Source organism: Pantoea sp. alder81, assembly GCF_020179835.1.
Lineage (GTDB): Bacteria > Pseudomonadota > Gammaproteobacteria > Enterobacterales > Enterobacteriaceae > Pantoea.
In genome coordinates this window covers 57672-115146 of the sequence record NZ_JAIUDA010000005.1, presented here as the reverse complement: position 1 = coordinate 115146, position 57475 = coordinate 57672, and the positions used below count along the sequence as shown (strand labels likewise).

57 protein-coding genes (2 of these 57 only partly in view) are annotated in these 57475 nt (G+C 52.5%); 22 read left to right on the top strand and 35 right to left on the bottom strand.

Annotated elements, in window-relative coordinates; genetic code table 11:
* Window positions 1-1016, bottom strand: partial view of an autotransporter outer membrane beta-barrel domain-containing protein gene (locus tag LBW88_RS15240; protein WP_224933249.1) — the 5' portion only. The gene continues 955 nt to the left of window position 1, outside the view; the window shows 1016 of its 1971 coding nt (coding positions 1-1016); its start codon is at window positions 1014-1016; its stop codon lies beyond the left edge, outside the window.
* Between the two features lie 451 nt (window positions 1017-1467).
* Between LBW88_RS15240 and LBW88_RS15235 the strand changes: the two genes are divergently transcribed.
* The gene (locus LBW88_RS15235; protein ID WP_224933250.1) at window positions 1468-2781 is read left to right on the top strand and encodes an MFS transporter; all 1314 of its coding nucleotides are present in this window, start codon (window positions 1468-1470) and stop codon (window positions 2779-2781) included.
* A 246-nt stretch (window positions 2782-3027) separates the two neighbouring features.
* Window positions 3028-4314 (top strand): methyl-accepting chemotaxis protein, encoded by a 1287-nt coding sequence (locus tag LBW88_RS26545; RefSeq protein WP_224933251.1) that lies wholly within the window; start codon window positions 3028-3030, stop codon window positions 4312-4314.
* A 104-nt stretch (window positions 4315-4418) separates the two neighbouring features.
* Here LBW88_RS26545 and LBW88_RS15225 read toward each other — a convergent pair whose 3' ends face one another.
* From LBW88_RS15225 to LBW88_RS15215, 3 genes are read right to left on the bottom strand one after another with little or no spacing between them, the layout of a single operon-like run.
* Window positions 4419-5747: an NAD(P)/FAD-dependent oxidoreductase gene (locus tag LBW88_RS15225; protein WP_224933252.1), complete on the bottom strand. Its 1329-nt coding sequence runs from the start codon at window positions 5745-5747 to the stop codon at window positions 4419-4421.
* Window positions 5748-5765: 18 nt separating this feature from the next.
* The gene (locus LBW88_RS15220; RefSeq protein ID WP_224933253.1) at window positions 5766-6371 is read right to left on the bottom strand and encodes a cupin domain-containing protein; all 606 of its coding nucleotides are present in this window, start codon (window positions 6369-6371) and stop codon (window positions 5766-5768) included.
* Between the two features lie 51 nt (window positions 6372-6422).
* The gene (locus LBW88_RS15215; protein ID WP_224933254.1) at window positions 6423-7172 is read right to left on the bottom strand and encodes an ABC transporter substrate-binding protein; all 750 of its coding nucleotides are present in this window, start codon (window positions 7170-7172) and stop codon (window positions 6423-6425) included.
* 290 nt (window positions 7173-7462) lie between these two features.
* On the opposite strand from LBW88_RS15215, the gene LBW88_RS15210 reads away from it, so the two are divergent.
* The 4 genes from LBW88_RS15210 (at window position 7463) to LBW88_RS15195 (ending at window position 11255) form a co-directional block, all read left to right on the top strand.
* On the top strand, window positions 7463-8113 hold the full coding sequence (locus LBW88_RS15210) for an amino acid ABC transporter permease (protein ID WP_224933255.1): 651 nt from the start codon (window positions 7463-7465) through the stop codon (window positions 8111-8113).
* A gap of 1 nt (window position 8114) precedes the next feature.
* Window positions 8115-8882 carry an amino acid ABC transporter ATP-binding protein gene (locus tag LBW88_RS15205; RefSeq protein WP_224933256.1) on the top strand — a complete coding sequence of 256 codons (768 nt, stop codon included), beginning with the start codon at window positions 8115-8117 and terminating at the stop codon, window positions 8880-8882.
* A 176-nt stretch (window positions 8883-9058) separates the two neighbouring features.
* On the top strand, window positions 9059-9415 hold the full coding sequence (locus tag LBW88_RS15200; protein WP_224933257.1) for a cupin domain-containing protein: 357 nt from the start codon (window positions 9059-9061) through the stop codon (window positions 9413-9415).
* A gap of 430 nt (window positions 9416-9845) precedes the next feature.
* On the top strand, window positions 9846-11255 hold the full coding sequence (locus LBW88_RS15195) for an FAD-binding oxidoreductase (RefSeq protein ID WP_320442538.1): 1410 nt from the start codon (window positions 9846-9848) through the stop codon (window positions 11253-11255).
* A gap of 178 nt (window positions 11256-11433) precedes the next feature.
* Here LBW88_RS15195 and LBW88_RS15190 read toward each other — a convergent pair whose 3' ends face one another.
* Window positions 11434-12561 (bottom strand): acyltransferase family protein, encoded by a 1128-nt coding sequence (locus LBW88_RS15190; RefSeq protein ID WP_224933259.1) that lies wholly within the window; start codon window positions 12559-12561, stop codon window positions 11434-11436.
* 614 nt (window positions 12562-13175) lie between these two features.
* On the opposite strand from LBW88_RS15190, the gene LBW88_RS15185 reads away from it, so the two are divergent.
* Entirely contained in the window at window positions 13176-13976 is an 801-nt protein-coding gene (locus LBW88_RS15185; protein WP_224933260.1) for an SGNH/GDSL hydrolase family protein, read from the top strand.
* A 106-nt stretch (window positions 13977-14082) separates the two neighbouring features.
* Here the strand turns inward: LBW88_RS15185 and LBW88_RS15180 are convergent, their stop codons facing one another.
* On the bottom strand, window positions 14083-14550 hold the full coding sequence (locus tag LBW88_RS15180; protein WP_224933261.1) for an Lrp/AsnC family transcriptional regulator: 468 nt from the start codon (window positions 14548-14550) through the stop codon (window positions 14083-14085).
* Between the two features lie 160 nt (window positions 14551-14710).
* Here LBW88_RS15180 and LBW88_RS15175 point away from each other — a divergent pair, with 160 nt between their 5' ends.
* A complete protein-coding gene (locus tag LBW88_RS15175; protein WP_224933262.1) occupies window positions 14711-15133 on the top strand; it encodes a DUF2000 domain-containing protein in 423 nt (140 codons plus the stop codon).
* On the opposite strand, the gene LBW88_RS15170 is transcribed toward LBW88_RS15175, so the two are convergent.
* Window positions 15130-16032: an AraC family transcriptional regulator gene (locus LBW88_RS15170; RefSeq protein ID WP_224933263.1), complete on the bottom strand. Its 903-nt coding sequence runs from the start codon at window positions 16030-16032 to the stop codon at window positions 15130-15132. The two genes, LBW88_RS15175 and LBW88_RS15170, sit on opposite strands and share 4 nt — an antisense overlap.
* Before the next feature lie 99 nt (window positions 16033-16131).
* On the opposite strand from LBW88_RS15170, the gene LBW88_RS15165 reads away from it, so the two are divergent.
* The 3 genes from LBW88_RS15165 to LBW88_RS15155 all read left to right on the top strand — a co-directional run bounded on the left by LBW88_RS15165 (window position 16132) and on the right by LBW88_RS15155 (window position 17811).
* Window positions 16132-16878, top strand: a complete 747-nt coding sequence (locus tag LBW88_RS15165; protein ID WP_224933264.1) for an SDR family oxidoreductase — start codon at window positions 16132-16134, stop codon at window positions 16876-16878.
* An 86-nt stretch (window positions 16879-16964) separates the two neighbouring features.
* Window positions 16965-17429, top strand: coding sequence for a GNAT family N-acetyltransferase (locus LBW88_RS15160; protein WP_224933265.1), 465 nt, complete (start codon window positions 16965-16967; stop codon window positions 17427-17429).
* 10 nt (window positions 17430-17439) lie between these two features.
* Window positions 17440-17811 carry a RidA family protein gene (locus LBW88_RS15155; RefSeq protein ID WP_224933266.1) on the top strand — a complete coding sequence of 124 codons (372 nt, stop codon included), beginning with the start codon at window positions 17440-17442 and terminating at the stop codon, window positions 17809-17811.
* Here the strand turns inward: LBW88_RS15155 and LBW88_RS15150 are convergent.
* From LBW88_RS15150 to LBW88_RS15140, 3 genes are all read right to left on the bottom strand, one after another.
* Entirely contained in the window at window positions 17798-18226 is a 429-nt protein-coding gene (locus tag LBW88_RS15150) for a nucleotide triphosphate diphosphatase NUDT15 (RefSeq protein ID WP_224933267.1), read from the bottom strand. The two genes, LBW88_RS15155 and LBW88_RS15150, sit on opposite strands and share 14 nt — an antisense overlap.
* 45 nt (window positions 18227-18271) lie before the next feature.
* Window positions 18272-18778 carry a DUF1543 domain-containing protein gene (locus LBW88_RS15145; protein WP_224933268.1) on the bottom strand — a complete coding sequence of 169 codons (507 nt, stop codon included), beginning with the start codon at window positions 18776-18778 and terminating at the stop codon, window positions 18272-18274.
* Window positions 18779-18865: 87 nt separating this feature from the next.
* Window positions 18866-20023: an MFS transporter gene (locus LBW88_RS15140; RefSeq protein WP_224933269.1), complete on the bottom strand. Its 1158-nt coding sequence runs from the start codon at window positions 20021-20023 to the stop codon at window positions 18866-18868.
* Window positions 20024-20121: 98 nt separating this feature from the next.
* On the opposite strand from LBW88_RS15140, the gene LBW88_RS15135 reads away from it, so the two are divergent.
* Together LBW88_RS15135 and cybB are read left to right on the top strand one after the other, a co-directional pair.
* Window positions 20122-20616 carry a MarR family winged helix-turn-helix transcriptional regulator gene (locus tag LBW88_RS15135; RefSeq protein WP_224933270.1) on the top strand — a complete coding sequence of 165 codons (495 nt, stop codon included), beginning with the start codon at window positions 20122-20124 and terminating at the stop codon, window positions 20614-20616.
* A gap of 91 nt (window positions 20617-20707) precedes the next feature.
* On the top strand, window positions 20708-21247 hold the full coding sequence (gene cybB, locus LBW88_RS15130) for a cytochrome b561 (RefSeq protein ID WP_034829799.1): 540 nt from the start codon (window positions 20708-20710) through the stop codon (window positions 21245-21247).
* Window positions 21248-21311: 64 nt separating this feature from the next.
* On the opposite strand, the gene LBW88_RS15125 is transcribed toward cybB, so the two are convergent.
* Window positions 21312-22202, bottom strand: a complete 891-nt coding sequence (locus LBW88_RS15125) for a DUF6216 family protein (protein WP_224933271.1) — start codon at window positions 22200-22202, stop codon at window positions 21312-21314.
* Between the two features lie 209 nt (window positions 22203-22411).
* On the bottom strand, window positions 22412-23254 hold the full coding sequence (locus LBW88_RS15120; RefSeq protein ID WP_224933272.1) for a helix-turn-helix domain-containing protein: 843 nt from the start codon (window positions 23252-23254) through the stop codon (window positions 22412-22414).
* A 109-nt stretch (window positions 23255-23363) separates the two neighbouring features.
* Between LBW88_RS15120 and LBW88_RS15115 the strand changes: the two genes are divergently transcribed.
* Complete coding sequence (locus LBW88_RS15115) at window positions 23364-24362, top strand: methyltransferase domain-containing protein (RefSeq protein ID WP_224933273.1); 999 nt, start codon at window positions 23364-23366, stop codon at window positions 24360-24362.
* On the opposite strand, the gene LBW88_RS15110 is transcribed toward LBW88_RS15115, so the two are convergent.
* From LBW88_RS15110 to LBW88_RS15075, 8 genes are all read right to left on the bottom strand, one after another.
* Window positions 24346-24699 carry an MmcQ/YjbR family DNA-binding protein gene (locus tag LBW88_RS15110; RefSeq protein WP_224933274.1) on the bottom strand — a complete coding sequence of 118 codons (354 nt, stop codon included), beginning with the start codon at window positions 24697-24699 and terminating at the stop codon, window positions 24346-24348. The genes LBW88_RS15115 and LBW88_RS15110 overlap by 17 nt on opposite strands.
* Before the next feature lie 109 nt (window positions 24700-24808).
* Window positions 24809-26749: a methyl-accepting chemotaxis protein gene (locus tag LBW88_RS15105; protein WP_224933275.1), complete on the bottom strand. Its 1941-nt coding sequence runs from the start codon at window positions 26747-26749 to the stop codon at window positions 24809-24811.
* 240 nt (window positions 26750-26989) lie between these two features.
* Entirely contained in the window at window positions 26990-27457 is a 468-nt protein-coding gene (locus LBW88_RS15100; RefSeq protein WP_224933276.1) for a GlcG/HbpS family heme-binding protein, read from the bottom strand.
* 64 nt (window positions 27458-27521) lie between these two features.
* Window positions 27522-28919, bottom strand: coding sequence for a cytochrome c (locus LBW88_RS15095; protein ID WP_224933277.1), 1398 nt, complete (start codon window positions 28917-28919; stop codon window positions 27522-27524).
* Window positions 28919-30511: a GMC family oxidoreductase gene (locus LBW88_RS15090; protein WP_224933278.1), complete on the bottom strand. Its 1593-nt coding sequence runs from the start codon at window positions 30509-30511 to the stop codon at window positions 28919-28921. Before LBW88_RS15090 ends, LBW88_RS15095 begins: the two co-directional genes overlap by 1 nt.
* 21 nt (window positions 30512-30532) lie before the next feature.
* Complete coding sequence (locus LBW88_RS15085; protein WP_224933279.1) at window positions 30533-31189, bottom strand: sorbitol dehydrogenase family protein; 657 nt, start codon at window positions 31187-31189, stop codon at window positions 30533-30535.
* A 2-nt stretch (window positions 31190-31191) separates the two neighbouring features.
* Window positions 31192-31668, bottom strand: a complete 477-nt coding sequence (locus LBW88_RS15080; protein ID WP_224933280.1) for a GlcG/HbpS family heme-binding protein — start codon at window positions 31666-31668, stop codon at window positions 31192-31194.
* Between the two features lie 39 nt (window positions 31669-31707).
* Window positions 31708-32106, bottom strand: coding sequence for a DoxX family protein (locus LBW88_RS15075; RefSeq protein WP_224933281.1), 399 nt, complete (start codon window positions 32104-32106; stop codon window positions 31708-31710).
* Window positions 32107-32585: 479 nt separating this feature from the next.
* Here LBW88_RS15075 and LBW88_RS15070 point away from each other — a divergent pair, with 479 nt between their 5' ends.
* The 3 genes from LBW88_RS15070 (at window position 32586) to LBW88_RS15060 (ending at window position 35807) form a co-directional block, all read left to right on the top strand.
* Entirely contained in the window at window positions 32586-33563 is a 978-nt protein-coding gene (locus LBW88_RS15070) for a hydroxyacid dehydrogenase (protein ID WP_224933282.1), read from the top strand.
* 3 nt (window positions 33564-33566) lie between these two features.
* The gene (locus LBW88_RS15065; protein ID WP_224933283.1) at window positions 33567-34259 is read left to right on the top strand and encodes an RraA family protein; all 693 of its coding nucleotides are present in this window, start codon (window positions 33567-33569) and stop codon (window positions 34257-34259) included.
* A gap of 87 nt (window positions 34260-34346) precedes the next feature.
* A complete protein-coding gene (locus LBW88_RS15060; protein WP_224933284.1) occupies window positions 34347-35807 on the top strand; it encodes an MFS transporter in 1461 nt (486 codons plus the stop codon).
* An 81-nt stretch (window positions 35808-35888) separates the two neighbouring features.
* Here LBW88_RS15060 and LBW88_RS15055 read toward each other — a convergent pair whose 3' ends face one another.
* Window positions 35889-38351, bottom strand: coding sequence for a membrane-bound PQQ-dependent dehydrogenase, glucose/quinate/shikimate family (locus tag LBW88_RS15055; protein ID WP_224933285.1), 2463 nt, complete (start codon window positions 38349-38351; stop codon window positions 35889-35891).
* Between the two features lie 731 nt (window positions 38352-39082).
* Between LBW88_RS15055 and LBW88_RS15050 the strand changes: the two genes are divergently transcribed.
* Window positions 39083-40189 (top strand): Fic family protein, encoded by a 1107-nt coding sequence (locus LBW88_RS15050; protein WP_224933286.1) that lies wholly within the window; start codon window positions 39083-39085, stop codon window positions 40187-40189.
* A 99-nt stretch (window positions 40190-40288) separates the two neighbouring features.
* On the opposite strand, the gene LBW88_RS15045 is transcribed toward LBW88_RS15050, so the two are convergent.
* The 3 genes from LBW88_RS15045 to LBW88_RS15035 form a co-directional block, all read right to left on the bottom strand.
* Window positions 40289-40681 carry a YebG family protein gene (locus LBW88_RS15045; RefSeq protein WP_224933287.1) on the bottom strand — a complete coding sequence of 131 codons (393 nt, stop codon included), beginning with the start codon at window positions 40679-40681 and terminating at the stop codon, window positions 40289-40291.
* Window positions 40682-40753: 72 nt separating this feature from the next.
* A complete protein-coding gene (locus LBW88_RS15040; protein ID WP_034829783.1) occupies window positions 40754-41548 on the bottom strand; it encodes an SIR2 family protein in 795 nt (264 codons plus the stop codon).
* Complete coding sequence (locus LBW88_RS15035; RefSeq protein ID WP_224933288.1) at window positions 41545-42105, bottom strand: non-canonical purine NTP pyrophosphatase; 561 nt, start codon at window positions 42103-42105, stop codon at window positions 41545-41547. Before LBW88_RS15035 ends, LBW88_RS15040 begins: the two co-directional genes overlap by 4 nt.
* 440 nt (window positions 42106-42545) lie before the next feature.
* On the opposite strand from LBW88_RS15035, the gene LBW88_RS15030 reads away from it, so the two are divergent.
* On the top strand, window positions 42546-43877 hold the full coding sequence (locus LBW88_RS15030) for a putative bifunctional diguanylate cyclase/phosphodiesterase (RefSeq protein ID WP_224933289.1): 1332 nt from the start codon (window positions 42546-42548) through the stop codon (window positions 43875-43877).
* 45 nt (window positions 43878-43922) lie between these two features.
* On the opposite strand, the gene LBW88_RS15025 is transcribed toward LBW88_RS15030, so the two are convergent.
* The 11 genes from LBW88_RS15025 to LBW88_RS14975 form a co-directional block, all read right to left on the bottom strand.
* Window positions 43923-44255 (bottom strand): hypothetical protein, encoded by a 333-nt coding sequence (locus LBW88_RS15025; RefSeq protein ID WP_224933290.1) that lies wholly within the window; start codon window positions 44253-44255, stop codon window positions 43923-43925.
* A gap of 440 nt (window positions 44256-44695) precedes the next feature.
* Window positions 44696-45601 (bottom strand): ABC transporter substrate-binding protein, encoded by a 906-nt coding sequence (locus tag LBW88_RS15020; RefSeq protein WP_224933291.1) that lies wholly within the window; start codon window positions 45599-45601, stop codon window positions 44696-44698.
* The gene (locus LBW88_RS15015) at window positions 45601-46395 is read right to left on the bottom strand and encodes an amino acid ABC transporter ATP-binding protein (RefSeq protein ID WP_224933292.1); all 795 of its coding nucleotides are present in this window, start codon (window positions 46393-46395) and stop codon (window positions 45601-45603) included. Before LBW88_RS15015 ends, LBW88_RS15020 begins: the two co-directional genes overlap by 1 nt.
* Window positions 46379-47299 (bottom strand): amino acid ABC transporter permease, encoded by a 921-nt coding sequence (locus LBW88_RS15010; RefSeq protein ID WP_224933293.1) that lies wholly within the window; start codon window positions 47297-47299, stop codon window positions 46379-46381. Before LBW88_RS15010 ends, LBW88_RS15015 begins: the two co-directional genes overlap by 17 nt.
* 9 nt (window positions 47300-47308) lie before the next feature.
* Entirely contained in the window at window positions 47309-47821 is a 513-nt protein-coding gene (locus LBW88_RS15005) for a GNAT family N-acetyltransferase (protein ID WP_224933294.1), read from the bottom strand.
* 9 nt (window positions 47822-47830) lie between these two features.
* The gene (locus LBW88_RS15000; protein WP_224933295.1) at window positions 47831-48763 is read right to left on the bottom strand and encodes an ABC transporter substrate-binding protein; all 933 of its coding nucleotides are present in this window, start codon (window positions 48761-48763) and stop codon (window positions 47831-47833) included.
* 19 nt (window positions 48764-48782) lie between these two features.
* Complete coding sequence (locus tag LBW88_RS14995) at window positions 48783-50096, bottom strand: LLM class flavin-dependent oxidoreductase (protein WP_224933296.1); 1314 nt, start codon at window positions 50094-50096, stop codon at window positions 48783-48785.
* An 81-nt stretch (window positions 50097-50177) separates the two neighbouring features.
* Window positions 50178-51314, bottom strand: a complete 1137-nt coding sequence (locus LBW88_RS14990; RefSeq protein WP_224933297.1) for an amidohydrolase — start codon at window positions 51312-51314, stop codon at window positions 50178-50180.
* Window positions 51315-51327: 13 nt separating this feature from the next.
* Window positions 51328-52323 carry an MsnO8 family LLM class oxidoreductase gene (locus tag LBW88_RS14985; protein WP_224933298.1) on the bottom strand — a complete coding sequence of 332 codons (996 nt, stop codon included), beginning with the start codon at window positions 52321-52323 and terminating at the stop codon, window positions 51328-51330.
* Between the two features lie 347 nt (window positions 52324-52670).
* Window positions 52671-53150, bottom strand: a complete 480-nt coding sequence (locus LBW88_RS14980; RefSeq protein WP_224933299.1) for a cupin domain-containing protein — start codon at window positions 53148-53150, stop codon at window positions 52671-52673.
* Between the two features lie 159 nt (window positions 53151-53309).
* A complete protein-coding gene (locus tag LBW88_RS14975) occupies window positions 53310-54203 on the bottom strand; it encodes a LysR family transcriptional regulator (RefSeq protein WP_224933300.1) in 894 nt (297 codons plus the stop codon).
* 603 nt (window positions 54204-54806) lie between these two features.
* Here LBW88_RS14975 and LBW88_RS14970 point away from each other — a divergent pair.
* The 3 genes in view from LBW88_RS14970 to LBW88_RS14960 are tightly spaced (at most 12 nt apart) and all read left to right on the top strand, a layout consistent with a single transcriptional unit that may run on beyond the window.
* The gene (locus tag LBW88_RS14970; RefSeq protein ID WP_224933301.1) at window positions 54807-56429 is read left to right on the top strand and encodes a TIGR04028 family ABC transporter substrate-binding protein; all 1623 of its coding nucleotides are present in this window, start codon (window positions 54807-54809) and stop codon (window positions 56427-56429) included.
* A gap of 12 nt (window positions 56430-56441) precedes the next feature.
* A complete protein-coding gene (locus LBW88_RS14965) occupies window positions 56442-57386 on the top strand; it encodes an ABC transporter permease (RefSeq protein ID WP_224933356.1) in 945 nt (314 codons plus the stop codon).
* Window positions 57383-57475: the 5' portion of an ABC transporter permease gene (locus LBW88_RS14960; RefSeq protein ID WP_224933302.1), read on the top strand. 765 nt of this gene lie beyond the right edge of the window; only the first 93 of its 858 coding nucleotides appear in the window; it begins with the start codon at window positions 57383-57385; the stop codon falls past the right edge of the window. The genes LBW88_RS14965 and LBW88_RS14960 overlap by 4 nt, the downstream gene beginning before the upstream one ends.

Genomic DNA, 57475 nt, shown 5'->3' with positions numbered 1-57475 from the left:
TAATCTGCCAGCATGGCGTGCACTGCAGGGCTGGGATGCAGGCGATCGGCAAACAGATAATCTTGTGCGCTGCTAAAGCCTGCATCAGAGGAGTGACATTCATCGGCTGAGGTGCCTACCGGACAGGCAATGCCAATGGTGTTAGTCAAACCATAACGCCCTGGATTGGCCACGACCTCACTAAACAGTCCCGCAATATCCACCCGAACAATATTGCCCTTAAGCGCCGCCAGTTGGGCTTCCTCCTGCTGGTTGTAGCCATCAGAAAGTGCGGTGACCTGAGTGCTCAGTGTTTGCCAGGCGTCGTAAAGCTGATGAGCCAGCGCATCACGCACTGCGGGGATGCCCGAAATTTGTCCGGCGGCCACAGTGAAGGCATCCTTTACGGCCTGTTGACGCGCGGCAGCATCCGGTGTGGCAGCGTTATCAAGTGACTGAAAGGCCGCAACCATGGCGGAGGTTCCTAACGTACTTAACACGATCTGCACCATATAGGGCGTCAGTCCCAACTGCGGAACGTTCGGCACGATTACCGCCCCTGCGCCTGCATCCAGCAACGTTTTGACCTGCGACGCCGCAGAGGCTGCACTATTGCCGATAGTTTCACGTGCAGTCAGCGGATTGGTTACCGCCGCGGCAATATCGTTCGCACCAATCCAATGAATATACAAGCCGTTGCTGTCAGCGCGTCCACCAGTAGATTGCAGATATGCCGCCAGCTGATTCTGCGTATTCACATCAGGATCCAGTGCAGGTACTGCCACAGCCCCGCCTTGCGCATAGTTGCTGCCACCCAGAGTGGAAGGCTGTAGGTTTTCACCCAGATGCGCAGCCAAAATTTCATCGTACAGCGGATGCTGCGCGCCGTCGGCGGTAAATCGCCCGATATTGCCACCGTCGCTCAGGCTATCGCCAAACACCGTTAAGCTGTCCCACGCCTGAGCATAAGGTGTTGCCAGCAAGGCACTGAAGCTTGCCAGCGCGGCAAGGGAGAGTGCGGATTTACGTTTTTTCATCATCCACTCCGTGATGAGCCAGACAGAACAAGCCTGGCGATTCAAAGTTCAGTCTTGCGCAATAACATCGCAGCTACGCAAGCCAGCAAGGTCGCATTAAAGATGCAAAGAGAAGCGAAAGAGGTAACAAGGACGTTTTAGGTGTAGCCAGTCAGGGAAGGTAATACCAGTTTGCGCATAGAAGATTACGGCAGGCATTTTTAGGAATTTAACCTCGCTCACAGTATCGAGCTAAGAGTGAACATTAACCTTTCCACTCATTTTGTGATCTGCATTGTAGTACAATTAATTTTTACTGTACTACAATGATGCTGGTGTCGTTATTTGATCCTGCGCCAGTTTTTAGTCCTGCCAATAATAAAAATAATAATGACGTCTTATTTACCTGCATGCCTGGCGGGCAGTATTACTGCTGTCTGAAAAAGGCCAACCCGTTCACGAGGTCGCTATCATGAGCAACGATTTATATGCCTCCACCCTTAAACAATTAAATAGCAAAATTATTCCCTTTATTGTCATCTGCTATTTCGTTGCCAATCTCGATAAGACCAATATATCGATTGCCGCACTCCAGATGAATGCTGATCTTGGCCTCACCACCAGCATGTATGGCCTCGGCGTGGGGATGTTTTATATCTCATATATTCTGTTCGAAATTCCCAGCAATGTGATCATGACCAAGGTTGGCGCTCGACGCTGGATAGCCCGGATTATGATTACCTGGGGCATCGTCAGCACCGGTATGGCGTTTGTTCACACCGCCAATCAACTCTATGTGATGCGTTTTTTATTAGGGATGGCTGAGGCTGGTTTTGCACCAGGCATTATTTATTACATTGCCTGCTGGTTTCCTAAAAGCAATCGCGCACGGGCCATGTCGTTTTTCTACATGGGTTCGGTCAGCGCATCCATCATTGGTTTACCCGTCTCTGGTGCGATATTGAATATGCATGGCATCGCCGATATTGCTGGGTGGCGTTGGTTGTTTGCTCTTGAAGGTATTCCCGCGCTGATTCTTGGCTGTCTGGTGTTATGGCGCCTGCCCGATTCCCCGGAGCAGGCCCCATGGTTAAGCCCCCAACAAAAATCCTGGCTGCACCAGCGTCTGCAGCAAGACAACGCTGACGTGGAGATCGGTAAAAACCATTCCTGGTTGAGTGCCTTAAAAGATAAAACAGTGCTGCTGTTGAGTCTGGTGTGGTTTCTGCAGGCGTTTGGATCCATCGGCATCACACTGTTTATGCCGCTGATCATCAAAAGCATGGCTGCGGAGCAGAGCAATTTCGTGATCAGCCTGCTATCGGCGGTGCCTTTCGTCATGGCGTGCTTGTTTATGTATCTGAATGGCCGACACTCTGACCGTACACGTGAGCGCAGCTGGCATTTAGGCCTGCCGTTAATCCTCTCCGGACTGGCATTGGCGACGGCAATCTTCACCGCCAATCTCTGGGTCGCTTATCTACTTTTGGTCCTGACCGTGGGTTTCAATTTTGCGCTGACGCCGATTTTCTGGGCCGTGACCACGGAGAAACTGGCAGGCGTGGCCGCCGCTGCCTCCATCGCCTTTATCAATACGGTCGCCAACTTTGTCGGTTTAGGATTGCCGCCGTTACTGGGAAAACTCAAGGATATGACCCATAGTTATCATTCAGGTTTACTGGTGGTCGCGGTGGCACTGATTGCAGGCGGTGTGATTGGTATTATCGTCTCGCGACCGCCAAATGATCGGTTGAAAACCCTTGCTTATCCGCAGTCTGGCAAGTGAAACGCTTTTTCATGCATTTTAGTTAAATGTTCTGGAAAGCGCGCCGATAATTAAGATACTTTAATCAAAGCGGACCACAACCGGTCCGTTTATCTCAACATCAGGCAGCCATAACTCAATACCCCCAGCCTGCGTACGCGCAGAGAAACACATTCGTAAGATAAGTGTTCGGCTGTGGAAATTCAGCGGAGCGGCAAAAAGCTGCACGCATTATGTTCAATGACATAATATCGCCTGAGGTCACACATGTTTGGGGTGAAGAAATCCAGCCTTTCTCTGCCATTTTATAAAAGTGGCGATGTACTCAAAGATATCAATGCAATCAAGCAACATGTGGCATGGATTGAGTTTACGCCCAGCGGGGAAATCCTCAGTGCCAACCCACTCTTTCTCGATGTCACCGGCTACAGCCTGCATGAAATTCAGGGACAACATCACCGCATTTTCTGCAGCCCGACTTACAGCCAGTCATCAGAATACTTTGCTTTTTGGCAGACGCTGGCTTCCGGCGAATCCGTCACTGGAATCTTTGAGCGCTTTAATAAACAACGCCAACGTTTCTACCTGAGCGCAACGTACTTCCCGGTGAGCGATGATAAAGGCAAAGTCTACAAGGTCATTAAGGTCGCCAGCGATATCACCGCCCGCCATGAAGAACTGGAGCACAAAGAGGCGGTGATCACTGCGCTCGACCGCTCTATGGCGGTGATTGAATTCACCCCAGATGGTCATATTCTGACGGCCAATGCCAACTTCCTGACTCATATGGGATACGAGCTGAAAACCATTGTCGGTCAGCATCATCGCCTGTTTTGCTTCGATAACTTCTATCGTGAAAACCCGGAGTTCTGGCGCAAAATTGCTAAAGGGCAGCATTTCGTCGGTCGCTTTGAGCGTAAGACCGCAGGTGGCGAGCGCATCTGGCTCGAAGCGAGCTACAACCCGGTGTTTGATGCCGATGGCAAAGTGTACAAGGTGATTAAGATCGCTTCCGATATCACCGCCCGTGTCGAAGCAGCAAAACGTGTAGCCGATATCGCCCTCACCACTTCGGAACAAACCTCGCAAATTACCGATAACGCTAACGAAGTGCTGGATGAAACCATCCGCAACTCCGGTCTGGTGGCGGTGCAGGTCAATGCCGCCACCGATATTGGCACGCAGTTAAATGCCTCGGCGAAAAGCATCAATGAAGTGGTGGAAACCATCAACCTGATAGCTTCGCAAACCAATATTCTGGCATTAAATGCCGCGATTGAAGCCGCACGCGCCGGTGAAGCTGGGCGTGGATTTAGTGTGGTAGCGGACGAAGTGCGGCGTCTGGCGGCTTCCACCTCCAGCGCAACCAAAAAGATCACTCAGGTCGTGGAGCACAACGCCAGTTTGATTCATCAGATGGAGCAACAGTTGGGTGAAGTGAAGCAGTTTGTGGTGACCGAGCAGGAAAAAATCAGCGTGTTGTCACGCAGTCTGCGTGAGATCAACAGTGGCGTACATGAGTTTGTGAACGTGATCCATAGACTGGATGTTTAGGTGATCACCCGTTAGCAATGAGGAGGCGGCCTGCAGGCCGCCTTTCACTTTTTAAGCGAGCATGGCGTCACGGATGCCAAGATCGCTAACTATCCTTCAAGCCTTTACATCATCTGCGGTTCGCGAATCGCATTCCCTTTGGCAAAACGCGCCAGACTGTAAGGTTCAGCATCGGTGAACAGCGGTTGGTTATTCACCATCTGCGCGCAGAGTAATCCCGCACCCGGGCCGATACCGAACCCATGACCACTGAAGCCAGAGGCAATAAACAGTCCGGGTACATCTGACATCTCATCAATAACAGGCACCAGATCTGGCGTGGTATCGATCCAGCCGCCCCACGCATGATCCACTTTGATCCCTTTGAGTTCGGGGTAAAACTGAATCAGCATCTGCATCGCTTCCTGCACAATCGAAGGATCGCCGGCGGGATCCAGCACCCTAATCTTTTCGAACGGCGATAATCCCTGATTCGACCAGGAACCCGCGGCTTCCGGGCCATTGAAGAACGAACCGTTGATACGCACTTTGAGTTTTTTCGCAATTTTGCTGCGATACATCGGATAAAACTTGGTGGCATAGCGGATATTTTGCGGAGCCAGATCGATCTGGCCACGTCCGGAAAGCGCCACGGTGTAACTGCCATCCTGACGACGGCGAATGCATAAACCGCCGATGCTAATACAGCCTTTGATGACTTCCGGTGCCGCTGTGGTTTTAAACGCCGTACCCAATATATTGGCGCTCGGCAGTTCAACACCGTACTGTTTGCAGAAGCGGGAACTCCATGCACCACCACAGCAGATCACCCGATTCGCTTTCACTAAGCCACGCTCGGTCCATACGCCGGTCACACGCCCGCCACTGATATCCAATCCACGCACCGCGCAGTTCTGGTGTACCGAAGCACCCAAATTTTTTGCACCCGTAGCGATCGCCGGTGCGGCCATGGAAGGTTCAGCACGGGCATCAGTCGGTGACCAGACGCCGCCAACCCATTGGGCCTGCTCGCCAATGCGATCGCGCGTCTCTTTGCCCGTCAATAAATGGCTGACAAAACCAATTTGTTTCGCCTGCTTGCCCCAGGCTTCCCAGCGCGCCACATCCGCTTCACTCAATGTGCCGTAAGTGATTCCCTGGCGGCTGAAGCCAAGATCGAGTCCGATTTCCCCGCTCAACGCTTCCCAGCGCTGCAAACTGCGCATCGCCATCGGCAGCTCATACAGATCGCGGTTTTGCTGACGGACCCAACCCCAGTTGCGTCCCGACTGTTCGCCACCGATCACGCCTTTTTCAAACAGCGCCACGGAAACGCCCTGCTTTGCCAGTTCATAACTGATAGAAGTGCCGATAATCCCGCCGCCAATGACGATGACATCCACCGCACTGGGGAAGGTTTCACTGTCTGCTACGGTATTCACGTTGATGCGCATGATGTTCAATCCTGACCTTTATAAATGTTGCTCAGAGGAAATATGCATGATCCACAACACAGTGGCGTCACTGGACGTCGGGTTAAAAATGTTGTGCGGGAGATGGCTCTGGAATTGAAAACTGTCACCCTGCGACAAACACACAGTGTCGCCGTCTATCTCCAGCGTCAGTTCACCCGCCATGACTAAACCTGCTTTTTCCCCCTTACCCATTAACATCTCAGCGGACTGCACGCCAGCCGGGATATTGATGAACATAAACTGTAAATCGTGGTCGCCCGAGGGAGAGAGCATCTGCTTTGAAATGCCCTGCTTACCGACGTTAAAGTGCGGGCGTTCGACTGCCCGTCGGACATAATGCTCAGCACCACGAGGGGGAGTTTCGGCTTCCTCCAGAAAAGCCGAAAGGGGAACTTTTAATACCAGACGCAGCTGCTCCAGCACGCGTACCGTGGGATTCGTCAGATTACGTTCGATCTGACTGATCGCTCCTGCAGAAACATTCGCCAGCAGCGCCAGTTCAGTAATCGTCATATTCCGCGCTTTGCGCACACGTTTTACGCGAGATCCGATATCCGCTTCCAGCGCGCCTGATTCCCCTTTGATACCCGGTGCTTTTTTCATCGGCTGAATTCCGTTAGCGTCCCTGTCAGCTGAGTTTAAAGGTGTCATGAATCAGGGCATGCCCCATTTGGTTTTAATTGTCTGCAAGGTGCCGTCATCTTTCATGCTGGTTAACGCGCTGTTGATCTGCGCCATTAACGCATCGTTGCCTTTCTTCACGCCAAACGCCATTGGGGAAACAGTTTCAGGTTTATAGCCATCCACCACGTGCATGCCTTTTAAGCCACCCGCTTTTTCCTGCGCTTTTAATATCGGATAGTCGTTTAATCCCGCCGCAACACGGCCCAGCGATAAATCTCGCGTCATATCTGCCGGACTGTCATAGACCTTGACCTCTTTGGCGATACCGCTGGCCATCAGGCTTTGCGTGTAATCCGTACCGGCCATGGTTCCGACCACCTCCCCCTTAAGATCCTGCCAGGAGTTGAAGGTTTTTTTGTTGTCATCCCGCACGATTAAGCCGGCGCCAAAAGCAGTCACGGGCTGAGAGAAAGTAATACGTTTAGCGCGCTCTTCAGTGGGTGTCATTCCCGCCACAATCATGTCTATCTTGCCGGCAATAACTGATTGTATCAGCGTTGAAAAAGGGATTGCGCTGTATTGGATGTCCAAATGCTCACGTTTAGCCACTTCTGCGGCCACATCCGGCATAAAACCCTCAATCTTGCCCGTCTGCGTATTTAAGAAGGTGGTTGGGGCACTCGAAGGCGGTGAACCTGCGGTCAACACTGCGGCGCTGGCATTAAGACTTATCGCAGCCGTCAGGCTTAGGATCATTAACTGGGAACGAATGGCAGACATGACTCACTCCTGGATGCAATGAAAAGGATAACGCTCTTTTTCACTATAATGAAAATTGTCCACCTGCTGTCAATGTTTTATTTGATGAAAATGCGCTAACTCACAAATAAACAATAAAGTCTTTGATTTCACTGAATATCACACCTATAGCTTGTTCGTATGGGCGATATAAGTAAACGCTATCTCTAAATTACGGGTAATGATTGACAGAGATTTGCCAACAACGATATTCATTATAATGAAATAGTGACCTCACTTTTCCAGGTGACACAACGACGCAGGAGTACACGATGGACTGGAGCAACATCCACGTTTATCTGCCCTTTTTATTGAAAGGGGCTGAAATGACGATCTATATCACCATTTTGTCTCTGATTATCAGCACGCCATTAGGGTTAGTCTTTGCCGCAGCGAAGATGTGCCCGTGGAAAATTATTTCCTGGCCCATCGCCACCATTATTAACATTACGCGTGGCCTGCCGATGATTGTGGTGTTGTTTTATATCTACTTTGTCTTCCCGGATATTGGCATCACCCTCACCTCATTTCAGGCCAGTGTCATTGGTATAGCCTTTTGCTTTTCGACCTATATCGCTGAAATATTCCGAGCGGGCATCGAATCGGTGGATCGCGGGCAACTTGAAGCCGCGCGCTCGATGGGCATGAGTTATGGCAAAGCCATGCGCCGCGTGGTGCTGCCACAGGCGTTTCACGTTGCCTTGCCGCCGTTCAGCAATACGTTGGTGATGATGCTTAAGGACTCTGCACTTGCCTCAACCATCGCGGTCACTGAAATGACACGTCAAGGCCAACTCATTGCCGCCTCAACCTTCGATAACACCACGGTGTACACGCTGGTGGCGCTGCTGTATCTGGTACTTTGCCTGCCGCTACTGGCACTCACTAAGAAGCTGGAAAAACGTCAGATAAAAGGGGCTTGAGATGATTGAAATTCATGAAGTACACAAAAAATTCGGCCCTATTGAGGTGCTGAAGGGCGTGAGTTTCAAGGTCAGCGAAGGCGAAGTGGTTTGCCTGATTGGCCCCTCGGGTTCAGGTAAATCGACCATACTGCGCTGCATCAACGGCCTTGAAACCTATGAAGGTGGCGATATCACCGTACTGGGCCAGCGCGTTAACAACAAGCACAAGAGCATTAACGATCTGCGCCGTCAGATTGGCATGGTATTCCAGCGCTTCAACCTCTTCCCGCATCGCAGCGTGTTGGAAAACGTGATGGAAGGTCCGATTCACGTCAACGGTGAATCCCGCAACGTGGCGGAAAAGCGCGCCAAAGATTTACTGGCGATGGTGGGTCTGGCCGAGAAAATCAACGCATGGCCGAACCAGTTATCCGGCGGTCAGCAACAGCGCGTGGCGATTGCCCGCACGCTGGCTCTGCAGCCCAAAGCGATTCTGTTTGATGAGCCCACTTCTGCGCTTGACCCCGAATTAGTGGGTGAAGTGCTGCAGGTCATGCGCAATCTCGCCCGTGAAGGGATGACCATGATCGTGGTAACGCATGAAATGCAGTTCGCCCGTGAGGTGGCCGATCGTGTCTGCTTCCTGCACAGCGGACAGATTGTGGAGCAAGGTCCTGCTGATAACCTCTTACTGCGACCGCAAGAAGCGCGCACGCAAGATTTCCTGCGCCGTGTATTAGGGAATACCGTGGCGCAACCTTGTGCCTGTTGTCAGGCCGCCGGATAAGTAACGACAAAAGTTTCTGCCAAAGCCGCGCAAATAATCATGCAAATGTGTTATTTGCGCGGCAATAAGCATCCTCAGGTTTTACTGCAATCCCCTAATCTGAATTGAATTTCTTCTCCAATGCACCTTGCCGTTGTGGCGGGTGTCGTTTGTCACTTATTACAGGAATAGAACTGATGAAAGTGCAGAAAATCGAACAGGCCGCCACAATTCAAGAGATGGAACCCTGGGGCAACGTTGAGGGCTTGCCGGGTAGCGGGAGCATTGCCCTCTCCGGCATCCAAAAGGTGATTCCGGGTAAAGAAGACATCGATACCGGTATTTTCGAGTGTGCAGTAGGCTCATATCGCCGTTCGGTTAAACAAGCTGAAATCATGCACTTCCTTAATGGTAGCGGCTCGTTTACGCCAGACGGTGAAGCGACTCTCAATTTCAAGCCGGGTGATTCTTTCTTCTTCGAAGCCAACACCGAAGGCACCTGGGTGATTGAGAGCACCATGCGTAAGCTTTACGTTATTTTCGATGCCAGTTAAGTTCAGTCAGGCGCATAACGAAGTGAATTAATCTCTTATTGATACATTCTCCCCTCAACTTCCATCTTTCATAGAGCCAACTTTACCGCCTTCACAGCGGTGTTGGCTCTCTGCTTCATGCTCTATTCTGACAAAAGTTCCGTACGCCCCTCACTGCTGTGCCCTTTAAAGCTGAACAAGAAAAGTCCAATCACCCAAATCACATTTTTATCACCTACACAAAACAGGGTTGACACGGATTTTACAAATCGAAATAATCTGAATACATCATGTATACATGAAATATACCTAGAAACATTAGACACACATTTTTAAGCAATGCGTAACGTCGCTAACTGACCCGAATTCAGGCAGCGCAGGAAATTTTTAGAACATCTTATCTGCATCGAGGAGTCTTTTTTACATGGGTATTTCCAGAAGGAAATTGTTGGTGGGCACAGGAATCGGTGCCGGAGTCATTGCCGCGGGCGGTGGCGCAACGCTGTTGACAGACAATCTGCCAAACGATCCTGAATCGTTACTGCGCATTGATGCGTTGCCTTCCGATGATCCAACGCCGGGTTGGTTCCACACCAGTCAGAAGCGTATTCCTAAGCCCGCGCTGGTCGGTGATGCCAAAGCGCCATGGGTGGTGATCGGCGGCGGTTTTGCTGGTCTGGCGGCGGCGCGTCGTTTAGCGCTGAACTTCCCTAACGATCAGGTGATTCTGGTCGAGGCTCAGCAAGTTGGATTTGGTACGTCTGGACGTAATGCAGGCTTCCTGATCGACGTGCCGCACGACATCAGCGCACCGGATTATATCGGTGATAAAACTGTTGCCCGCAATATTCTCAATCTGAACCAGACCGGCCAGCGTATCCTGAAGGATCTGGTGGAAGAGCATAATATTACCGACGCGCATATGCGCCACTCCGGTAAGTATCAGGCGGCGGTTGAAGACAGCGGCATAGCGGTGCTGGATGCTTATCGTGGAGGACTTGAGGCTTTGGGTGAGAAGTGCAAAATCATCGAAGGCAGCGCGCTGAAAGATATTTTCGGCACCAGCTTCTATCGCAAAGCACTCTACACGCCGGGCACGATTCTGGTTCAGCCTTCAGGCCTGGTGAAAGGTCTGGCAGACAGCTTGCCGGAAAACGTCACGCTGTATGAAGACACCGCCATCACCGCGATTGAGTATGAACCGCAGATCGTCCTGCATCACGCCACCGGTCGCATCACTGCCGATAAGCTGATTCTGGGCAATAACGCCTTTGGTACCCATTTTGGTTTTGGTCCACGCACTATTTTCCCAATCTTCACTTACGGCAGCCTGACTCGTCCGCTGACCAAGTCCGAGCAGGACAGCATTGGGGGTGAGGATTTCTGGGGCATCATTCCAGCGGATCCGTTTGGCACCACGTCGCGTCGTACCCATGACAATCGCATCCTGATTCGTAACAGCTTCAGCTTCAACGAAGATGGACGCCACAAGCCGGGCTACACCGAGAAGTATCGCCAAACCCATCGCCAGTCCTTCGAACGTCGCTATCCAACCTTGAAAGATGTGCCTTTCGAGCACACCTGGGGCGGCGGTTTAGGTATGACGCGCAACGGTTCCAGCCTGTTCGGCGAACTGCGCAAGAATGTGTATGGCGCGCTGGGCTGTAATGGTCTCGGCACCGTACGCTGTACCGCCATGGGCACCATGCTGGCCGACTGGCTGGCCGGTAAACGCAACGATACGATTGATTACCTGCTGTCACTGCCGAAGCCAGAGTGGAATCCGCCGGATCCGTTCCTGACCATGGGCGTGAACTTCACGCTGCGCCGCGGCATGCATAACGCGGGGTTAGAGGCGTAATCGCTGATGACAGAGCGGCCAGATGGCCGCTCTCACAAATTCATAATCTATATGGATTGCCCTGAAGCAGAACCCGATTAGAGTGGAGCTAAATAATCCAGAGGCCATAGACTGAGTCGAGTGGAAATATATCCACCCGATCAGATAGATTAATGCTTACAGCGGCAATGATAAAACGTCACAGACGCGCCTCAATGGGAACAGGCATTTTCTTCGCTTTCGGTTTCAAACCGAAAAGCCATGATGCCAGTCGGGATCGCTTGATACACCAGTAGAACATTGCACTGACCACAATCCCTATTAAGCAATCCAGCAACACGTAGCTCACCGACAGATTCGCTGGCAACCAATCATCAATTAGCCATGCAGAAACCACCACCACCGGGTAGTGAAGCAAGTAGATGATCAGTGCAGAATCTACAATGGCGGTCAGTAGCCGATTCTCTTTAACCTGGATACGTTCGAAGGTAAACACCAGCCAGTAGGAGAGCATCACAGAAAGCACACTACCGACTAATACGGGCAGATATTTAAGGGCATTATCAACGTGAAAATGCGCCACCACATAGAAGCCAAACCACACCAGCGCCATTAATGCACCGATAACCCAGCCATTCATTAGCTTACTGTTCGCATACCGTGAAATCTGTTCTCTATTAACATAGAGTGCATATCCTGCCGCGTAATAGACCAGAAAACGCGCAGTGATGGGCAGCAATTCGGCAAAATCACCGTGCTCTTTCACCAAAAACTTCAACATAAAGCCAACATTACCTAATGCAATCAGCAGCGCCATCAAGACAGGCAGTGAAAGTCTGCCAAATTGTCGGGCTGACCAGTCATAAAATGCAATCGGAATCAGCAATGACATGATGGACAGCGAAATAAGAAACCACAGATGATGCATTACACCGTAGCTCTCTAAACACCCTTCCCACGTCAACATTTTATTATCAATCATTCCCCCAACCGCATACATAAGGGGGGGAATAAAGATATAGGCGGTTATCAGTGGAACCAACACACGCTTACGGCGATTGGTGATGAAAAATCGCTGGCCTTTGCGCAGTATGATCAAAGCTGAAAACATACCCGAGAGGAAGAAAAAGACTTCCATTCTGAAAGTATGAAACAGGCCAAGCAAAGCTGTAAATAACTCTGCCGGATCGCGTTGCGCAGTGTAATACCAGCTATTTTCACCCGGTAAACTTCGTGAAGCATGAAGTAAGACACCCTCTATAATCAGACCAGCACGCAGCAGATCCAGCCCAATATTACGACTGGATAAAAATGAATGGGTTTTCACATCTCATACCTTTGAAATGAGTTATTAATTTAGATTTAATAGCGGTTGAATCCTAACACCGGTTAATTCTGATTACATGCTTTGTAATAAATATTAGGATTATCGCCATTGATTTCAAAAATCAATAAAATCACGACATTAATGGACGTGCCTGATTTATAAAATAAAAAATAATGGAGATTGAATGTATTTCTCGCTTGGCTTTGGTTCACTAAAGCCTCTTAACTTTAACATTTTCAATATGTTATTCACCATCTGGTCGGAAATTAAACTTTATGATGGCTGAAGGTTACCTCATGATTGTATAATAGTAACGTTAAGTTACTGTAAGCATCTGAGTTTTGAAAATATGACACCGTGCAAGCAAATGACTCCTAACCAAGCATAACATTATGATTAATAACAATTAGTTTAAAAAGTGAGATTTATTGATTAAGAATCCGCCTAATTTCATCCCGTCAGTATTGTTTTCAGATTGTTACCTTGCATGCATGCCTGCTAAAGTGCGAAAAAAAGCGAACAAGCACGTTTTCCCGAGAATTCATTCATGCCCTGCATGGGTCGTAACGATGGGATAAAGCTCACGCACTTACCTTTACAGGCAATGGAACCGCATGCTCAAACCTTATAAGGTCGTCAGCGCAATCATATTTTACGCTTTGGCACTCTACAATGTTGCAATAGCCAACACGCTTCCTGGCGGAACGCCTTTTATTATCGAAGCCTATGGCGGCTCCAGCACCCAGGGTGCAATGGCGGTGCGTGAAAATGGCAAAGTGCATGCGATTTTCATCAAAGATAACGAGATCGGCTTGTTAAACAATATGCTGACGGCAAAGTATGGTGAAGGGATCCAAATCACTAATAAAGGCGTATCTTCATCGCAGGCAATTGAGCTGCTCAATGCGAAATATTTCTACAAAAAAAATAAAACCTGGCGTGAAGAGATGAAAGCATCCCCGGCAAAAATCATCCTGTTAAACTTCGCGACTAATGATGCACGACATTTTCATTTTAACGATATCGCTGCAGATTACCGGGTCAGCCCACAAAGATATAATGAGGTAATGACTCAACTCATTAACATCGCGCGTGAAGAAGGCAAAGAGGTTGTTTTACAGGAGCCTCATCCTATTTGTGGTCGAGCGGAGAAATGGGGTATTGCACCATATGTCGCGCAACTTGATGCCTTATCACGCAGTCAGTCGGTGCCATTAGTTCGACAATACAAAAGAATTCTGGCAATAAAAGACTGGCAATCATTGCTGTCTCCCGATTGCATTCATCCTTCCAGGCAGCTTTATCGTATGAAGGCTGAAGAAACGTTTAACGTATTGGTCAATCACTTTGACAATCAACTAGCGGGGGCAGGTCAATCTGGCAGAGAAGATGTCGAGCAAACCGTTCAGCGCTAATTTTCTGCCATGCACATCACCGCGACAATCAATAACGCCAGCCTCGGGAAAAGCGCAAGACAGGGGGTTTCGCGTTTGCTTTATTACCTATTTGCCTATCAGCCGTTCATCGCGATTGTAAAGGCAACCCCGCCATCCCTTTCACTTCCTTCAACACAAACATACTCTGCATCTCTTTGATACCCGGCAGTCGCCGAATCACCGACATGGCAAATTCCGCATAAGCATCCATATCCGCCGACACCACCTGCAGTAGGAAGTCCGCATCGCCGCCAATGCTGTAGCAAGAGACCACATTTTCCAGCGCGGTGACTTCAGCTTCAAATTTACGCGCTTCAGCTTCGCTATGGCTGTCGATGGTGACACGCACAAACACCATCACATTAAGGCCAATCTTTCTACGATTGAGCACGGCGCGATAGCCCTGAATGACCTCATCCTCTTCCAGTTTGCGCACCTTGCGCCAGGTGGGCGATGCCGACAACCCAATCGCATCAGCAAGATCCTGATTCGTCACGCGCGCATCCTGCTGCAAATGTTCCAGTATTTGGATATCTGTCTTGCTCAAACTCATTACTGGTTAATCCTTTCTATTGATAGCGTTAAACAGGAAAATTCATCCTTAATTCATGCTTTTTTTAATGAACTCCGCAAGCACTTTTCTTGCTGCCTGCCGCATAATTTTTTACCTCAGCCACCCTATCCTCATCTCTCAATCGCTTACGGAGTCTTAAATGCAATTCGATCCTCACCAACATCGCTGCACACTCATCATCGACAACCAGTTACCAACCGGACTGGCGCTAAATGCAGCCAGCGTTATTGGTATCAGCTTTGGCAAGCTGATAGATAATATCGTCGGCCCGGATTTGCAGAGTGAGGATGGATTCAACTATCCCGGTGTAATTTATGCTCCTTTGCCAGTGCTGCTGGCGGAAGGTGACTATCTACGTGAACTGCAACAGGCCGGCAACGCGGACTCTGAAATTTTCGCCATGCCGTTCAGTGCGCTGGCGCAGTCTTGCAAAACTTACGAGGAGTACGGAGAGCGTATCGCGACGGCCAGCAGTGACCATATTGAACTGGTCGCCATCGGCCTGATTGGCCCCAAAAAGAAAATTACTCGTTTGACAGGCAATCTTAAATTGTTCCGCTAACCCTCCTGCCCAGCAGCAAACCATGTGGGTGGTTGGCCCACATAACGGGTGAAGGCCACGCTAAACGCACTGGCGGAACGATAGCCGACGCGTTCAGCGACATCGGCCACCGCCATGTTTTTGCCGCGCAGCAAATTTTTGGCCAGCGCCATGCGCCAGGTGAGCAGATATTCCATCGGCGCCACGCCCACGGCTGCGCGGAAACGCACGAAGAAGGCCGAGCGGGATAAAGCGGAAGCTTTGGCTAACTGCGCCACGGTCCAGGGATGCGCAGGATTGGCGTGAATGTCACGAATGGCCGCCGCCAGGCGTTCATCGATTAATCCGCGCATCACGCCAGGACAGGCATTGCAGACTGGCATTGAACGGAGTGCTTCAATCAGCAGCAACTCCAGCAAACGTTCCAATACCACATAACGCGCAGGGCGCTGCGCACGACACTCATCCATCACCAGTTGTACCAGCGTGGTCAGCCGCGACTCACCGCGAATATGAATAAATTGGGGTAGCAGCGAGACGATCAATCCCGCATCGGGCGCACCAAACTGGCAATAGCCAATCAGCGTTTGCACTTCGGCAGGCTGCTGCTGATCGCCAATCCAGAATTCACCGGGGCTAAGCATTTCGGGTTGTGTTTCAGGCGCATCGTCATCTGGTGGCTCAGCGCTGCTCATGCAGAACTCCCATGCCGCCGGGATCAGGACAAAATCGCCCTGCTCAAGCGTGATGGGTTCATGCCCTTTCATCTTCAACTGACTGCGTCCAGCCAGTACCAGACAGTAAAACGGCTGTCCGGTTTCACTACGATTGACGCGCCAGCGGCCATTAGCGCGTGCGCGTTTGGAAAAGGCCGCCTGAGGTTGCAGCAACGCCACTATCTCAGCAAGGGGATCGATCATCATGGACTCCTGCGAATGATATATGGACTTTGCATTGTAGTGAGTCCATCTCACTGACTCTATAGTGAGCATCTACCCAATGCAATGCAGGAGAGAAAGATGAAAACGATCCTTATCACCGGCTGTTCTTCAGGATTTGGTCACGCCACCGCGTTCTATTTTCTTGAACGCGGCTGGAAGGTGATTGCTACCATGCGTCACCCTCGCCCGGAGTTGTTCCCGGCTTCGGACAATTTGCGTCTGTTGCCGCTCGACGTCTCTAATGCAGAAAGCATCAGTCAGGCAATCAATGACGCAGGCGAAATCGACGTACTGGTGAATAACGCCGGTATTGGTGTGCTGACGTCACTGGAGGGCATGCCGATGTCTACGGTACGTGAGGTGTTTGAGACTAACACGCTTGGCACCATCGCCATGACGCAGGCGGTGCTGCCTCAGTTCCGCGCCAAACGCGGCGGTACGGTGATCAACGTGACGTCTACCGTGACGCTGAAATCCCTGCCGCTGCTGGCGGTGTATACCGGCAGCAAAGCCGCCGTCAATGCGTTTACCGAATCACTGGCGCTGGAGTTGCAGCCGTTTAATGTTAATGTGCGGCTGGTTTTGCCAGGCCTGGCGCCCACCACCGATTTCGGCAAGAACGCCATGCCGCGCATGGAAGAGACCTTCCTCGAGGCTTATCAACCGATGCTGGATGGTATTATGGCAAGCATGCACCAACCGCAGCCCACCACCAAAGCCGAAGATGTCGCCGCCGCGATATGGCAAGCGGCAACAGATCCCAACGCACCGATGCGCATTCCTGCCGGGGAAGATGCGGTGGCTTTGGCCAACCAGACAACCTAAGCATAAGAACCAGGCGAATAGCCTGGTTCCTTTCGAGGTTAACGGTTATGTTGTTTAACTCCCCTGTTAGCCTTGAAGAATGATGGATGCAGATTCACTGTCTGGCCCAGATGTCACATTTCTATGATGAAATTACTGACATGCTACACCGCGAATGGTCCGAGCTGCCTAACTGGCATGACCGCGATGTGATCCGCCAGCGGCTGCAATCACGCAATGCCGCTGATGCCCAAACGATGACGCTGTTTGCCATCACTCACCAAGGCGAGTTAATGGCGACCGCCAGCATCATCCATTACGAATTGAGTGATATCCCCGAGCGTGAATTTTGGCTGGGTGAAGTGATCACCGCTCGCGAACATCGCGGTAAAGGGTTGGCCAGTGCATTAGTGACCCGCCTGATTGCCGAAGCGCGAGCAAAATCGATCCCCGAACTTTGGCTGTATACGCCTGATCAACAGGGTTTGTATCGCCGCTTTGGCTGGCAGGATGTGGAACAGCGAAACATCGCCGATGAGGACGTCACGGTGATGGTGTTGAAACTGGATTAAGGAGCAATCGATGTTAATACGCAAAAATTACCCGGAACTGGGCGAAGTGAAAGCGCCATATGTGCACGCAGTGAAGCATGGCGATACTTTATATGTTTCAGGCTTAACAGCCTTTGCCACACCCGCGCAGCAAGGCGATATTGCCTCACAAGCTGAGGCAATCTTTCAGCAGCTGCACCTGATTGCGGCATCCGAAAATACCTCGCTGAGCAATCTGATTAAGGTGACCATTTTCATCACCTCCTTTGCACAGATTAATGATCTGCGAGCCGTACTCTTCACGCACTATGGCGATCATCTACCCGCCAGTTCGCTGGTGCAAATTAGCCAACTGTTCTCACCGGATTTAAAAATCGAGATTGAGGCGATTATCGCGCTGTAACCTGTGCGAGCTGTTGCAGTGCCGCGAGGCCATCACGAGCAATCCATGTGCGCAGCGGCGCGAACAGCGGCTGTGGCAAAGCTTCTGGTGCAAACCACTGCCAGCCTTCGCACTTCTCTGGCTCCATCAACTGCGGTTCACCCTGAGGTTGATGAGCCACCAGCAGCAAGGTGATGTAGTGCTTATTGGCCTCGGGGAAAACATCACTGGTGAATGCGCCGTTTTGCAATTCGGCCAGAGTTAATCCTGTTTCTTCGAGCACTTCACGTCGTGCACAGTCATCCGGCGATTCGCCAAATTCCAGATGTCCGCCAGGTGCTGACCAATCCCCTGCACCGTGGCTGCCTTTACGGCGGCCCAGCAGCAGTTTTCCTTCACGGAAAATCAAAACGCCGACTCCGACCTGTGGTGACATAAAAACCCCTGTGTTTTACGGGCACCTACGCTGGCGCCCAGACTTTTACTCGACTCCAATCGGCTGATAACCCTGCCATTCTGGACGGAAGGGCTCGCCATCGCTGTCCGGTGTTAAATGAATATAGAGGTCACCGATCTTTTCCAGCAGCAGGCAATCATCCACATCTTTCAGATTATCTTTGTGCTGATGGTCAGTTCCAGGCAACAGGTTAGCGAGTCCTTTGGCTTTCGCTTCCTTGACGTCTTCGGCAACGAAAAGATCAAAAGCATGCAACTCAGCTAAAGTGGAAGGATGGTACGCACCGGCATTCACAAAGAATAGTTTTTCACTGCCTGTTGTAGGCTTATCAGACAGAGAAACGCGATAGCCATCAGCCCAGGTCACGCGCGCATAGCCATCGACATGGATTTTATCCGCATCACCAAACCAGGCTTCACGCAGTGCAGGCCAGGCATCTTCGGGCTTTTCTGCAGCAACGAATTGAATATCATGCACTTCGATGTTGGATTTTCCGGCATTACCGCCTACGTAAAAGATAAATAGGTTCACGTGGTCATTTCCTTTTGATGGACAGAAAAGAGTCAGGCTGGCGTTATAAAACAAGATATATATCGATTCAACCGTTTCATACCGTCATCATCCCTGCGTGAGGTGAGGTTTAAAACGCAATGCCATCACCATTAAAACCACCACCCCGACGCTCATGATGGCCCATGCCGTATCCAGCGAGTCGGCACGATCGCGGACGATGCCGGCCATCAAGGGCATCAGCGCGGCCAGCAAATAGCCGCCGCCTTGCACAAAGGATAACAGTCCCGCCGCCTCTTCCGGAGAATGCGCATGGTCGAGCGTTACGATCAGTGAAAGCGGAAACAGCGCACCAATTCCCAATCCGAGCAGCACAGTGGATAACCAGGCCATCGCACCGCTCAGCCACATCAGGCTGATTAATCCCAGCAGCAGGGAGGTCAGCACCAGCAGCAGCGGAAGACGACGGTCACGGAAGCGATGGATCAACCCTGACACGATAAATCCCGCCACCACTTCCGTTAGCGTCAGCGCACCGAGCACATAGCCGCTTTGCTGCGGCGTCCAGCCATGCTGCATGTAAAACGGCGGCAACCAGGCCAGCACCAGCGTGTAAGCACCCGTGCCGATCCCAAAAAATACCATGAGTAACCAGGTACGGCCCGTTCGCGCAGTTTTAGTACGCTGAGCTTGAGCAGCAGGAACGTTGCCGCGCAACGTGATCAGCCACAGCAGTACCGCAACAATCGCGGGAACAACAGGTAGTGCGAGTGCCATGCCCAACCCCTGCGCATCCGCCAACGGCGCGCCGGTCGCGGCGGCAACAGCCGCACCGGCCATTATTCCGGTGGTGAACAGTGCCATTAACGTGCCTGCCTGTGCGGCAAAATGGCGTTTAATCAGTGCAGGCATCAAGGCCTGAATTAAGCCTATGCCGATACCCGCCACCAGCGCACTAGCAATCAGCACTTCGGCGGATGGGACGATGCCTCGCACCAGGCATGCTAACGCCAGGAGAATCAGACCTGCAGCGATGCCGCGAATCTCCCCGATAAAACGCAGTAACCAGGGCCCTGCCAGTGCCGAGATTCCCATCACCACGACCGGCAAGGTGGTGAGTAAACTGAGTTGCGTGGCGTTAAGGTGAGATTCGCGTTGCAGAAGCGGAAACAACGGCCCGATGGCGGCCATGATCGGTCGTAAATTCAGTGCGATGATGAAAACCAGTAAGGCAAACATGCCTAAAGCAGGTAAGGTACGATTCACTTTGCATCTCCATGTGCGTCAAAAGTATCTTAACGTTAAGATACTTTGCGATACTTCGATAGAGGGATGCGCACAAAGCAACAAATCCGAGGGGAGAAATGACCGATCACGTTGATTTTGTTATCGAGCAGTGGGCCAACGCGATGCCGGAATTAGACGCCTCATCCATGGCGATATTTGGCCGCATGCTGCGCATCATGAAACATCTGACCAAAGCGCGCGCGGATGCACTGGCTCCGTTTCATTTTCGCGATGGGGAATTTGATGTCCTCGCTACGCTTCGCCGTGCGGGTCCGCCCTATTGCCTGTCACCCACGCAGTTGTACAAATCGCTGCTGATTACTTCTGGCGCAATGACAAATCGGCTTAACCGCCTTGAGGAAGTGGGATCAATCCAGCGCGTAGCCGATCCTGACGATAAACGCAGCATGCTGGTGGCTTTAACCGAAGCCGGACGCGAAAAGATCGAGCAAGCCCTACTGGTTCACACTCAGACGCAACGCGATCTGCTGGCAACGCTGAATGACGATCAGCAACAGCAGTTGCAGGTATTGCTCAGCCTTTTAATGCAAACCACAGAAGCCCAGCGGTAAAAAATTCGTTGTGGGATGTGTCAAATTATGAATTAATTCAGCCTATTTTCCGCTATGTTAGCGCTTCTGCTACGCCTTTACGGACTGAATGATGAGCACCAAATACGCCCCTTCGCAGATTTTTCTCCACTGGCTGACTTTTTTGCTGGTCGTCACGGCCTATTGCACCATGGAGTTTCGCGGCTTAGCGACGCGCGGATCCTGGCAGGGCTTTGCCATGATCATTGGTCATTTCAGCGCAGGGAGTTGTGTGCTGGTGCTGATGCTTTCACGTGTCATTCTTCGCTTTCGTCATCGCAGCCCGGCGATTGTACCGAAACCGCCACACTGGCAAACCGGCCTCGCGCACCTGATGCATCTGGCGATCTATCTGTTCTTTATCGTGCTGCCGATCCTCGGCATTTTGTCGCGCTTCTATATGGGCCGCACCTGGTGGATTTTCGGTATTCCGATGCCGGTGAGCGGCGATCCTGATCCTGATTTCGCTGACAGCATTGCGGACTGGCATGAAACACTTGCCCCTTACGGCTATTGGCTGATTGGTATCCATGCCGTCGCGGCCCTGGCACACCACTATCTCTTCAAAGACAACACGTTACTGCGCATGATGCCCTCACGTCGTTCGCGTTAGTCCTCTCGTCGGCGCCCGGAAACCGCAATGGCCGGGCGTCCAATAAACGTTATTATTTGAATTATCAATTTTTTAATGATTCATTAGGGTTATTCGTTTTTTTGGTATTATCTCTTCTCAAATGTCGCCATGATCTTTGATTTCTATATCTGCGAATTTTGGCAAAGACCATCCTTCTAACATCATAAGTCACTAATATGACGACTGCATGCCTAAACATAGAATACAAAATAACTCCGATTAAGAATGTCAAACCACCAAAGAACCACCTTTGTTTTTTTATAAGTTTGCTTATGTAAATCTTATCCTTTTCTTTATTAAATGAATTGCAGATAACCTCGACTGTTTTAGATGGTAGTGTGCTTCGAATTGATTTTTGATTTTCACAATCTTTTGGGGTAAACCCCCAATCCCCTTTACCAAAAAAATCATATTCTTCAGCTCCTTGTTCATTAAACCAAAACCACCCAGTATTATTTATGCTGATCAGGCCCGCAGGCTTTATTGCTACAATTGCACTTCCGAATGACGAAGTGAAAACTAGCAATATAATGGCTAACAAAATTGTAAGATATCGCCAGGAATACTTAGTAATTTTCAAATTATCCATATTCAAGTTATTTTTAAGCTTGCCAATGATTTTAAAATCAAGCTCATATTTTTTTATCCATTTTTCAAATGATTTCTTTTGAGAAATGGATATCGCTCGAGTATTAAAAAGGAAATTAAACTGCTCAATGCTATTTATTTCATGTATGAGGTCTTTTTTGTTCTGAAGCGCAGTACCAAACAAAAATTTATGAAACCTATAGGCTAATGAAAAACCTGAACCTGCCTTCCTTTTAAAATAATAAAGTGCCGAAATCAATATGATAGTGACAATTAATATAAATAATGGTTTATTTTCAAGCAAGTCAGATATATAACTAAATATTGAATCAAAAGAAAAGTTCATTTTGTAGCCTTAATGTTATAACTAACAATTACAATCATAAGTCAATTAAATTCCATGAGAAATTTGAAAACAATGTGATACATCACGTTCATTGTTTCTTTCTATGACGTTCTAATCATGTCAATCCATAAATTCAATACCATATTTCAGTCCTTTCAAAAACAGACGAGCATGGTTTATCAATAGACATTGTCGTTTTATAGCTTGCATTAACATCCTCTTTTGCGCCCGGTAATTGCACTGGCCGGGCGTCCAAAATAGCGTCGAAACGCCACGCTGAAATTGCGCGGATGTTGATACCCCACCTGCCATGCCGCCTGCGCCACCTGAAATCCCTGCTCCAGCAAGCGATGCGCGTGCTCCATGCGCATCTGCAACAGCATCGCACCCGGCGTGCAGTGAAAATGCTGCTGGAACCCTCTTTTCAACTGGTAGTCACTTAATCCTGCCGCCAGCGCCAGCGCACTCAGCGAGAAAGCATCAGCCAGATGATCGCGCATCCAGTCGCGTGCCTGTTCCAACCTTTCAACCATTTGAGGATGCAGCTTGTGCTGAGTATCCGTGGGTTGAAGCTGATGGCGATGCAAAGCGAGCAGGCTGAGCGCCTGAATTTCCAGTAACAACGGATCCTCATGCGACTGGCTGAGTTGCGCAGCGGTGGCATGGCCGAAACGGCTAAAGAGGTGACGCTTAAGCTGAGGCTGTAACAATCCTTCTGCAACCTGCTCACCAAAATAGTGGATTACACACGCGGCACTGAGTATCAGGCGCACTTGCTGCACCCGCTCGCCCGCGCGATACAGGCGCTCACCCTGGCTGGACTGAAAACTGGTGACGGTCAGATGCCCGGCGTTGAATGCAATCTCACGTCCGTTGCTTTCCCGAAAGCGGGATTCGCCTTGCAGACCAAAGGTCAGCACCAGCTGTGGCTGCTCGTTAATGGGTTGCGAAGATTCACAAAGCGTCTGAACGGGCCAGTAATCGGATTGCACCATGCGCATCTCTCGTGACAGTTGGTGCTGGCGCACACGCATTTCCCCCGGTTTTTGCATCCTTTCTCCTCACGCAGAGTTAAATCACCGTCTCGCAGACAAATGAGAATAAATTGCATTTGCGCGAAAGGCTAGTCTGATGTTCACGTTACCTGCTCAGGACATTTCCATGCATTCACCACTTCCTACCCTCGATCATCTTCTGGCTCAGCAGGCCCTTAACGGCGCTGTGGCGTTGGCATTTGAACATCGCTTATTTGATTTTCTGGCGTTACCTGCCACGGCTGCGCAAGTCGCCCAACACTACGACTGGCAACCACAGCAGGCTTATCACCTATTACGTCTGTTATGGAGTACGGAATTACTGTCGCATGAAGCTGACTGCTTTGTACTGGCGCCGAATGTACACGCCTGGCTGTGTCACGGCAGTCGCCGCTATATTGGTGACGCCTGGCGCTATCGCCATCAGGTGTTACAGCAGTTTGCTCAACGTTTGCCACAACTGCTTAAGCAGGCCGAACCCGGCTGGCAGGATCCCTTGCAAATCGATACCGCATGGGCGGATGCCGCCTTGCATCAAATTGCCCAGGAGCAGCGTGCGCTGAGCGCGGACACCGCTTGCGCTATCGCGGATACCCTGGCTGATTTTCAGCGTCCGGCGCTGTTACTGGATATGGGCGGCGGACCGGGATTGATCAGCATTGCATTAGCCCAACGCTTTCCACAGCTTTCAGCCATCGTGTTTGATTTGCCTCAAACCGCCACCGTCGCGCAGCGCAATATCGAAAAAGCGGGCCTAAGCGATCGCTGTTGCGCACTGGCGACGTTTCCTGAAGAGCGTCAGGTGGACATCATCTGGAGTTCATCGTTTCTTTACTTTATGGCGGACAGACAGGCAATGTTGCGCGAGTGGTTTACGCGTCTAAAGCCTGACGGATTGCTGATCAGCGCCCATGCTGAAGTTCCCCAGAGCCAGGCGGAAGCACGCCAGGTGCTGCCCTTCTTCACCCCGCTAATGATGCGAGGTTACAACGTCACGGATGAAGGGGTGTTGTGTGATGAATTGCGACAGGCAGGTTTTGCTATTGAGCGCGTCCAGCGGATGCAACCGTTCCCCATGTCGCCGCTCGATGTCATCCTGGCGCGAAAACCTAAAACGTTAAGCTAAAGCTGTCATCCAGCAGGGCAATAATCTCATTATCCGGCAAGCCGTTTTCCAGCGTCAGGCTAATCCAGTGCTCTTTGTTCATGTGATAAGCCGGATAAACGCCGTGCTGCTGGCGCAGGGAGCCGGTCAGTTCGGGACGGGTTTTGATATTCATCACCTGAACCACCGGGCCTGCGTCCAATCCGAGTTTATGGCTCTCCAGCGGAAACACCAACGCGAACCATTTACGGTGGCGCGGATGCCGTAGCACCGCGTATTCGCTGTGTTTTTTCCACGGATAGTCAGGTTCTATTTGGTAGGTTTGGCTGATGTGGTCGAACAGTTGCTGGCGATTCATGATGGTTCCCGATGTGTGGAAGTCATTGTCGGCCATAAGCAAATAGCACAAGGCCGCGCCCTACGTTATAAGGCGCGGCCCGTTGTGACAAGGTCTTCAACTCAGATGATTAACTCAACTGAAAACGTCCCACCGTTTGTGCCAGCTGTGCGGCCTGATCTTCCAGCGAACTGGCTGCCGCCGACATCTGTTGTACCAGCGCGGCGTTCTGCTGCGTGGTGCCGTCCATTTCATTTACCGCGATGGTGACCTGACTGATACCGCGTGCCTGCTCATCGGATGCCACCACAATTTCACCGATGATGGTGCGCACAGAGTTCACCGCCTGCGTCATCTCCTGCATGGTTTTCCCGGCGTCCTGCACCAGCTGAACACCACTGCCGACACGCTGGCTCGACTCCTCAATCAGCGCCGCAATCTCTTTCACGGCGTTAGCACTGCGCTGCGCCAGATTACGCACCTCCGAAGCCACCACCGCAAAGCCACGCCCCTGCTCACCGGCACGCGCGGCCTCAACTGCGGCGTTCAGAGCCAGAATGTTGGTCTGGAAGGCGATGCTATTAATGATGGCGGTGATATCGCCAATCTTCTTCGCACTGTCATCGATCTGCGCCATGGTCTGCACCACCTCACCCACCAGCGCTTCACCCCGACCGGCGATCTGAGTAGCGTTCTCCGTTAACTCCGTTGCCTGATGGGCATTGGTGGCGTTGTGTTTCACCGTGGCGGTGATCTGCTCCATGCTGGCGGCGGTTTGCTCCAGTGCGGCCGCCTGCTGTTCGGTGCGAGAGGCCAGATTGAGGTTGCCGCTGGCAATTTCACCGGCGCCCTGACGAACAGAGGAACTGGCATCCTGAATTTGCCCGACAATCTCACGCAGCTGGTTTTGCATGGTATGCAGCGCATAGAACAGGCTGCTGTTATCGCGCCCTTTCAGTGTGATGACGTTATCCAGCTTGCCATCCGCCACTGCCAGGGCAATGGTCGCGGCTTCCAGCGGCTCGCCACCGATCGGCTTCAGCACTTTACGACTGAATAACAGGCCCAGCAGTGTACAGACAACCAGAATGCTGATGATCATCAGGATCACGGCGTTGACCAATTGACGATGGGCCGCTGCCATCACTTCGCTCACCGGTGCAACCACGCCGAGATACCATTTCTGATCGCTATTGCCGATTACAACAGGCTGCCAGGTGACCAGCGCATCTTCACCCAGCATCGCGTCATGCTGCTCTAGCACTGACGTGCTGTAATTGTGCGTGTCGCCCTTCCACGGCTTACTGGTCTGGTTTTTGTCCGGGTAGGACACCACATTGCCCGCGCTGGACAGCAGCATGGCGTAGCCCGTGCCGTCCCATGGTTTGATTTTGTTGACCTTTTCTTGCAATGAAGCGAGTGAAATGTCAGATGTGACGACGCCCCAAAGTTTCCCCTGACTGACAATCGGGGCAGCTACGGATGTCAGCAATGTAGGGATGCCGTTGTAAGCATAGGTATAAGGTTCAATCAGCGTGTCTTTCTGGCTCTTCTGTGGCAGCAGGTAGTAGTCTCCCTGACCAGGGGTAAAGATTGAGGTCAGTGGATGAATGTTAAAAGTGCCGCTCTGATCGCGATCGACAAAATAGGCATAACGCCCTTTTGGTGCAGCATTCGGTTGGGTAGCGAATTCGGCATCACGTCCATCGAAGGCGTTTTCTTCAAATGTCACCGAAACCGACAAGTAGTCTGGGTTATCACGCAACGCAGACTCCATCACTTTGTCAGCCACCTTACGATCCATAATCCCTGCCGCAGGCAGCGCGATCAGGCTGTGTCCAAGGTTATGGGCGACATCTCGTGCATAACTCAGCTCATGCTGGATTTGCAGCGCCTGCGTTTCTGCAATTTGTTTAAGATAGTTTTCGGCGAGTGACTTTTGTTCGCTACTGGACTGCCAGCTCAGCACGCCGATGGTCACGGCAAAACCAAGGGTGATGGTTAAGGCGCCCGTCAGCAGCATCTGCGTGCGGGTGCTCATTGTTTTCTTAGGTGATGCGTGTTTGGCCATTATGGCGCTCCTGGGTTGACACTTATTCAGTTAGAAATGAACCACTCCCTGTGCACGTACATCCTGCTTAAAAGACTATCGGCGTTCGGTGCAGTAACTTGATGGGTGCGCAGGTCGGAGGAGCGCGTAATGAAATGGGGTTCTGCAGAGTGTTTTGTTACGCGGGCGCCGCTCAGGCCGCCCGCCGGTGCATTAGGGTGCACCTTAATGTCATCAATATCTTCACAACGAAATACGTCGTTATTTAAAACTCTCGCTTGCTGCTTTTGCGATGGCGATCTCATTCGGGTTAGCAGAACCGCTGACGCCCACCGCACCAACGGTGTTGTTCTGCCACACCACCGGTGAACCGCCACCGAGCGGGATGACGCCCGGCAAGGTCGCGATAGCCGGTTCTTTACCGTTAGCGCGATCCATATATTTGTCTGTTGCCGTGCGATACAACGCGGCTGCACGACCTTTTAAAATCGAGGAGTCGATACAGCCGACCGGCGCATTGTCCATACGGTTAAACGCCAGCAGCTGGCCCGACTGATCCAACACCGCAATACAGACGTTCGCGTTCAGCGCGTGCGCTTTTTCCTGGGCGGCCGCGATCAGCTTCTGCGCATCAGACTGCGAGAGAATGGTTTGCGTCAAGGTGGCGTGCGCGGCAGCAGAACCGAACAGCGCGGCGCTCAACAGCGCAAGAGATAAAGCCTTTTTCATCAAGTCACTCCTTAAAGGGTCATACCGTTATGAAAACGGGCGACGTCAATGCCGCCCGTAAAAGTTATTTCCGACGGCGCAGGAAAAGGATCAGCGCCACCACCATCACCAGCAGCGCAACAACGCCACCGATGATGCTTAACGCATGCGCGTATCGCACCAGCCAGCTGCCGCTTTCACCTTTCAGCGTTTGCTCAACATCAGCTGGCGTAATCGCATGCTGCGGGTTGCCGAAGTTGGTAGAGACGTAATCCGCCACTTTGGCCAGTTCGGCCTGACTAAACTGCGTGCGAAATTCCGGCATAAAGGCGTGATCGGTGCCGGTCTGGCGATCAACCCCTTCCGTAATCGTCATGATTAGGTTGGCGGGATCGTCCGACAGCACCGCAGAAGATCCCACCAGCGAGGGATAGAAACGCTGCGCATCGTGGGTTCCACGTCCATCACTGGCGTGACAAGTGGCACAGGCACCGTTGTAGAGTTGCGCTCCGCTCATCGCGTCGCCAGAGACATAATCGGTGATCTCATTTTTCATGCCGGTTTCGATGGCCGACAGCGGTGTAGCCTGCGGTGCTACCGAAGGCGCTTTACGATCCGCGCCGCCAATCGCAGGCACCTGCTTCAGGTAGTGCGCCATTGCCTCCAGATCGCTTTGCTGCATTTTCGAGAACGAGTTCTGAACCGCTGTGCCCATCTCACCCGCGGCAATCGCTTTACCGTGCAGCGCGCCGGTGCGCAGATAGGTGACAATCTCCGCCTCACTCCAGTCACCGATGCCCGCCTGCGCATCTGACGTGATATTCGGTGCTGTCCAGCTGCCAACCTTGCCGCCCGACAGGAAGCGATCGCCCTGTTCCGCCATCATGCCGTTACGTGAGGTATGGCAGGTGGAACAGTGCGCCAGCGTACGTACCAGATACTCGCCGCGTTCTGCACTGCCTGCAGTCGCATCGCTACCCGGTACGGCCTTGCTATCGAGGAACAGCAGATTCCACATCGCCATCACCGGTCGGAAAGAGAACGGGAACGGCAGATCGGTGTCAGGAGCCGGGTGATCATCGGCTGGCACGCCGAGCATCAGATAGGAATAAAGCGCGTGGATATCTTCGTCTGACAGCCCGGCAAACGAGGTGTAAGGCATCGCGGGATAGAGGTAATGATTGCCCGGCGCCTTGCCTTTACGCATCACATCGGTGAAATCCGCCAGGCTATAGTTGCCGATCCCGGCGGTTTTCGAAGGCGTGATGTTGGATCCATAAATCATCCCCATCGGTGACTGAATCGCGTAACCGCCCGAGAAAGGTTTGCCGCTGTGCGGGTCGCGATGGCAGGCCGAGCAGTCACCGGCGGTGGCCAGATATTCACCCCGCTTGACCAGATCCGGCGAGGCATCCTGCGCCTGCACAGCACCGGCCAGCAGCAGACTGGCCGCGGCCAGATGCAACATTGGTTTGCGCATCATCAGATCTCCCTCGCGATGGTATCGGCCATGCGCAACGCCAGAGCGATGCCCGTCAACGTAGGGTTCACCGTGGCAGAGGTGGGCATCACGCCGGTGGTGGCGAGGAACAGATTGGGATGATCCCAGCTGCGGCAGTGCGCATCGACCACCGAATCACGCGGGTTATCGCCCATGATGGTGGTGCCCATGATGTGATACTGATTGCGCCAGCCGGTCGGAGCTTCAATCACTTCACCGTTAAAGGCCTGCAGGAAGTTAGCGAAGTCCTTGTACGCCTGGGGGCGCATACCACGCACGTAATCATCAAGATGGTAATTGACGTTGAGCATCGGCAGGCCAATCGAATCTTTTCGATCGTAATTTGGCGTCACGCGGTTGGTCGGACTTGGCAGCGTTTCACTCATGGTGCTGATGTTCATGATGCGCGAGGCGCGGTCGCGAATCGCATCATCCAGCGCTTGCCCCATCATGCCCTGTTTCAGCAGCGGCACGGTAACATCGACGTTGGGCACCAGGTTACGCAGTGAATAGCGGATCGCCGAGTGCTGTGCGCGACTGGCTTCATCACGGCGATTGGCGATGGTGCCGTGCTGCACGGATCCACGTCCGGTCCACAGCGGTTCATCAGCGAGGAATGTCAGGCTCAAACCGGTGTGATCCATCAGGTTACGACCGACCTGATCGGAACTGTTGGCCACATCATTCATCAGCAGCAGCTTTGGCGTTTCCAGCCCGTGCGCGGCGATGATGAAGGTTTTGGCGGTGAGGCGCGTGTCTTTGCCATCGGGCTGACGATAATGCAGCGCGACGATCTTGTTACCTGCGCCTTTCTCCAGCTTCCAGGCAACACATTCGGTGCGTAACTGCACGCCCAGCGCCACCGCTTTATCGACGTGCATATCGCCGGAATACATCGCGCCAATCGGGCAGATCGGTTCGCAGTTGTTGTTACCTGCGCAAGCCGGGCGGCCATCATAAGGGCGTGACACGCGGGCGTGCGGCTCATGAATCACCTGATAACCCATCGGGCCCAGCTTTGATTGCATGCGCTGCACCATATAAGGCTTGGCCTCCGGCGGCAGCGGATACTCTGCTGAACGTGGCGGATAATGACCGCGCCCTTGCCCGCTTTGGTCCTCATCGGCGGTGCCGACGACGCCGACTTCGCGCTCGGCTTTGACATACCAGGGCTCCAGCTCGCCGTACTCCATCGGCCAGTCGCGGCCAACGCCGTAGACGCTTTTTAGCTTGAAGTCGTTGGGTAACAAGCGCCAGCAGGCGGATGCCCAGTGACGCGTACTGCCGCCGGCTACGCGTAAGTAGCTGGTGACATACTCGAAGTCTTCATCCCCTTTGGCATCGATATAACCTTCGGTGTAAGAGTTCGGTGCCCACGGCAGATTCGGATACGGCGCGCACCAGTTACGTTTACTGGCACCGTTTCGGTAGTTTTCCACCACTTTCCAGCGTGGAATATAAGGCCCTGCTTCCAGCATAATCACCGATTTGCCCGCTTTCGCCAGCTGATAAGCGGCGTTGGCGCCCAGCGCACCGGAGCCGACGATCACTACGTCGGCATCAAATTCACTCATGATGTACCTGCTCGATTCTTGTTATAGGTTGTTGTGCTGCGCCAGCATCGCCTCGGCTTCCACGAGGGTTTTGGCTTTGCCCTGCACCATCAGTAACCAGGGTGCGTCAGGCTGTTTAATCTGCTTTGCGGCGACGGGCGATTGATCGCCCCATTCGCGTATCAAGGTGGACATCGGTGGCGCGGTTACACCCGGTGGCACCTCGGCCCAGTAATCACCGCCCGCTCGGGCATAGCTCGGGCGAATGGTGTGATCACGCGTCGGCTCATACATCAGCGCCGACAGGAAGGTAACGAAGTGCGCGTCATCCACCGCTTTGGTCGTAGACGGATGACCGGTATAGCCGAGATACCACGGCGAGATTATCGTCAGCGCGGTCTTCACATCCGCATCATCCAGCTGCGCGACGATCTGCTCACGATCTTCGCTGTGCAGCGCGTTGAGTCGCGTCATCAGGCGCGCCAACTGGGCCGGGAATCCCGCATCCTGCTCACACAACAGCGTCCATAACCGTTCGGTGATGCCGATATCGAGGCCACGACGTCCGGTTAACAGTTCACTGGCGCGCAGCAGCAGCGCCTGAGAGGCGTCAGCAGTTGCGGCCAACAGCGGTTGCAGCGGGATAGAAACGATGACCGGGGTGGCCATCATCAGTTGTAAAAAACGTCTCCTTTCCATGGCTAACCTGCTTTCAACGCCGACAGCGCGCCCTGCGCCGCTTCAGCATCCACGTTGCCGTCTGGCGTGCTGACACCAATGGCACCGACCACCACACCGTTCACTTTCACCGGCTCACCGCCTGGCAGCGGCACCACTACCGGGTTACCCAGCATGCCAACATTTCCGGCAGCGATTTTCTGCTGGAAGCTGGAAGTGGGCACACCAAAAGCGGCCGCCGAGTGTGCTTTCTTCGGCGCGAGTTCGCTGTTGGCCAGCGTTGCTCCATCCAGACGCTCATAAGCGATCAACTGACCAAAAGGATCGACCACCGCAATTGCGCCGCCGATGTGATGGCTACCAATAATCTGCTCGGCTTTTTCCACCAGCTGTTGCGCCTGGTGATGGGTTAATACAGCGACCTGGTTAACGGGTTCAGCGGCTTGCGCTGCGGCACAGAAAAGTCCGCCGCACAGCAGCAATGTCGGGAGTTTTTTCATGGGTGTTGTCCTGAATAATGAATCGTTTAGAGAGAAAAATCAGTGGCGTGCGAGACGTTGCTGAATCAGATGATCGAGGCTCCATTTACCGCCGCCGTTCAGACACAGCATCAGGAAACCGGCAGCGCAGGAGATGTTTTTTAACCACACCATCAGGTGTGCGTGGCTGTATCCCTGATAGAACAGGAATCCCGCCAGAACCGAGAACACTGCCATGAAAATGGCCGTGAATCGCGTCAGAAAACCAAAGGCAATCGCCAGACCGCCGCCCACTTCCAGCAAGATCACTAGCGGCAGAAATAAGGCCGGAACGCCGTTGTCGGCCATGGTTTGCAGGTTGTCTGCGTAGTGCGTGATTTTGTCGAGACCGGAAGTGAAGAACAGACCCACCGCCATGACGCGGCCGAGCACAGCGAGGAGATCTTTTGAGTGAGACATGATGTAACCGTTCTATTATCTAGTTGTTAATGAACCAAACGGTACACTCTATAACTTTAGTTACATTTATCATTTCGTGCGGCTAAAAAACGTTCGATGCATGAGTTGTGCAACTTTGCGGCGCACTTTGCTCAAAACAACGACGATAAAATAATTGATGAGTATCAGGGGGCTGAAGGATGTTTTTGAAGTGGATCACACTATTGATGTGGTCTTTAACCTGCTGATGTCTGGCTGCTGCGCTCCGCTAACTCTACGTTTTTAACGATTTTTTAAGTAAAAATCCTAAAGCGTATAGCTGAACACAACCCCAGCAATGTGCGATCTGTTTGTTAACAAAATTCCAACGTTATGGCATGTGACGTTTCAACTTCCGTTTCAGGTAATTATTCCTGTCAGGAATGAATTAATAACCTTCGCAGAATATTTTTTATCGGTTGTCGATGCCAGGATGACGTAAACCCTATCGGAGAACCGACATGACTTATCGCTTTCTCGTGACCACTACCAGCCTTGGCCAGGGAGGCCGTCAACTGCTCGCTGAAGCAGGCTGTGTGGTCGATTATCTGGATGACGCCAATGATGTTGCGGAAGTTGAACATCGTATGAGCAGCATGCCGTATGACGCGGTGATCTCGCGCACCGTCGATTTGAACGCGAAAGCCATCAACGCCTGTCCAACGCTGAAAATCATCTGCAAACACGGCGTGGGAGTGACCAATATTGATGTAGCAGCCGCGACTGAACGCGGCATTCCGGTGCTGACCACGCCAGCAACCAATGCACAATCTGTTGCTGAACTAACGCTGGCACTGATGCTGAACTGCGCACGCCGTCTGCCCTATTTTCAGCAGGAAGTCACCGCCGGACGCTGGACCCGCAGCGGTGACGGCGAAGAGCTACAGGGCAAAACCCTGGGCTTGGTCGGCTTTGGTGAAATCGGCCGCCGCGTGGCGCGCTTTGCGCGAGTGATTGGGATGCAGGTCGCATTTTTTGATCCTGCCGCGCCAGCTGATGGTGACTTTGAAGGGGCGCAACGCTGTGATTCGCTCGACGATTTACTGCCACTGGCGGACGTGCTGAGTCTGCACTGCCCGGTCACACCCAAAACCCGCCTGATGATCAACGCGCAACGTTTGGCGCAGTTGCCTGCTCACGCCACGCTGATCAATACCGCTCGCGGTGAATTGATTGATGAAGAGGCGCTGGCTGTCGCGTTACAAAGTGGGCAACTGCGTGCCGCAGCACTGGACACCGTGGCACTTGAGCCGCTGGCTGCCGAACATCCGTTCCGTGCGCTCAGCAACCTGATCGTGACCCCGCATATTGGCGGTTCCACCCCGCAGGCACTGGACGCCGTTGCACAGAGCGCAGCACGTCAGTGTCTGGCTTTTCTCGATAACCAACAGATCAACCCAACCGCCTGCGTCAATCCGCAGGTGTTAAACCGGAGTTAACCTATGACCATCCATAAAGACTGGCCGATTGGCTATTTCATTGGTGAGCGCGGCGCACAGATTGATGCGGGCGTGATTGATGCCTTCCGTGCCTTGCCGGTGCCGAACATTGGCGATTCCATGGGCCGCAGTGTCGGTGCGCTTGGCTTACAGGCCTATCACAATGATGCCAATTTGGTGTTGTGCGGCCCGGCGATCACCGTGAAAGTGCGACCGGGCGATAACCTGATGATCCATAAAGCCATCGAGATGGCACAGCCCGGCGATGTGATCGTGGTAGACGGCTCAGGCGATCTGACCCAGGCGTTAATTGGCGGCCTGATGCGCACCTCTGCGATCACCAAAAAGATTGCCGGTTTCGTGATTGATGGTGCCGTACGCGATCTGAATGAATGGGCAGAAGGCGGCATTGCCTGCTGGGCACGCGGCAACACCCTACGAGGTCCTTCCAAAGAAGGCCCAGGCGAAGTGAACACCACCGTGCACTGTGCCGGACTGGTGGTGTCGCCAGGCGATTTGATCGTGGCAGATGCGGACGGCGTGATTGCTATTGCACAGGATGAGCTGAGCGTACTGCTGCCTCGCGTACAGCAACATGCACAGCGTGAAGAAAAGATCCGCGCCAGCAACGTGGCAGGCAACAACGATCCTGAACGATTCAACGCCATTCTGCGTGCTAAAGGCTGCCCGGTTTAACGTTAAAGCTGAATCACCTGTGTTATCGGGCGCGGCCATCTGGCCAGCCCTTAACAAACCATTATAAAAACAACGGAGTACCCTACCGTGCTGAAAAAAATTTCGCTGAGCGAGTCGATCCCCCCGCCGATGACCTGGCGTGACAACTTCACACCAGAAGAAGGTAAGGCCTTTGGTGCGCAACTCTCTGCGCGTCTGGAACGCTTACCTGCCGCGCGCCCGTTGTGGCTGATTATTTTTGCGCTGGCGATGGGAGGTTGGTTTGAAGTTTATGACGTGTTCCTGACCGCCTATATCGGTCCCGGCATGGTACGTGAAGGGATTTTTTCTCACGGTAGCCATAACTTTTTTGATCCCCAAAGCCTCGGTGCGTTTGTCGCAGCCATGTTCCTCGGTGTTTTCCTCGGCACCTTGCTGATCGCCAACCTGGCCGACCGCATCGGGCGCAAAAAGGTGTTTATTATCGCGTTACTGGTGTACGCGGTGGCTAGCGGCATCATGGCGTTTCAGCACCATCCGTTTGCCGTGGTGTTCTGGCGCATCATTTCTGGCATTGGCGTGGGCGCCGAGCTGGTGACTATTGATGCCTATGTTTCTGAATTTATCCCGGCGCGTTTACGCGGAAGATCTTATGCGTTTGTGCAGGCCATCCAGTACACCTCGATTCCGACTATCGCTTTCCTCTCATGGCAATTAGTCCCGCAGGAAATTCTCGGTTTAAGCGGCTGGCGTTGGGTAGTGTTGTTTGGCTGTATCGGCGCGGTGCTGGTATGGATCCTGCGGATGGGATTACCGGAAAGCCCACGCTGGCTGGTGGAGCAAGGCCGTTACAAAGAAGCGGAAGACGTGGTACGCCGACTGGAAGCGCGTGTGGCAAAGTCAACTGGCGCGGCGCTGCCTGCCATTGACAGCCATTTGTTGCAACCCACTGAATCTAAACCGGCCGTGAAGAATGAGATGTGGCGCCCGCCGTATCGTCGTCGCACCATTATGCTGCTGGTATTCAACTTCTTTCAGTCGATTGGCTATTACGGATTTGCCAGTTGGATCCCGACACTGCTGGCAGCCAAAGGTGTGACCTTTACCCACAGCTTGCTCTATTCCTTCCTTATTGCCTTTGCCAGCCCGCTGGGGCCGCTGTTGGCGATGACCTTTGCCGATCGCATTGAGCGTAAGTGGCTGGTGAGTGGATCTGCACTGGCCATTGCCCTCGTCGGCACGGTATTTTCCTGGCAGTCGCAACCGGTGATGCTGGTAACGTTAGGACTGCTGCTGTCGCTGGCCAGTACCTGTATGACCTTCTCTTACCGCGCTTATCAGGCAGAACTCTTCCCGACGCGTTTCCGCGCTAAAGCCATCGGGCTGGTTTATTCGGTGAGTCGTATCAGCGGCATGTTGTCGGGCTTTACCATTGCCTGGGTGTTGAGTGAGATGGGAGTCAGTTCAGTGTTTGCCGTGATTTCCGGCGCGATGGCAATCGTGGTGTTTACCATTGGTGTGTTTGGTCCACGCACGCTGAATCGCCGTTTAGAAGAGGTGAATCCCTGAGGACGTGATAACCAAAGGGATATGATGACAAAGTGTTTATGGCGGGATTAGGCAGCAGCCTAATCCCGTTTTTATCGGTGGTTATTTCTGTTCAGGCAATGCGTACGCCAGCACATAATCGCCCACCGGCGTCTCCATAAAGTGATGCCCTGCTGCGACAATCACCAGATACTCGCGTCCATTTTGCGTGTAGATCATTGGATTGGCCTGGCCCCCAGCGGGCAGTTCCGTGCTCCACACTTCCTTACCGGTTTTCATGTCGATGGCGCGGATTAAGTCATCGGTCGCGGCTGCGACAAAGATCAGCCCGCTGGATGTCACGACGGAACCGCCATTATTCGGCGTACCAATGTTAATCGGCAATCCGGTTGGCAGACCAAATGGGCCATTGCGACGTGCGGTGCCCAGTGGGCGATCCCAGATAGTGCGGCCATCACGCAGATCGATCGCACGGATACCACCATACGGCGGCTCTTTACACAGCATTCCGGTGTACGGCAAACGCCAGCCCGCATTCACGTTCACCGCGTAAGGCACGCCGATTTGTGGATCGCCTGCCCCTTCCGCATGGCCGGTATCGTGTGGGTTATACGGGATTTCATCGCGGGGCTTCCAGCCCATCGCATCGGCTTTGGCACGCGGCACCAGAATGTTGTAGTTCGGCATATCGTTGTAGTTAGCAATGATGATGCCGCGAGTCGGATCTACCGCCACACTGCCCCAGTCAGAACCGCCGTTATACCCCGGATACTCAATCGAATGACGATCGGCTTCCGGCGGCGTGTACTGCCCTTTATAACTGGCTTGCTGGAACTGAATACGGCATACCAGCTGATCCACTGGCGTTAAGCCCCACATATCCTGCGGCGTGAGATCCGGTTTGCTGAGGTGATGGAATAACGAATAAGGCTGGGTTGGCGAGCGTTGATCTGGTTCTACGCCGCCACCGGGGACCGGACGTTCCTCCACACCAAACAGCGATTTACCGGTGCGGCGATCCAGCACATAAATCTCACCCTGTTTGGTCGGCATGATAATCGCCGGCGTTTTGCCGCCGTTTTTATCCGGATAATCCACCAGCGTGGGCTGAGAGCCCGGATCATAATCCCACACATCTTTATGCGCAGTCTGGAAAGTCCAGGCCGGCAAACCGGTATCGATGTTTAATGCCGTCAGCGAGACCGAATACTTGTTTTCGGCAGGTGAGCGCGTACCGCTCCAATAGTCACCTGAGGAGTTCCCGACCGGCAGATACACCAATCCTAACTTGTCGTCACCGGTAAACGAGGTCCAGACATCGGGTGAACCGCGCTTGTATGCATTAGGCCCTTTCTTCGGTGTAGCCGTATCCGGATCGGCTGCATCCCAGGCCCATTTCAGTGCGCCCGTACGCACATCATAAGCTTTGATCACGCCCGGCGGGCCGAATGCACGCTGTCCATCGATCGTCTGATGTCCCACCACCAACGTGTCGCGTATTACCACCGGCGCGGAGTTGATGGCCACATAACCGTCATAGGTTTCCCCCATATCTTCCGCGAGATTGACCGTGCCCTGATTGCCGAAACTGCGGCACACTTCACCGGTTTTGGCATTCAACTCAATGATGCGGGCATCCAGCGTACCGAGAATGATGCGCTGCTGGCAGTCACTGTTATCACCGTTCGGTGCAACAACCGCTTCCTGTCCAGTGGTTGCGTGGCTGTTGGTCTGGCTGTCATACCAGGTTAACCCACGACAGGCGGCTGTATAGGGAATGGATTTGTCGCTGACCTTTGGGTCAAAGTGCCACTTCTCTTTGCCAGTAGCGGCATCCAGCGCAAACACCATGTTGCGAGCGGTACAGGTGTACAGCGTATCGCCCACTTTGATCGGCGTGTTTTCACCACCCCAACGCGCTTTCGGTAAATCACCGGTACGGAATTGCCAGGCAAGCTTGAGGTCTTTCACGTTATCCGGGTTAATCTGGCTGGCATTGGCGAAGCGCTGAGACGCCAGGGAACCGCCGTAGGTATACCAGTCACCACTGTCTGGCGTGGAAGCTTTTCCGCTCCCTGTGTCCGCCATGTAATTGGCCGAACCCGCAGCGGGAACATCAGTGGCCGGCGTTTCATTGAGGGGTGCGAAAGGCAGCGCCGCGGCCACCACAAAGGCGACAATCAGCACGGCTGCCAACGCGCGTGAAGTACCCCGACTGACGCGCGGCGCCAGATTCGGCAGCTGAAAGGCAAATAAAATGCCGAGAATCAGCATCAACGCGAAACGCGGTACCCAGCGCCAGTAATCCAGCCCTGATTCCTGAATGGTCCAGATCAACGTGCCGACAAATACCAGCGCGAACCAGCCTGCGCCGCTGGTGCGCTTCATCAATATCAGTACAGCGGAGATGATTAGCCCTATACCCGCCAGCACGTAGTACCAGTTTCCGCCCAAGGCCACGAGCCAGCCCCCGCCTGCGGCCAGAATAATCCCCAGCAACAGCAGAATAAGGGCAAATAGTTTATTCCAGATCGAAAGTCTGGGTATTTGATTTGCGATGTTCAAAATAATGTCCTTTGCCATAAACGATTGCAGGATTGTGTATTTTTTAAACTTCGCGATTAACTTTAGAATATTTCGAAGGTTATGCCGGGATAATTGGCAAAGATGCGAAATAAGCGGCACTTTTTATCCGCTTATATTCCCTATAGTTTCTGTGATAAATCGTTTATCAGGACGCGAGTTAACACTTTTACCCTTCCCTATCATTTTTAGTCTGTGCATTTCCACGACAAAACCCTGCTGTTTTTGATCTGGCGCAAGATCGTCATCTCACCATCCTGTCAGCTTATTCGTTACAGGGCGCATGACGCCATATAACAAGAGGAACACATCATGACAGGTAAATTAGGCTTAACGGGATTGTTATTGGTATGGCTGGTGTATGTGGTATGGATGGTGAGCTATTACTCCGGAACATTTTCGCTCTTCACGCATTGATCGACTCTCTCTCCCACCTGCATCTCAGGTGACTTCACTCCTCCCTGATGGCGGCGCAATGGCCGCCATCGGGCCAATCTTTTTCTACTGCCGCGAAATTTCAGCCTGAAATCGCCATAAACGTTGCCTCCTCAGAATGCTCAAATCCTTTTTCGCCGTGGTTAAACTGGTCTTTGAGCCGAATAAACCGTATCATTCAACTCACTTAGTGAGCCGAATAAATTCAGCTTATGGCTCAGATAATGAGCCATATAGTAAGATTGTTTGGCTCAGTAACAATCGAGATGAGGCAAATTATGTGGATATGGCAACAACCTGAGTGGCCAAAATTTCGCTGGCAAGAGGAAAAACTCCTGCCACGATTGCGCTATCTCCAGCAGCAGCGCGGCATTTTGCTGGGCCGCGCAAGCATATCCGATAACACCGATACGCAAACGTTGAATACGTTGCTCACCAACATCCTGTCTTCCTCCGCCATTGAAGATGAGCGCGTGAACGCAGAGTCGGTCAGATCTTCCCTTGCGCGACGTTTGGGCGTTTCGCTGGAGCAGCCTTATCCTGTTTCCGAACGCTCCGAAGGACTGGCCACAATGATGATGGATGCCATCACCCAGCGCGATGCGCCTCTCACGTTTGAGCGGTTATGTCTGTGGCATCAGTGGCTTTTTCCGGCGAGTGAATGGACGATAAAGCGCCTGAACGTGGGCACTTTGCGGGGTGAAGAACCGATGCAGGTGGTGTCCGGGCGCATCGATCGTCCGACCGTGCATTTTGAAGCGCCACCGCGTGACGGGCTTGAACGGCAGCTCGATCAATTTATTCGCTGGTTTAATCACAGCCAAAGCGAGGTTCAGCTCGACCCACTGCTGCGCGCCGCCCTTTGCCATCTGTGGTTTGTCACGCTGCATCCATTCGATGATGGTAACGGTCGTATTACGCGCGCACTGACTGATTTGGCGCTGGCGCAAGCAGACAGCCTAAGCATTCGGTTATATGCCATGTCGTCATCAATTCTGACCCGGCGCGCGGATTATTATCGAATTTTACAAGAGACACAGCGCGGCGATATGGACATCACAGACTGGATGCTGTGGTTCCTCGACGTACTCAATGACAGCCTGGAAGAGGCGCTGGCAGCCGTGACGCGGATACAGAACAAGGCGAAATTCTGGCTGATTCATCACAACGCGCAATTAAACGCCGATCAAAATCGCGTATTGAATCGCTTGCTGGATGGCGGTGAAAACGGGTTTGCTGATGGCATCAGTGCCAGCCAATATCAAAAAGTGGCGAAGGTCAGTAAGGCTACGGCGACGCGTCATTTAACGGAGTTGCTGGAGAAAGGTTGTCTGAAGAAATTGCCGGGCGGCGGGCGAAGCACACGTTATCAGATCAAGCTGTAGAGTTTCAGTAACGGTAACAGGAGCGACCTTCTGGCCGCTCCCAGCTCCAGCTCCAGCTCCAGCTCCAGCTCCAGCTCCAGCTCCAGCTCCAGCAAAGTATCAGGCAGCTTTAACCGCGCGCACTTTCTTTTCTGGTTTAACCGTTTCCGCTTCCGCAGAGGTTTCAGATTCTGTAGACGTTTCAGTTTCGGTTGAGGCTTCAGGTTCGGCAGAGGCTTCAGTCTCAACTTCGGCTGTTGCTTCTTCCTTTACCGTGTCCGGTAATTTGCTGGTGCGGAGAATATGCTGTACCGCATCTTTTTGTTCAGCCAGTAACATGCCCAACGCTTCAGCCTGCGCCTCACCCAGTTCAGGCTGATGCTGCTGCAGCCAGTCGGTAAAGGTGTCCGCCATATCGAGCATTTTGTCCCAGGCATCCGCGTCTTTTTTATTGGCAAACGTCATTCTCTCTTCACCCTTTCTGACAACAACATATTTGGTTTCGACTGCCATGATGCACCTCGGTTTACTGTATTTATATACAGTATATTCTAAGCAAACTTTTGAGCAATCACTTTCTGCTCATCAAGCCAGTAATTCTTCCAGGAACGTCGCCAGCGCTTTGCGCGGATCGTCCTCTTCTGAAACGATCATTTCGATGCCCCACTGCCCCAATACCTCTTTCGCCACCGGGTTGTTACGGTTGGTGAACAGGTAAGATTTAGGACGTGCGGTGGCAAGGCCGGTGCGGCCCCACATTTTCGTCAGGCGGTAGAATAACAGACGAATGTTAAAGTCACTGATGCTGTACCCGACAAACAACACCGAGTTGCCCATCACGTCATGCGTCAGTTTGATATCCAACGGCGAATCGAAGTAGAGTCGTTCGAAGTAGCTGCTTTCGTCCAGCACGATAGAAGTATCATCGTCAAAATCACCATGAAGTTTAATGATGTGGCGCTTGTCTTCAGTCAAAGACACCAGGTCTGCGGCATTGGCCACTTTGCTGTACGGCACATTATGCGCTTCATGCGCCATCTCCAGCCAGCGATCGTAATTGGTGGTGTAGATGCGTGAAAAGTTACCTTGGGTGATCATGGTGTGAATTTCAGAGCTGCGCACGTCAATATCCGGGCGATGCCATTCACGATCCATCCAGCTGCGTAATGGTCCGAGCGAACCTTTGCGTTGCTTGTAATACTCCGCCAGCGAAAGATGTGTGCCATAAGTATTAAAGATCTTCGGGTCGTAACCCAGTTCTTTGGCCAGATGCGCAATCAGCTCATGCCACTCCGGCAAACCCAGATTGCGTGAAATACCCGCGCCCGCAAACAGGATCAGTTTGCCTGCATCGTAGGCGCGTTTGAGTTCCGGTTTCATGCCAGTCCCCGTGATGTTTTGAGAAAGGTGGCGAAACGATCCAGAGCCAGTCTGCGCATGGATATTTCGTTTTTGAATTCACCCATTTCAGCGAAAGTCTGCGAATGCCCTTCGGGAATGAATACGCAGTCCCACTGAAACTCGCGCGGGCCGGCGGGAGCAGAGGCAATGGTGCCGCGCAGTTCGCCCTCAAACTGGTACATTTTACGGCCATCACAGTAACCCAGTACGGTTTTAGCTGTGACGTTGGGGCTATCCAGCCCGTTAACCAGTTTGGTAAAGCGTTCGGCGTTCAATCGGCTCCAGAAAATGCGCGTTAACCCGGCAGGTAAACCATTCAGCCCCTCCAGATACAGGCCAGTATGCTCAACAAATAGTGGACGACCGATAATGGAAAAGGCTTTGGTCAGTTTATCCCGCACCAATTCCACTTCGTTTTCGGTTTGAATCTCTTCGATGCGGCGGGCGATAGGAATGACTTCAACGCCAACCGGCTCCAGGATGGTGCGCACTTCGGCAAGCTTTAGCTCATTGGCAGATAGAAAGCGTATTTTCATTGCAACCAGTCGTTTTAAAGTGGGTTTCACAATCGGGCCAGGCCAGGCTGAATACGTGTCCAGCGCTTGTTGTTTTTGCCTCTGGCACTGCAACTACCTTAAGGCACTGAGGTTTCATTCTAACGTGTGGACTTGCCATAGGGTAGGCACAATCGCGCTAAGCAGAAAATGCGCTGCGGCTTTCGCGATTTTTTAACCTGCCGCATACAAATGGGAATAATCGACTTAAGTCACCTCAATCAGCCAGTATAATCCGGGAAAGTGTCCGTTTCCCCTAACGTAGGTCAAATCACAATGCAGCTTGGGTGAGTGTAAATAACGTGAAAACAGTTATGACAGCCGTCACGCTTTTCCTTAATATACCTGACTGAAAACATTATATAATTATGACTAAAAACTGAGAATAGCTAATGATCTCTTATTTCAGTTCAAGATATTCAATGATTCGCAACCTGCCATTTATATTGAAAGGTGACAGCCTGGAGAAAAAGCTTCGTTTAACCTTGTTGATTGCCGGGATATCAAGCATTCTTGCCGGGATTTATATGGCGCTGTTTAACTTCGCCAGTGGCCATTACGACATTGCCTGTTTGTACTGTGTTAGCACCGCTTTGGGTGGCTATATCAGCTTCGCAGCCTTTTGCAGTGGGTTGAAACGTAATCTCTACATCATTGTGCACGCACTGTTGCTCAGCATCATCTTATTATTGTTATTGGACAATTATCATGCGGCGGGTAAGCACTCCGAATACAACTATTTACTGGCGTTAACCGTAGGTTCAGCTCTGGTATTACGCCAACAGTCGGCTTACCTCAGTAAAGTTTTTCCCATCATATGCCTGACGATCTATCTGCTATTTATTGTCACTGGAGTGACCTGGCAGAATGACGCTTTCCAAATGAATATTCCAGAAGAGTCAGGCTTCTATATTGTTAATTGCAGCGTCCCGATTATTGCGCTATTACTCACCGTATTCACTTCGCGTGGCGATTATTCTGAAACCGACTTAATCAAACGTGAACTCTCTAACGCCATCGAAAAAAATGAGTTAGATCTCTATTATCAACCCCAGGTCGATAACGAAAAAAAACTGATTGGCTTTGAAGCCTTGCTACGCTGGAAACATCCGGTCAAAGGCTTTATTTCGCCAGAAGTGTTCATTCCCGTTGCTGAAAAAAGTGGTTTAATTATAGAGATTGGTAAGTGGGTGATGGAACGCACGCTACAGCAGATGTCTGATTGGGATCGCATGTATAACCTGAGTAATCTGAAGTTTTCAATTAACATCAGCCCATTACAACTCATGCATCGGGATTTCACGCAAGACACACTGCTAACGCTTTCGCATCACAGAATCAGTCCGGAAAGATTAAAATTTGAGATCACGGAAACCACCTTTATCTACGATCAAAAAAGAATTGGTGATGTTATTTCGCACTTCAGTCAACTGGGCATTAAGTGGGCAATCGATGATTTTGGAGTGGGTTATTCATCGCTTAAATCGATCAGCGATTTCGCCATCGATGATATCAAAATCGATAAATCATTGATTATGCATATTTTTGAAAACGAGTCAGCTGCGATTGTGGTACATAAAACTATCGAACTGTCGCGTGAGATGGGGTTGAATGTGCTGGCTGAAGGTATCGAGAGCGAGGAGTACTTCGATTACCTGCGCGATAAGGGCTGTAATCTGTTTCAGGGATATCACTTTGCCCGCCCGCTTCCTGCGGGAGATGCTGCACTGTGGGTTCGTAAAGCCACAACCTAAGATACTTGTGCAATGGCGGCGACTGAACCGCCATTGTGCACAGGATTAAAATATCGCTTTGGCGATGGTTAACGCCAGTCCTAACGTGACGAATTGCATTGAAACCATCCATTTGGTTTGTTTGTTCAGCGCCTGGTACAGATCGCCCCTGATCGCCAGTACATCCGCTTTGGTCGCGTAATTCTCTTTTACCGACGTAATATCGGCTTTCACTTCGCGAACCTCGGACCGCACTTCCGCTATTTCTAATTTGACCTCTACAATTTCCGTCCTGACTTCTGCCATATCCTGCTTAGTGGCATAATTCGATTTAATAACGGCAATATCTGTGGCGATAATGGCCACTGTCTCTTCCAGTTTCTTGACCCTTGACTCCATGAAAACTCCTCCAGACCTCTGGTGCTTAATTTTTCTGCACTTTGAAGATCGCGCGTGGCAGGCATTAAGATGACTTCTTATATTTTCAACTAACATGTTAACCCCAATCTGTTTATGCGTTGATTGGGTAATGCAGGTTAAGCCAGACCCGTTTAAAATCCTTTTTACTCTTTTTCAACCTCACATTCCCTCTGGAAACGTCAATATGACATTTCACCGGTGAGCTAAACAATACTGATCCTTGTAAGAGAAGATGAAAAACACACTTGAAGCGCTTAATTAAATACGAGCGGAACTTATTTCACGGTCAAAACATCGGCTTTTATCGTTTAAAACATGCGACACATTAATAAAAAATGAAGTAATTCACAGTAACGCTGAAAAACAAAAAACTCACAGCCGTCAAGGTGTGAGTTTTCTCTCAATTAACAAATATTCACTTATTGATAAACAATCCCTGGCGGATTGACCTGTGACGCCTCCACGCCCTCCTCCTGTTCTCCCCAGCGCGCCAGCACCTGTTGATATTGCCCGCTGGTTATCGCGCCATTGATCGCCTGCTGCAGAGCTACATCCAGACCGTTGCCTTTTTTGGTGGTCACTGCCACCCAGGCGCGAAAAGGTCCGTGCCCGACAATTTTCGTTTGTCCGCGTGACGCCACTTTCCAGGCTGCCATCGCTTGCGGACCAAATGAAGCATCCGCGCGCCCGGAGAGCAACGCCAGCGTCGCTGAGGCATCATCGTTGAGATAAATCGGCTGAACCGGTGCCAACCCTTGCGCGCGGTTTTTCGCATCCCAACTCAGCAAAATTTTCTCCTGGTTAGTGCCAGAACCGACAATGATGCGTTTTCCCGCCACATCTTCGCGCCCTTTGATGGCAGTAATCGCACTGTCCGTTTTCACCGCAAACGCATGGTTATCCGCCCGGTAAGTGGCGAAATCGAACTTCTTCTTACGCTCTTCCGTCACGGCGATATTAAACATCGCCACATCATAACGTCCGGCGGTGAGACCCAGCGGCCAGTCTTCCCAGGCGGCAGGCACCAGTTTGAGTTTTAAGCCCAAACTGTCGGCCAACAGACGGGCAATATCAGGGTCGCTTCCAATCAGCGTTTTATTGTCTGATGCCCACAAACCAATCGGCGGTGAATTCGATGCCGTTGTCGCCACCGTCAAATAGCCCGGCGTGACAAAATGGAAACCGGCCGGAATTTTGGCAATCGCCTGTGGATTAGCCGGAATGTTGATCGGCGTTTCGTTGTTTTTGGCATCCAGTGGTTCTGCTGCCAACAGCGGCGAGCTGAATAACCACGCGGCCAGCGCGCTGAAGATGATTCTTTCCATCACAGCACTCGCGCCAAAAATCGTTTCGTACGTTCATGGCGAGGTTGATTCAACACCTGGTGCGTGCTGCCCTGCTCGACAATGTGGCCATCAACCATAAACACCACCTGATCTGCCACTTCGCGCGCAAAGCCAATCTCGTGCGTCACTATCACTAACGTCGTACCGGATCGTGCCAGCTTCTTAATGACGTCCAGCACCTCACCCACCAACTCGGGGTCGAGCGCCGATGTCGGTTCATCGAACAGCATCACACGCGGATTCAGCATCAATGCACGCGCAATGGCGATGCGCTGCTGCTGTCCCCCCGAAAGATGGCGCGGCCAGGCATCCGCTTTATGGCGCAATCCCACAATATCCAGCAACTCTCCCGCACGCTCAATCGCCTCGCGTCGCGATAATTGACGATGGGCAATCGGTGCCTCGATCAGGTTGTCCAGCACCGTCAGATGCGGGAACAAATTGAAGTTCTGAAACACGTAACCGACGTTAATACGCTGGCGCAAAATCGCCTTCTCTTTCAGCTCATACAACTTGTCACCACGACGTTGATAGCCGATGTAATCACCGTCGATTTGAATAAAACCTTCGTCCACGCGCTCAAGATGATTAATGGTGCGAAGCAGCGTGGATTTCCCTGAACCCGACGGGCCAAGAATCACCGTCACCGAGCCGGGTTCCAGCTCCAGCGACACGTCATCCAGCGCTTTGTGTTTACCAAACGACTTGCTGACGCCGGTAATGCTGATGGCACCGGAAGTATGCAGATTGCGATAATCAATGGCTTCGGACATGGGAAAGCTCCTCATTGGCGGTGGCAGACCGATTGCGCCATTGACGCCAGCGCGACGGTTGCGGTTCACGCGTCACGCTGCGAGCCAGCCAACGTTCAACGCTGTGCTGCAGCAGTGACAATACGGTGGTGATAATCAGATACCAGGCCGCACCCACCATTAACAGCGGGATCACCTGCTGCGTGCGGTTGTAGATCATCTGGATGGTGTAAAACAGTTCCGGCATCGCCAGCACGTACACCATGGAAGTGCCCTTGGCGAGGCTGATGATTTCATTGAAAGTGGTCGGAATAATGGCGCGTAAAGCCTGCGGCAGAATGATGCGGAAGGTCCGACGTGACGAGGATAATCCCAGTGCTGACGCGGCTTCAAACTGACCGTGATCGACGCCCAAAAATCCGCCGCGAATAATCTCCGCACTGTAGGCGCTCTGCACCAGCGTCAATCCAATCACCGCTGCCGGAAACTGCCCCAGCACATTAATGGTCTGGAAATGCCCCCATGACAGCGCCGTGAAGGGCACACCGAGTGACAGCGTGTCGTACAGATAGGAGAAGTTATACAGAATGATCAGCACCACAATCAGCGGCAGCGAGCGGAAGAGCCAGATGTAGCCAAACGCCAGCGTGCTCAATAACCATGAGGAAGAGAGTCGCGCCAGCGCCAGCAGGCCACCAAAAATCAGGCTTAGAACTGTACCGAACAAGGTCAGCAACAGCGTTTGCCCCAGCCCCGTGAGGATCACGGGGTCAAAGAACCAGCGGGCAAACACGCTCCATTCCCAGCGGGGATTGAAGGCTACTGAATCAACCACGCTGGCCAGTATAAACAGCGCGACAAACGCCCCGATGATCCGCCCCGGATAACGTGCAGGGACCACGGTTAAGTGTTGTTGCTTACTCATCTCAACTCCTTAACTGGCTTGCGCCACACTGTGCACATCAATCACCTTGAGGAAGCGTAAACGCCCGTCATGAGGTGGCTGGCTGTAGATTTCCATATCTTCCAGCAGCGCAAACTGTGGCTGATAGCCATGGCCGATATACAGCTGAACGGCTTCCGGCTGACGAAATCCGGTGGTCAGGAACACACGCTGATAACCCGCGCGTAAGGCACGGCGCTCAAGCTCTTGCAAAATCAGCAGCGCCAATCCCTGACGGCGCAGATCGCTACGCGTCCAGATGCGCTTAAACTCGGCGGTCACCGCGTCATAGGGCTTATAGGCGCCCATGGCAATGATCTCACTGTCACGCTCCAGCACGATAAAAAGCCCGCGCGGCGGCAAGTACCATTCGGTCAGCTCGACTTCGTTGGCACTTTTGAAGAAGTCGCCGTAACGCGCGGCATATTCACCAAACAGGCCGGTGATGATGGGTTTTAACTCCTCGGCCTCAGGATGCACTTCGCGGAAAAATTGCTGACTCATGCTGCCTCCTTAATCGCCGAGTCCGGCCGGGTTGATTTCAGACTGATCCAGACGTTCCACGCCTTCCCCCCAGCGGTTCAGTACTTTGTCGTAATCACCGTTCTTGATCACACCATTGAGTGCCGTATTAATCGGCTGCACTAGCCCGTTGTCTTTTTTCACCGTCACTGCGATGTGTGCGGCTTTCGGCCATCCACCATCCACGCTGCCCACCAGCTTGGTTTGATGGGTTAACGCGGCTTTCCACGCGCCAATCACATTCGGACCGAAATAGGCATCCGCGCGGCCCGCCTGCAATGCCAGCGTTTGCGCAGCATCATCTTTGGTATAAACCGGTGTAAAAGGCTTCAATCCTTTAGCCTGATTCTCTTTATCCCACGCCAGCAGGATCGCCTCCTGGTTGGTGCCAGAACCCACAATGATGCGCAGCCCGGCGATGTCTTCAGCTTTGTTCAAGGACTTAATCTGGCTGCTGGATTTCACGTAGAAACCCAGGGAATCTTTGCGATAGGTGGCGAAATCAAAGCGCTCTTTACGCTCTTTGGTCACGGTGACATTGGTAATCGCCGCGTCATATTTGCCTGAAGCCACGCCGAGCGGCCAGTCTTCCCAGGAGGTCGGAACCACATTGAGTTTCAATCCCAGGCTGTCGGCGACCAGGCGCGCGATGTCTACTTCGCTGCCGAGCAAGGTTTTGTTGTCATCGCTGAACACCGTTAACGGCGGCGAGTTCAGTGCGGCCACCGCCACGGTAAATGAGCCCGGCACGGCAAACTTATGTCCGGCAGGAATTTGCGCCACCGCAGCCGGATTTTCCGCGGTGTTCACCGGCGTTTTGTTGGCTTCGATACTGATCTGCTGACCGTTCACCGCCACTTCTTCAGCCAAAGCCGCACTGCTTAAACTCAGCAACATCAGCGCAATAAGGGATTTCTTCTGCATAGCGTGTTTTCTCTTTAATTTATTGTTGTGTGAACTGATTAACGGGATCTTTCAGACCGAAACTGGCACGCAGCGTGGTGCCGGGGTATTCGCTGCGGGTCAGGCCGCGCGCTTGCAATATGGGGATGACGCGATCGACAAAGCGTTCGAAGGTATCCGGCGTACCGCCCTGAATGATGAAGCCATCGGTGGCTTCCGTTTCAAACCACAGCTGTAAGCCATTCGCCACCTCTTCTGGCGTGCCAAAGAACAGCGGACGCGGCGTAGCCGCTTCCAGCGCGGCCTGACGCAGCGTATGGCCGTGCTCGATTGCCTTGCGTTTGATTTCATCGGTGGTGCTACGGAAGCTGTTTTGGCCGATATCGCCGATGTTCGGGAAAGGCTCATCAAGCGGGTATTGTGAGAAGTCGTGGTGATCGAAGAAGCGACCGAGATAGTTCAAAGCATCGTTGATAGACACCAGTGCGGCGGTAGTTTGGTATTGGCGCTCGACGTCTTCCGCATCGTCGCCGACAATGACGCCAACGCCCTGGAATATATGCAGATCCTGCGGCTCACGTCCGTTTGCCACCAGCTGCTTTTTCACATCTTTATAGAAAGCCTGCGCCTCTTCGCGCGTCGGCTGATGGGTGAAAATGGCATCGGCGTGACGGGCTGCCAGCTTTTTACCATCCTCTGATGCACCCGCCTGAAACACGATCGGACGTCCTTGCGGCGTGCGTTCGATGTTCAGTGGCCCCTGCACCTGGAAGAAATCACCGTGGTGATTAAGGGTATGAAGTTTGGCCGCATCGAAGAACTGACCGCTCTCTTTGTTCCGCACAAAGGCATCGTTTTCCCATGAATCCCACAGCCCTTTTACCACCTGCAAATACTCGTCCGCGATGCGATAGCGCAGCGCGTGCTCCGGGTGCTGCTGGCGCGAAAAGTTCTTTGCCGATCCTTCTAAAGGCGAGGTCACCACGTTCCAGCCCGCGCGTCCGCCGCTAAGGTGATCGAGACTGGCAAACTGGCGAGCAACGGTGAAGGGTTCGCTGTACGAGGTGGAGACCGTACCGACCAAACCCAGATGCTCAGTCACTCCCGCCAACGCTGACAGCAGCGTCAGCGGCTCGAAGCGATTGAGAAAATGAGGGATCGATTTTTCATTGATAAACAACCCATCGGCGACAAACAGAAAGTCCAGCTTGCCGGCTTCCGCTTTGCGCGCGATGTGCTTCGCATAGTCAAAATTGATGCTGGCATTAGCCTGCGCCGCCGGATGACGCCAGGCGGACATATTGCCGGATGCGCCATGCAGAATGGTGCCGAGTCGCAGTTGTCTTGCAGTCATAGTGTTCTCTCTTTTCCATGGCATAGCCTGACGGCGACCGTTTCGTCGCCATACAGAGCGGAGGATATTGGGTAAGGTGTGCTAACTCAGAACGGCGTCACGACATCGTGCATTGAGGTGCTGCAAGGCCTGCTGCGCCAGTTGGGTGAAGTAGTGCGCGGCTGGGGCGATCAGTGCTTCGTCTGGATTGAAGCCGCCGTGATGCAAACCAAATTCGCTGGCGCTGCCAATGCTGACAAACGCGCCAGGAATCTGCTGCAGGTAATAAGCAAAATCTTCGCCGCCAAGATGCAGTTCTGCGGTGTGCACGCGATACCCCACCTGCTGTGCAATCTCGCTGGCAAACTGCGCCCAACGTGCATCGTTTTCTAACACCGGCGGCCCCGGATGCCAGCTGAACGTCGCGGTGGCACCGTTCGCCGAAGCAATGTGCTCGACAATCTGTCGCGCGCGCTGTTCCAGTTGCGCCCGCACCTGCTTGTCATGGGTGCGCACCGTGCCGCCAAACTCAGCTTCACCCGGTAAAGTATTGCCAGACTGACCGGCATCAATGCGGGTCACACTCAACACCAGGCTATCCAGCGTGTTAAAACTGCGGCTGGTCAGTGATTGCAGTGCCTGAATGATCTGACTGGCCACGAGGATGGCGTCCACGCCCTGTTCAGGGCTGGCGACGCGCACCACAAACTTGTCGGCATTGGCGTAAAACGCCCCACCGCGCGTGGCGAAGGCACCCGTCGGTAAGCCTGGCTCGTTGTGCATACCAAAGATCGCCTGCACATCCTGCAGCACGCCAGCATGGATAAACTTGCGCGCCCCAGTGGCATTCTCTTCGGCTGGCTGGAACAGAATACGGATGCGTCCCGGCAGCTGATCTTCCAGCGCATGGAGTTGCAATGCCGCGCCCAGCATCACCGCGCTGTGCACATCATGGCCGCAGGCGTGCATGACCCCCGCATTACGCGAACGGTAGGCGAGGCCGGTGGCTTCATGAATCGGCAGGGCATCAATATCCGCTCGCAACGCGATCAGCGTTTCACCCTGACCCACTTCCACAACCAGACCGGTTTCCAGCGGATAATCGAGCAACCGCAAGCCGGCGTCTTGTAGCCAGCGGCGTAAACGCGCCGTGGTTTCTACCTCATATCCTGACAGCTCAGGCCAGCTGTGCAGCTCGCGTCGCCAGTCAATCAGTTGCTGTTCGCTTGTGTGAGTCATGGTTATCTCCGGATTACGCCGCAACCAGTCGATGCGTTGCCAGCAGTTCGAGAGATTTCACTCGCGCCTGCTCCTCAGCAATCGGGGTATCAATCACAAACTCTTCAATGCCAAAATTGTGGTGCAAAGCATCCAGTTTGGCGTGCACCTGAGCAGCAGTGCCTTTCAGCAACGATGGCGTGCGCGGCTCAATGACATAATCGGTATAACCGCCCTGACGCACGTAGCGTTCTGCTTGCTCAACGCTGCCCACGTTGACACTCGGGCCGTCTTTTACACTGACGTGATAGACACGCAAATTATCCACCAGCAAATCTGCTTCAGCCGGTGAATCGGCGACCACCACCTGCACGGCCACCAGCGCCTGCTTGCCGTTGCTGTATTGGCGATAGCTGTTCAAAACCTGCTCCATCAACAGCGGATCGCCGTTGTGATGTGCCGCAAACACCAGCTGCCAGCCCAGTTCTGCTGCCAGCCGGGCACTTTGCTCGCTGGCTCCCAGCAGGAATCGGTTTGCCGGACGTGGCGGCTGCGGCGTGGCACGCAGGATCTCTTCATCGCCTACCGGCGGAACATCCAGCCAGCTATCCAGCAGTGAAAGCTGTTCAGCAAAGCTGCCTTTCTCATCCTGATGAATGCCCTGCTGCAAGGCGCGGGTGGAGAGCGGTAAACCGCCAGGCGCTTTACCCACACCGAGATCGATACGGCCAGGCGCGAGCGAGGCTAACAGGTTGAAGTTTTCGGCGACTTTATAAGGACTGTAGTGTTGCAACATCACACCACCGGACCCGACGCGAATGTGCTGGGTCTGGCCAATGATCCAGGCGATCAGCAGTTCAGGAGAGGGACTCGCCAGGCGGTCAGTGTTGTGATGTTCCGCCAGCCAGAAACGGTGATAGCCCCAGGCTTCAGCCTGCTGCGCCAGCTGTAATGTGCGATGCAGGGCATGCGAAGCGCTCTCTCCATCGGCAATCGGCGATTTATCTAACAAGCTCAGTCGATATGACATACGCCAAATCCTTTTCCTCAATGATGATGGCGAGCAGTGTGTGATGGCGGCGGGTAATGGGTAAAACATATTATTGTCGTATGCATTTTTAATTAATGCATATTGATGTATTACGAGATAATAAAAGTGAAATAGTGTTTATAAAACAGAAGTTTATTAAATTATCGATGATGGTTTATAGGGTTAACTGCACATCAGAAACTAATTGGGAATGGTTTGCAAAAATGAATATAAGCCTACACAAAACGCATTTTAAAGGATTGTTAAATGGCGTACACCGCACCGGTTTGAATACCGGCACGGTGAGATTCTTATCTTAGCCCCATTCTCTTAACTGATGCGTATTCTTAAGCCTTTTTAGCGTCCTCGTACTGCTCATCGCTGACTTTCTCCAGCCACTCCACCACCTTGCCGTTTTCAGCTTCAGCGATAGCGATGTGAGACATGCTGTTTTCCGGTGCGGCACCGTGCCAATGTTTAACGCCTGCCGGGATCCACACAACATCGCCCGGACGGATATCACGCGCTTCACCGCCCCACTCCTGCACGCGCCCCAGACCTGCGGTCACGATCAGCGTTTGCCCAAGCGGATGGGTATGCCATGCCGTGCGCGCGGAGGGTTCAAAGGTCACCGTCGCACCGCCAATACGTGCAGGTTCGCTTCCCTGAAACGGCGCATCAATACGTACCGTACCGGTGAAATACTCTGAGTTGCCTTTTACAGAAGGTTTTTCACCACTTTGCCAGACAGTGATCATCGATGTGTTCTCCTTTGCAGAAACAGCTGAGACAGATAACGCCAGTATGAGGGCAACAGCCATTCTCATTATGTGGGCTCCGTGCTTCAGGTTCAGGTGGTGACCGCTCTGGAACGGGCGGCCACATTGATTGCAGCTAAGAGTGTAGGATCACGCGGATTGATTGATAAGGTAGTCAATTCAGGATGGGTTTATGAACAAAACTCACTAATGGGCGTAATGCTTTGACTAACCCTGATAGCGCACGGCGTCGATCAGCTTTGAAAACGCCGCCGTATGCTGTTTGCGGCTGGGATAATACAAATAGTAACCACTAAAGGGTTCACACCAGTCGATCAATACACACTGCAACAGACCTTCATCGATATATTTCCGAACGGAATCTTCAGGCGCATACAAAATACCCATGCCGCTGAGTGCCGCTTCAATGCGCGAACTGAGGTTATTGAAAATAAGCTGACCTTCCACTTTAACGCGAATCTCTTTTTTATCTTTGGTGAACTCCCAGTTATACAATCCACCCAATGTCGGCAAGCGCATATTGATACAGTTGTGATGCTGCAACTCGTAGGGCGTTTCAGGGATACCGTGATGTTTAAAATACTCGGGCGTAGCAACCACCAGCATTCTCCAGTCAGGGCCGATGCGCACCGCCACCATATCCTTTTCCACCTGCTCGCCTAATCTCACCCCCGCATCAAAACGCCCGCTAACAATGTCGGTCAGCGTGTTATCAACAGAGAGCTCAATGTTCACGTCAGGATATTCCTGAAGATACGGCTTAATTAATGGCCAAAGCGTGGAGTGCAGCGCATGTTCGCCGGCGGTAATCCGGATATTGCCCGAGGTCCGCGTCTGGTGTTCGGTCAAAGCTACCAGCGCTTTTTCAATATCTGACATCAAGGGCGCTATATTCTGGATAAGTTGTTCACCGGCTTCCGTGGGTGCCACGCTGCGGGTGGTGCGCGTCAACAGCCGCGTCTTAAGCCGCTCTTCCAGGCCGCGCATAGCATGGCTTAGCGCGGATTGAGAGACACCCAATTTGGCGGCGGCACGGGTAAAACTGCGTTCTCGCGCGACCATCACCAGATACACCAGATCGCTGAAATTTTCTCTTAGCATCGCCTATTCACATCTCTTTCCGGGTTCAATAAAACGCTCAAAAACACGAGGAATTCGGGCTGCCGTTGCACGAGCATATCGTTTTCCTGCCCTCAACTCTTACTCAATGTGTAAGTAAACACCCGGCCATTTTTAGTTTGCACGGTAAGCGTCTTGCCTGCGGTGGTATCCAGCGTGCGGGCCTCGCTGTACTTCCACATCATAAGACGTTGCCCTTCCGGATAAGGGGATTCAGAGTCAGGCGGTCCAAACATATTTATCAACTCGGCTCTGGTGGTTTTACCGGTCTGTATTTTCTGAATGTTCGCGGTATCGAAATTATGCCCGACGGAACTTGAGCACGCTGACAGCATAAACATTAAACCTGGGATCAAATATGCTCTCATTAAACTACCCTCAAGATGTCAGCCATAAATATAAAACCTCTACATTATAGAGAGTTAACGCCACGTTTGAGCGGCGAAGAATCTTAATTATTTCCCACAAGTCTATTCATTTTATTTTTTTCGCAAAAGCTTAGTGCAATTCCTTGGTTCTCCTCGCGAGTGCGGCATTTGATGATGAAATCCGCCCGACGGGCTATTGAATCATAAGGAATTCACCATGAGTAAGCATTTTCACTTGCAGGCACTGAGCCTAGCCCTGCTAACAGGGATTTTTAGCGCGCACGCAGCGGATACGCCGGTCAAAGGCGGCACGCTGGTGTATCTTGAGCAGCAACCCCATACCAACCTCTATCCCCCGGCCGGTGGTTTCTACCCCAACGGCGGTATTCTCAACCAGATCACCGATAAGCTGACGTGGCAGAATCCAAAGACGCTGCAGGTTGAACCCTGGGTAGCGGAAAGCTGGAGCAGCAACGCCGATAAAACCGAATATACCTTTAAAATTCGACCGGGCGTCACCTTCTCCGATGGAACGCCGCTCGATGCCAACGCGGTAGCCAAAAACTTTGATACCTACGGCCTCGGCAATAAAGCCCTGCGCTTGCCGGTTTCGGAAGTTATTAATAATTACGATCACAGCGAAGTTGTCGATCCGCTGACGGTGAAGTTCTATTTCAAAAAACCGTCTCCGGGATTTTTACAGGGCACCGCAACCATCGGTTCCGGATTAGTCTCTCTCAGCACCCTGCAGCGAAGCTTCGACCAGCTGGGAGACGCCCGCCATATTATTGGCTCCGGTCCGTTTGTCGTCAGTGATGAGAAACTCGGACGCGAAGTCGATCTTACCGCGCGTAAAGATTATCAGTGGGGCCCGAAGAATATCGCTCAGCCAGGCCCGGCCAATCTCGATGGCATCAAAATTATCGTCACGCCGGAAGACAGCGTGCGCATTGGCGCGTTGCTGGCGGGCCAGGCGGACTTTATCCGTCAGGTACAGGCCTATGACGAAAAACAGGCACAGCAGCAAAACTTCCCTATTTACGCCGCACCGACGCGCGGTGTGAATGACAGCATCAGCTTCCGTCCTGACAATGCTCTGGTCAGTGATCTGAAGGTGCGCCAGGCGCTATTGCACGCTACCAACGCGCAGCAAGTGGTGCAGACTCTGTTCTCGCCTAACTATCCGCAGGCCACTTCGGTTATTGCCAATTCAGCAGCCGGTTACGTCAATCTCGCCGACAAGCTGAAGTACGATCCAACTCTGGCAAAACAGTTGCTTGATGAAGCGGGCTGGAAGGTCGGTAGCGATGGCATCCGTGAGAAAGAGGGTAAAAAACTCGCCCTCGCTATCTACGAATCCCTGCCACAGCCGCAGAACAAAGAAGTGCTGCAACTGGTGGCACAGCAGTGGCGTCAGGTGGGTGTCGCCCTAGCGGTGAAAGCGGGCGATGCGGGCAGCGCCACGCTGGATAATCTCGATCCGCTGAAAACGCCCCTCAACGTCACGGAAGTGGGCCGTGCCGATCCGGATGTGATCAAAAGCAGTTTCTACCCCACCAACCGTAACGCGCTGCTGCAAAAAGGCGGCTCCAGCGACAAGGTGCAAAGCTTCCGTGACGACAAGCTGAATGCACTGCTGGTGGATATCTCAGCGGAAGTGGATCCGGCTAAACGCCTGGCTCTGACCGGGGATGTCCAACGCTATTTGCTCGATCAGGCTTACGTGATCCCAATCTTCGAAGAGCCGCAGGTGTTCGCAGGTGCTCCCTGGTTCAAAGGCGTGAGCTTTGAAGCCGTGGGTCGTCCTTCGTTCTACGGCGCGTGGCTGGAAAAACACTAAGGCAGGCTGATGATGCAACGTTCTCTGCTGCGAAGAGTGGGTCAAAGTGTGCTGGTGTTATGGGCCGCGTTTACCCTGTCGTTCTTGCTGCTGCAGGTGCTTCCGGGCGATGCGGTACTGATTAAATTTCAGAACCCGGATCTGGGTTTAAGCCCGGATCAGATCGCGGAGATGCGGCTGGCTTATGGCGCGGATAACCCCCTTTGGCAGCAATATTTCCATACGCTGCTGGCGATGCTGCACGGTGATTTTGGCTATTCGGTACAGGCTGGCGTGTCAGTGAGCGATCTGTTGATCAGCAACCTGCCCGCCACCCTGCAGCTGGCCGTGCTGGGTTTTGCGCTGGCCACGCTGCTAGCCTTTGCGCTGGCGGCGTTATCTCGCTTGCCCGCGCTGCGCATGCTGCGTTCGTTGCTGCAATCCGTTCCTGCGCTGTTTATCTCGCTGCCGACATTTTGGCTCGGCATCGCGTTAATTCAGCTGTTCTCCTTCCAGTTGCGCTGGATACCGGTGATCAACCCATCGCCATTGCAGGGTTTAATCCTGCCGGTGATCACGGTGGCGATCCCGATCTCCGCGCCGCTGGCACAAATCCTGTTGCGCAGTATTGACCAGATTTCAACGCAGCCGTTTGTGGCGGTGGCGCGAGCCAAAGGCGCCAGCGAAAGTCGGGTTCTTTGGCGACACGTCATGCGCAATGCGCTGTTACCGGTACTCAACGTGGCTGGTCTGCTACTGGGCGAGTTGATCGCTGGCGCACTAATTACCGAAACCGTATTTGGTCTCAGCGGCATCGGTCAACTAACGCAGCAGGCGGTCAATAATCAGGATGTCGCTGTATTACAGGCGGTGGTGATGATCTCGGCGCTGGCCTTTGTCCTGATCAATCTGCTGGTCGATGTGCTGATGCCACTGTTCGATCCCCGTTTGCAACCTATCGCCGGAGGAAGCCGATGAGCCTCGTCGATTACGCTACCGCCCGCCAGCGCGGCGCCACTCCACGTCCGCAACGCCACTGGCATATTCAGCCCGGACTCTGGCTGGCC

Bases quoted from the DNA above. Each gene is read 5' to 3' on its own strand.
- LBW88_RS15235 (WP_224933250.1), top strand. From the start codon at position 1,468: ATGAGCAACGATTTATATGCCTCCACCCTTAAACAATTAAATAGCAAA.
- LBW88_RS26545 (WP_224933251.1), top strand. From the start codon at position 3,028: ATGTTTGGGGTGAAGAAATCCAGCCTTTCTCTGCCATTTTATAAAAGT.
- LBW88_RS15225 (WP_224933252.1), bottom strand. From the start codon at position 5,747: ATGCGCATCAACGTGAATACCGTAGCAGACAGTGAAACCTTCCCCAGT.
- LBW88_RS15220 (WP_224933253.1), bottom strand. From the start codon at position 6,371: ATGAAAAAAGCACCGGGTATCAAAGGGGAATCAGGCGCGCTGGAAGCG.
- LBW88_RS15215 (WP_224933254.1), bottom strand. From the start codon at position 7,172: ATGTCTGCCATTCGTTCCCAGTTAATGATCCTAAGCCTGACGGCTGCG.
- LBW88_RS15210 (WP_224933255.1), top strand. From the start codon at position 7,463: ATGGACTGGAGCAACATCCACGTTTATCTGCCCTTTTTATTGAAAGGG.
- LBW88_RS15205 (WP_224933256.1), top strand. From the start codon at position 8,115: ATGATTGAAATTCATGAAGTACACAAAAAATTCGGCCCTATTGAGGTG.
- LBW88_RS15200 (WP_224933257.1), top strand. From the start codon at position 9,059: ATGAAAGTGCAGAAAATCGAACAGGCCGCCACAATTCAAGAGATGGAA.
- LBW88_RS15185 (WP_224933260.1), top strand. From the start codon at position 13,176: ATGCTCAAACCTTATAAGGTCGTCAGCGCAATCATATTTTACGCTTTG.
- LBW88_RS15180 (WP_224933261.1), bottom strand. From the start codon at position 14,550: ATGAGTTTGAGCAAGACAGATATCCAAATACTGGAACATTTGCAGCAG.
- LBW88_RS15175 (WP_224933262.1), top strand. From the start codon at position 14,711: ATGCAATTCGATCCTCACCAACATCGCTGCACACTCATCATCGACAAC.
- LBW88_RS15170 (WP_224933263.1), bottom strand. From the start codon at position 16,032: ATGATCGATCCCCTTGCTGAGATAGTGGCGTTGCTGCAACCTCAGGCG.
- LBW88_RS15165 (WP_224933264.1), top strand. From the start codon at position 16,132: ATGAAAACGATCCTTATCACCGGCTGTTCTTCAGGATTTGGTCACGCC.
- LBW88_RS15160 (WP_224933265.1), top strand. From the start codon at position 16,965: ATGCAGATTCACTGTCTGGCCCAGATGTCACATTTCTATGATGAAATT.
- LBW88_RS15155 (WP_224933266.1), top strand. From the start codon at position 17,440: ATGTTAATACGCAAAAATTACCCGGAACTGGGCGAAGTGAAAGCGCCA.
- LBW88_RS15150 (WP_224933267.1), bottom strand. From the start codon at position 18,226: ATGTCACCACAGGTCGGAGTCGGCGTTTTGATTTTCCGTGAAGGAAAA.
- LBW88_RS15135 (WP_224933270.1), top strand. From the start codon at position 20,122: ATGACCGATCACGTTGATTTTGTTATCGAGCAGTGGGCCAACGCGATG.
- cybB (WP_034829799.1), top strand. From the start codon at position 20,708: ATGAGCACCAAATACGCCCCTTCGCAGATTTTTCTCCACTGGCTGACT.
- LBW88_RS15125 (WP_224933271.1), bottom strand. From the start codon at position 22,202: ATGAACTTTTCTTTTGATTCAATATTTAGTTATATATCTGACTTGCTT.
- LBW88_RS15120 (WP_224933272.1), bottom strand. From the start codon at position 23,254: ATGCAAAAACCGGGGGAAATGCGTGTGCGCCAGCACCAACTGTCACGA.
- LBW88_RS15115 (WP_224933273.1), top strand. From the start codon at position 23,364: ATGCATTCACCACTTCCTACCCTCGATCATCTTCTGGCTCAGCAGGCC.
- LBW88_RS15110 (WP_224933274.1), bottom strand. From the start codon at position 24,699: ATGAATCGCCAGCAACTGTTCGACCACATCAGCCAAACCTACCAAATA.
- LBW88_RS15105 (WP_224933275.1), bottom strand. From the start codon at position 26,749: ATGGCCAAACACGCATCACCTAAGAAAACAATGAGCACCCGCACGCAG.
- LBW88_RS15100 (WP_224933276.1), bottom strand. From the start codon at position 27,457: ATGAAAAAGGCTTTATCTCTTGCGCTGTTGAGCGCCGCGCTGTTCGGT.
- LBW88_RS15095 (WP_224933277.1), bottom strand. From the start codon at position 28,919: ATGATGCGCAAACCAATGTTGCATCTGGCCGCGGCCAGTCTGCTGCTG.
- LBW88_RS15090 (WP_224933278.1), bottom strand. From the start codon at position 30,511: ATGAGTGAATTTGATGCCGACGTAGTGATCGTCGGCTCCGGTGCGCTG.
- LBW88_RS15085 (WP_224933279.1), bottom strand. From the start codon at position 31,189: ATGGAAAGGAGACGTTTTTTACAACTGATGATGGCCACCCCGGTCATC.
- LBW88_RS15080 (WP_224933280.1), bottom strand. From the start codon at position 31,668: ATGAAAAAACTCCCGACATTGCTGCTGTGCGGCGGACTTTTCTGTGCC.
- LBW88_RS15075 (WP_224933281.1), bottom strand. From the start codon at position 32,106: ATGTCTCACTCAAAAGATCTCCTCGCTGTGCTCGGCCGCGTCATGGCG.
- LBW88_RS15070 (WP_224933282.1), top strand. From the start codon at position 32,586: ATGACTTATCGCTTTCTCGTGACCACTACCAGCCTTGGCCAGGGAGGC.
- LBW88_RS15065 (WP_224933283.1), top strand. From the start codon at position 33,567: ATGACCATCCATAAAGACTGGCCGATTGGCTATTTCATTGGTGAGCGC.
- LBW88_RS15050 (WP_224933286.1), top strand. From the start codon at position 39,083: ATGTGGATATGGCAACAACCTGAGTGGCCAAAATTTCGCTGGCAAGAG.
- LBW88_RS15045 (WP_224933287.1), bottom strand. From the start codon at position 40,681: ATGGCAGTCGAAACCAAATATGTTGTTGTCAGAAAGGGTGAAGAGAGA.
- LBW88_RS15040 (WP_034829783.1), bottom strand. From the start codon at position 41,548: ATGAAACCGGAACTCAAACGCGCCTACGATGCAGGCAAACTGATCCTG.
- LBW88_RS15035 (WP_224933288.1), bottom strand. From the start codon at position 42,105: ATGAAAATACGCTTTCTATCTGCCAATGAGCTAAAGCTTGCCGAAGTG.
- LBW88_RS15030 (WP_224933289.1), top strand. From the start codon at position 42,546: ATGATTCGCAACCTGCCATTTATATTGAAAGGTGACAGCCTGGAGAAA.
- LBW88_RS15025 (WP_224933290.1), bottom strand. From the start codon at position 44,255: ATGGAGTCAAGGGTCAAGAAACTGGAAGAGACAGTGGCCATTATCGCC.
- LBW88_RS15020 (WP_224933291.1), bottom strand. From the start codon at position 45,601: ATGGAAAGAATCATCTTCAGCGCGCTGGCCGCGTGGTTATTCAGCTCG.
- LBW88_RS15015 (WP_224933292.1), bottom strand. From the start codon at position 46,395: ATGTCCGAAGCCATTGATTATCGCAATCTGCATACTTCCGGTGCCATC.
- LBW88_RS15010 (WP_224933293.1), bottom strand. From the start codon at position 47,299: ATGAGTAAGCAACAACACTTAACCGTGGTCCCTGCACGTTATCCGGGG.
- LBW88_RS15005 (WP_224933294.1), bottom strand. From the start codon at position 47,821: ATGAGTCAGCAATTTTTCCGCGAAGTGCATCCTGAGGCCGAGGAGTTA.
- LBW88_RS15000 (WP_224933295.1), bottom strand. From the start codon at position 48,763: ATGCAGAAGAAATCCCTTATTGCGCTGATGTTGCTGAGTTTAAGCAGT.
- LBW88_RS14995 (WP_224933296.1), bottom strand. From the start codon at position 50,096: ATGACTGCAAGACAACTGCGACTCGGCACCATTCTGCATGGCGCATCC.
- LBW88_RS14990 (WP_224933297.1), bottom strand. From the start codon at position 51,314: ATGACTCACACAAGCGAACAGCAACTGATTGACTGGCGACGCGAGCTG.
- LBW88_RS14985 (WP_224933298.1), bottom strand. From the start codon at position 52,323: ATGTCATATCGACTGAGCTTGTTAGATAAATCGCCGATTGCCGATGGA.
- LBW88_RS14980 (WP_224933299.1), bottom strand. From the start codon at position 53,150: ATGAGAATGGCTGTTGCCCTCATACTGGCGTTATCTGTCTCAGCTGTT.
- LBW88_RS14975 (WP_224933300.1), bottom strand. From the start codon at position 54,203: ATGCTAAGAGAAAATTTCAGCGATCTGGTGTATCTGGTGATGGTCGCG.
- LBW88_RS14970 (WP_224933301.1), top strand. From the start codon at position 54,807: ATGAGTAAGCATTTTCACTTGCAGGCACTGAGCCTAGCCCTGCTAACA.
- LBW88_RS14965 (WP_224933356.1), top strand. From the start codon at position 56,442: ATGCAACGTTCTCTGCTGCGAAGAGTGGGTCAAAGTGTGCTGGTGTTA.